This window comes from Streptomyces sp. NEAU-174, assembly GCF_052665095.1.
This window is the reverse complement of the sequence record NZ_JBQTCE010000025.1, coordinates 57,672-115,342: the sequence shown is the minus strand read 5'-3', so window position 1 is coordinate 115,342 and position 57,671 is coordinate 57,672. Positions and strand designations below refer to the sequence as shown.

Here is a 57,671-nt window from a genome sequence, read left to right as displayed (position 1 = left end):
CCTGCCGGGCCGCCAGCTCCGCCAGCTGGGCGTGCAGGTCGGCCCGCAGGGTCAGCGGCACCCAGCCACCGCGGTGACTGGCCACCGCGGGCCGCCGCCGGTCCACCGGAAGCTCCAACTCCTCCGGCGCACCCCGCAGTTCGGCCTTCCAATAGGCCACCTGACCTGCCAGCACACTGTCCGGATCCTCCGGATCGCCGAGCATCCCCCGCTGCCACAGCGCGTAGTCCGCGTACTGCACCGGCAGCGGCTCCCAGCCCGGCGCACGCCCGGCGCGGCGGGCGGTGTAGGCGGCCGACAGGTCCCGCAGCAGCGACCCCATGGACCAGCCGTCGCCCGCGATGTGGTGGACGACCAGCACCAGCACCCAGTCGCCTGGGGCCACCGACCCGGCATCGGGTGCCGGCTGGTCAGTGCCCGAGGTGAAGAGCGTGGCGCGCAGGGGCGGCTCGCCCGCGAGGTCGAAGGCGTGCGCGCAGGCCCGGTCGATCCGCGCTTCCAGTTCATCGGCGGCGACCGGGATCAGAGGCAGCTCCACGCCCGCCTCGGCGACGGAGGCGATCTCCTGGTACGGCTCCCCCTCCAGCTGCGGAAAGCGCGTCCGCAGACTCTCGTGCCGGGCCACCACATCGCCCAGCGCCGCCCGCAGCGCCGAGATGTCCAGCCGTCCCGACAGCCGCAGCACCAGCGGAATGTTGTACAACGCGCTCGCGCCCTCGAGCCGGTCCACGAACCACAACCGCCGCTGGGCGTAGGAGAGCGGCAGCACCCGCGGACGCGGCCCGGCCACCACCGCCGACCGCGCCGGCACACCACCGGCCTGCTCCAGCCGCGCCGCCAGACCGGCCACGGTCGGCGTCTCGAACACCGCCGGGACCGGGACCTCCAGACCCATGACCGCCCGGATCCGGCTGACCAACCGCACGGCCAGCAGCGAATGCCCGCCCAGCGCGAAGAAGTCGTCCTCCACAGTGACCCGGGGCAGGTCGAGTACCTGGGCGAACACCGAGCACAGAATCTCCTCGTACACGGTGGCCGGTCGCCTGCCCGGTCCCGCGCCTGCGCCGGACACGTGGTGCGGCGCGGGCAGCGCGGCACGGTCGACCTTGCCGTTCACCGTCAGCGGCAGCCGCTCCAGCACCACCACCGACGGCACCATGTACTGCGGCAGCCGACTCGCCGTGAAGTCCCGCGCCACCGCGCCGAATTCCGCGTCCGCCGCGCCGTGGGTGAGGACGACATAGGCGGCGAGGTACTTGTCACCGGGGGTGTCCTCGCGGGCGATGACCACCGCCTGGGCCACCTGCTCGTGCTGGGCCAGCACCGCCTCGACCTCACCCGGCTCGACGCGGAAGCCACGGATCTTCACCTGGTCGTCCGCCCGGCTCACGAACTCCAGCTGACCGTCGCGGTTCCAGCGCACCACGTCGCCCGTCCGGTACATGCGCCCACCGCCGCCTTCGAACAGGCAGGCCACGAACCGCTCACCGGTCAGCCCCGGACGGTTCAGATACCCCCGGGCCAGCCCGGCGCCGGCGATGTACAGCTCACCGACCACCCCCGCCGGCACGGGGTTGAGGAATTCGTCGAGCACGTACATCCGCGTGTTGTCCAGCGGATACCCGACCGGCACCACATCCCCGATCGCCTTGGGGTCCTGGATCGGGATCTGGGTACCGATGACGGTCACCTCGGTCGGACCGTAGGTGTTGCGGACCGTGATCGAGGGCACGGCCTCCAGCACCTGCCGCACCGCCGCGGTGGGGACCACGTCCGCGCCGGTGTACACCTCGTGCAGCCCGGCGAAGGCGGTGGGGTCCTCCTCGGCGATCACCCGGAACAGCCCCGCGGTCAGCTGGGCGTGGGTCAGCCCGTGGTCGCCGACCAGCGACCTGAGCAGCGCCGCGTCGATCCGGCCCCGGGGGGCGATGACCACCTGTCCGCCGGTCAGCAGCCGCACCCACAGCTCGAGGGTGGAGCCGTCGAAGGTGTGCGGCGCGGCGAACAGGCCCCGGGCCTGCCCAGGGAAGTGCCAGCAGCGGTCACCGGCGAGTTCCACCACGTCCCGGTGGGTGGTCGCGATGCCCTTGGGCTCACCCGTCGATCCGGAGGTGAACATCACGTACGCCAGCTGGTCGGGCATGACCGGCACCGGTACGGCCGAGTCGGGCGCATCGGCCCACGCGGCCTCCGCCTCGTCCGCGTCGGCCACGACCACCGTGCCGGCGTGCTCCCGTACGGTCGGCGCGTACACCTCGTCGACCAGGCACACCTCCACACCGGCCTGGAGCAGCACCTGTCCGATGCGCTGGGCCGGCTGGCCGGGATCGACGGGCACATACACGCCGCCGGCCTTCACCACCGCCAGCAGAGCGGTCACGAGGTCGATCGACCGGTCCATGACCACCCCGACAAGGGACTCGGGGGCCACCCCACGGTCGATCAGATGCCGGGCGAGACGATTGGACCGGGCCTCCAGTTCGCCGTACGAGACCCGCTCCTCGCCGGACGCCAAGGCGATCGCCTCAGGGGCGCGGGTGGCGTGCGCGGTGAACAACGCCGGCACGGTGTCGGCGGCCGGGCGGCGGTCACCGTTCCATTCCGTCAGCAGTCGCCGCCGCTCGGCGGGGTCCAGCAGGTCCAGGCGGCTGATGGGACGGGCAGGGCCGGCGGCGACGGTCTTCAGGAGCCGGACCAGCCGGGTGACCAGCGTCTCGGCCGTGGCCTGGTCGAACAGGTCGGTGGCGTACGTGAGTCCGCCGAGCAGACCGTCGGGCCGCCCCTGTCCGTCGAACCGCTCGACGACTTGGAAGTCGAGGTCGAGCTTGGCCATGGTGGCATCGCCCGGGTGGACTTCGACGTCCAGGCCCGGCAGGTCGATCGTCGCCTGGGGGACGTTCTGCACCGTCATGGTGACCTGGAACAGCGGGTGCCTGGACAGCGAGCGGGCCGGGGCCAGCTCCTCCACCAGCCGCTCGAACGGCACCTCCTGGTGCTCCAGCGCGCCCAGCGCCCGCTGCCGCACCCGGCCCAGCAGCTCGGCGAAGGTCGGATCGCCGGACAGGTCGGTGCGCACCACCACCATGTTCATGAACAACCCGACCAGGTCCTCCACGGCCTGGTCGGTCCGTCCGGCGATCGCGCTGCCGATCGGGATGTCCTTACCCGCGCCCAGCTTGGACAGCAGCACCGCCAGGGCGGCCTGCCACACCATGAACATCGTCACGCCCTCGGCACGGGCCAGCTCCGCCAGGTCGGCATGGAGTTCCGGCGGAACGTCGATCACCGCCCAGCCGCCCCGGTGACTGGCCACCGTGGGCCGCCGCCGATCCACCGGAAGCTCCAACTCCTCGGGCACGCCTTGCAGTTCGGCCTTCCAAAAGGCCACCTGCCCGGCCAGCACACTGCCCGGATCCTCCGCATCGCCGAGCATCCCCTGCTGCCACAGCGCGTAGTCCGCGTACTGCACCGGCAGCGGCTCCCAGCCCGGCGCACACCCGGCACACCGCGCCGCGTACGCCTCCGACAGATCCCGCCACAGCAGCCCCATCGACCAGCCGTCGCCCGCGATGTGATGCACGACCAGCACCAGCACCCAGTCGCCTGGGGCCACCGACCCGGCATCGGTCGGCGACGGGCCGGTGGCAGAGGTGAACAGCGTGGCGCGCAGGGGCAGCTCGCCCGCGAGGTCGAAGACGTGCGAGCAGGCCCGGTCGATCCGCGCTTCCAGCTCGTCGGCGGCGACCGGGACCACCGGCAGATCCACGCCCGCCTCGGCGACGGACACGATCTCCTGGTACGGCTCCCCCTCCACCTGCGGGAAACGCGTCCGCAGACTCTCGTGCCGCGCCACCACATCACCCAACGCCGCCCGCAGCGCCGAGACGTCCAGCCGTCCCGACAACCGCAGCACCAGCGGAACGTTGTACAACGCGCTCGCACCCTCGAGCCGGTCCACGAACCACAACCGCCGCTGGGCATAGGAAAGCGGAAGCACCCGCGGACGCGGCCCGGCCACCACCGCCGACCGCGCCGGCACACCACCGGCCCGCTCCAGCCGCGCCGCCAGACCGGCCACGGTCGGCGCCTCGAAAAGGGCCCGGACGGGCAGTTCGACCCCCAGCACGGTGCGGATCCGGCTGGCCAGCCGCACCGCCTGGAGCGAGTGTCCGCCCAGTTCGAAGAAGCTGTCGTCGACCCCGACCCGCGGCACGCCCAGCACCTGGGCGAAGACCGCGCGCAGAAGGTCCTCGCGCACCGTGGCCGGTCGCCTTCCCGGCGCCGCGCCGGATCGGGGCTCGGGGGCGGGCAGGGCGGCGGAGGCGGGGTCCGCCTGCTCTTCCGCCCGGCGCACGAGCTCCAGCTGACCGGCGCGGTTCCACCGCACCACGTCCCCGGTGCGGTACATCCGGGCACCGGGTTCCTCGAACGGGCAGGCCACGATCTGCTCGGCGACCGGACCCGGACGGTGCCGTTCCGCACGGGCGAGCCCGGCACCCGCTAGATACAGCTCACCGGCCACCCCCGGCGGCACCGGTTCGAGAAGGGCGTCCAGGACGTAGACACGCGTGTCGGCCGACGCATCCGCGATCGGTACGCGCTCCCCACCGGGTACCGGCGTCGCCGCGTCATTCCACTCCGTCAGGATCCGCTTTCGCTCCGCGGCGTCCAGCAGGTCGATTCCACGGATGGGCCGACGGGGGTCGTCGACCGCCGCCCGCAGGACCCGGATCAGCCGGGTGATGAGCATGTCCACCGTGGCCTGGTCGAACAGATCGGTGGCATACGTGATGCCGCCGTCCAGACCGGCCGGCCGACCCAGCGCGTCGAAACGCTCGATGACCTCGAGGTCCAGGTCGAACTTGGCGCCCTGTGCCCCGGACGGCATGACGCCAACCTCGACCCCGGGCAGGTCGAGCGCCACGTCCGGGACGTTGTGCAGCGTCAGGGCGACCTGGAACAGCGGGTGCCTGGCCATGGAACGGGCCGGGGCCAGCTCCTCCACCAGCCGCTCGAACGGCACCTCCTGGTGCTCCAGCGCGCCCAGCGCAGACCGCCGCACCCGCCCCAGCACCTCGGCGAAGGTCGGGTCACCGGACAGGTCGGTGCGTATCACCAGCGTGTTCACGAAGAACCCGGCCAGATCCTCCAGGGCCTGATCATTGCGCCCGGCCACCGGGCTGCCGATGAGGATGTCCTCCCCCGCGCCCAGCCTGGAGAGCAGCACCGCCACCGCCGCCTGCCACACCATGAACATCGTCACGCCCTCGGCACGGGCCAGCTCCGCCAGCTCCGTATGCAGTTCGGCGGGCATCCGGAAGCCGCACAGCCCGCCCTGGTGGCCGGCCTCCACAGGTCGCGGCCGGTCCACCGGCAAGGTCAGTTCCTCCGGCGCCCCGGCCAGCGCCTTCCGCCAGTACGCCAGCTGGCCGGCCAGCACGCTGTCCGGATCGTCCGCCTCACCCAGCACCTTCCGCTGCCACAGCGTGTAGTCCGCGTACTGCGCCGGCAGCGGCTCCCAGCCCGGCGCGCTCCCCGCACGGCGCGCCGCGTACGCCACCGACAGATCCCGCCACAGCAGCCCCATCGACCACCCGTCGGCCGCGATGTGGTGCACGACCAGCACCAGCACGGACTCACCCGTCACCACCAGGCCGTCCTCCGGCGGCGGCTGGTCCGAGTCGAGCGCGAACAGAGTGGCCCGCACCGGCAGTTCGGCTGCCGCGTCGAAGGCATGGGAGGACGCCCGGTCGATCCACGCCGCCAACTCGTCAGCGGCCACCGGGATCAGCGGCAGGTCGACACTCGCCTCGGCGACAGGCACGATCTCCTGGTACGGCTCCCCTTCCACCTCCGGAAAGCGCGTCCGCAGACTCTCGTGCCGCGCCACCACATCGGCCAGCGCCGCCCGCAGCGCGGAGACGTCCAGCCGTCCCGACAACCGCAACACCAGCGGAACGTTGTACAGCGCGCTCGCGCCTTCGAGACGATCCAGGAACCACAACCGGCGCTGAGCGTACGACAGCGGCAACACCGGCGGACGTGGTCCGGCCACCACCGCGGGCCGCGCCGCATCGCCACCGGCCCGCTCCAGCCGCGCCGCCAGACCGGCCACGGTCGGCGTCTCGAACAGCGCCCGCACCGGCACCTCCGCACCGAAGACCGTGCGGACCCTGCTGACCAGCCGCACCGCGAGCAGTGAATGCCCGCCGAGGGAGAAGAAGTCGTCCTCGGCCCCGACCCGGGACAGGCCCAGCACCTGGGCGAAGAGCGAGCACAGGAGCTCCTCGCGCATGGTGACGGGCCTCCGTCCCGCGTCGGAGGCGTAGTCCGGCACCGGGAGGGCGGCCCGGTCGAGCTTGCCGTTCACCATCAGTGGCAGCCGCTCCAGCACCACGATCGCCGACGGCACCATGTACTCCGGCAGCCTGCCCGCGAGGTACCCGCGCACCGCCGGCTCCAGCCCTTCGCCGACGGCCGTGCCGGGGTCACCCGCGGGGACGACGTAGGCCGTCAGACGCTTGTCACCGGGAGTGTCCTCACGGACGATGACCACGGCCTGCGCCACCCGCTCGTGCCCGGCCAGCACCGCCTCGACCTCACCCGGCTCGATCCGGAAACCGCGGATCTTCACCTGGTCGTCGGCACGGCCGACGTAGAGGAGCTGGCCGTCGGCGGTCCAGCGCACCTTGTCGCCGGTGCGGTACATGCGCCCTGCCTGCCCGCCATCGGGCCGGGAGTGGCTCCCGGCCGCCGGGCCGGAGGAGAGGGGCCCGGCCGCCCCGCGGAACGGATCGGCCACGAACCGCTCGGCGGTGAGCCCTGGGCGGTTCAGATACCCCCGGGCGACACCGGCGCCGGAGACGTAGAGGTCACCGACCACCCCCACCGGCACGGGCGCGAGGTGTTCATCGAGGACATAGACGCTGGTATTGGGCAGCGGCCGGCCGATGCTCGGCAGGTCACCGGGGCGCAGCGGGCCCGCGGCGGCCGCGATCACGGTGATCTCGGTCGGTCCGTACGCGTTGCCGAACCAGCGGTCGGCGCCCCACCGGTCGACGAGTTCGGAGCCCAGAGCCTCGCCCGCGACCAGCAGCGTCCGCACGGAGGCCAGTTCGGCCTCGGTCTCGACCATGCCGAGGACCGTGGGCGGGAGCTGCATATGCGTGACGGCGTGCCGGGCCACCACACCGGCCAGCCCGGCTCCGGGCAGCAGGTGCTCGGCCGGCGCCACCACCAGGCATGCCCCAGCGGAGAACGCCATCATGATCTCCCAGGTCGCGACGTCGAAGCCGATCGACGCGAACTGCAACAGCCGACTGTCGGAGTCCAGGTCCGGCCATCGGTCGGCCATGAGGTTCACGGCGTTCGCGTGCGGTACCACGACACCCTTGGGCGTCCCCGTCGAGCCGGAGGTGTAGATCACATAGGCGGCGTGGTCCGGGCGCAGGGGGGCGATCCGGTCGGCCTGGGAGAGTGCGCGCGCGTCCTGGCCGGCCACCGTCGCCCGGACCACCGGGTCGTCCAGCGTGATCCACTGCGGGCCGGTCTCCGGTCCGTGCCCGTCCGCGTGGGGCTCACGCAGTCGGCCGGCGATCGCCGTGGTGGTGAGCAAGGCGACCGGGGTGGCGTCGGCGCACATGAAGGCGACGCGCTCGGCGGGCTGGCCGGGGTCGATGGGGAGGTAGGCGCCACCGGCCTTCACCACCGCCAGCAGCGCGGTGATCAGGTCGGGCGAGCGCTCCATCACCACCGCGACCAGGGACTCCGGCCCCACTCCGCGCGTGATCAGATACCGGGCGAGGCGGTTGGCACGCGCCTCCAGCTCGGCGTAGGACAGCCGCACGTCTTCGTAGGCCAGAGCGTCGGCGCCGGGGGTGCGGGTGGCCTGGGCGGTGAACATGTCCGCCAGTGTGGTGACGGGCACCGGGCGGGCGGTGTCGTTCCACTCCGTCAGGATCCGCTGCCGCTCGGCCGTGGGGAGGACGTCGATGTGCTCGAGTGGGGTGTCCGGGTGCTGTTCCAGAGCGCTGATCAGGTTTTCGGTGGTGGTATGCAGCAGGCGGGTGATCAGCTCCGGGTCGATCGCCGCGGCCACCTGCACCTCGAAGGCGAAGTCGTAGTCACTGTCGTCCACGGACACGACCAGGGGGTAGTTGGTCCGGTCCCAGGAGCCGAGGACCTCGGTCCCGTGTGGCTTCGGCGCCACCCAGTCGCCGCTGAAGAAGTGCCGGTAGTTCAGCAGGGCGGTGAACAGCGGAGCCGGGGCGCGGACGCCGCTGGCCCGCTGGGCGACGGCCAGTGAGGCGTGTTCGTGCACGATCAGGTCGGCCAGCTGAGTCTGCATCGAGCGCATCGCGTCCCGCACACCGATGCCGCTGCCGGTGCGCGCGCGCACCGGCAGCGTATTGATGAACAGCCCCGGGACACGGTCGGCACCCGCTCCGGCGTTCATCCGTCCGAACAGCACGGTGCCGAACACCACGTCGTCGCGGGCGGACACCGACGCCAGGACGCGGGCCCACACGGTATGGAACACCGTCGCGGGGCTCACCCCCAGCACACTGGCCTGCTGCCGCAACCGCACCGCCAGCCGCCCGTCCACCGGCAGACGGGCCTCCCTGACGGCCGTACCGTCCCCGTGCACGTCCACCAGCCCGAACGGGGCCGTCGGCTCGGCCACGTCTCCCAGCAGCCCCGCGAAGTACCGCTCGTGCTCGGCCGGAGGTATTCCCATCCGTGCCTGCGCCACGAAGGTACGGAACGGCAAGGGCACCGGGAGCTCATCCCCTCGCCCGTCCAGGACCGTCTGCACCTCGTCCAGCACCACATCCAGGGCGGTGTGATCCTGCACGAGATGGTGGAACTGCAACACCCCACGCCAGCGTTCACCGTCCGGTTGGGCCGCGACACACATCCGCAGCAACGGACGCCGGCTGATATCCATCGCCGAACCGCTCGCGGCCAGCAACTCCTGGACCGTGTCAGAGGCTGTGCCCTCCAGGGTGATCTCCTGAACGGGGAGCCGGGCTTCGCGGAGTACCACCTGGACCGGCTCCCGCAGTCCTTCCCACAGGAACACCGTCCGGAATGTGTCATGCCGGTCCACGACCGTCTGGAAAGCGTCCACGTACCGGTCCAGACGGGTCCGGGAATCAAACTCCAACACGATGGACACGACGTATGCGTCGTTGCCGCTGTCCCGCATGAGGTGGTGGAAGAAGATGCCTTCCTGCAACGGCGCCAGCGGATATATGTCCGCCACGTTCGCCGCCCCGCCCGGGACCTGCTCGACGATCCGTGCAATCTCCTCACCGGTCAGCTCGACGAGCGGCAGCATGTCCGGCGTGATCGCCTCCGCCCCCACCGGAATCATGTTCGGCGGGACCGTGATCTCGGACTGACCGGCCACCACGGCCAGACTGGCCACCGTCGGTGCGGTGAACAACGACTGCACGTCAACTGTCAGGGCCCGCTGCCGCAGCCGTTCGACCAACGACACCGCGAGCAGTGAGTGTCCGCCCAGCTCGAAGAAGTTGTCGTCGATGCCCACCTGCGGCAGCCCGAGGACCGTGGCGAACTCCTCGCACAGGATCTCCTCCCGCGGAGTGCGCGGCCCGTGCGCCGACACGGATGTGTCAGGCGCCGGCAGCGCCTTCCGGTCCAGCTTCCCGTTCACCGTCAACGGCAGGCCGTCCAGCACCACCACCGCAGACGGCACCATGTACTCGGGCAGGCGCTCACTCGCGTAGCTGCGCACTTCACCGGCCAGTGCGCTCATGGGCGCGGATTCGCCACTCGCCGGAACCACGTACGCCACCAGACGCTTGTCATCAGGCTGATCCTCACGGACCACCACCGCGGTCTGCCCCACCCGTTCGTGGGCGAGCAGCACGGCTTCCACCTCACCCGGCTCGATCCGGAACCCGCGGATCTTGACCTGGTCATCCGCCCGTCCCACGAACTCCAGCCGCCCACCGCTGGTCCAGCGCACCACGTCCCCGGTCCGGTACATCCGGCCACCAGCACCCTCGAACGGGCAGGCCGCGAACCGCTCGGCGGTCAGGCCCGGACGGTGCAGGTAACCCCGGGCCAGCCCGGCGCCGGCCACGTACAGCTCACCCGCCACGCCCACCGGCACCGGATGGAGGAAGTCGTCGAGGACGTACACCCGAGTGTTGTCCAGCGGGTGGCCGATGAGGCTGCCCGGGTGTTCCTCGTCCGCCATGGCCACGTCGAGCCGGAGGTGGCTGACATGCACGGTGGTCTCGGTGATGCCGTACATGTTCACCAGCGTCGGCGCCTCACCCCGGTGGCGGGCGTACCACTCCCGCAACCGGCGGAGATCGAGCGCCTCACCGCCGAACACCACCAACCGCAGCGCCAGTTCGGCACCCACCTCGGCGTGCCGCCCGTCGGCCCGCACGAGCTGGTAGAACGCCGAAGGAGTCTGGCTGAGCACCGTCACCCGCTCCCGCACCAGCAGGCGCAGGAACTCCCCGGGGGAGCGCGAGATGTCAAACGGAACCACCACCAGGCGCCCGCCGTGCAGCAACGCGCCCCACAGCTCCCACACCGAGAAGTCAAACGCGAAGGAATGGAACCAGGTCCACACGTCCCCGCTGTCGAAGCCGAACCGCTCCCCCGCCCCCTGCAAAAGGGCCGCCACATTCGTATGGGCGACAGAGACACCCTTGGGAGCACCGGTCGATCCAGAGGTGTAGATCACATAGGCCGGGTGTTCGGGCCGGAGTGGGGCGACTCGGTCGCCCTGGGCCAGGGCGTGTGCGTCCTGTCCTGCCACCTCGGCCCGTACCGCCGGATCATCCAGCACGATCCACCGCGGCACGGACGGTCCGGCATGTGGTCCTTCCCGGCCCAGCCGACCGGCGACCGCGGCAGTCGTCAGCAAGGCGACCGGGGCCGCGTCCGCCACCATCGAGGTGATGCGCTCGGCCGGGTATTCCGGGTCGACCGGCAGATACGCACCACCCGCCTTCATCACCGCCAGCAGCGCCGTGACCAGCTCGGGCGAGCGGTCCATCGCCACCGCCACCAGCGACTCCGGACCCACACCCCGCGCGATCAGGTACCGGGCCAACCGGTTCGACTCCGCCTCCAGTTCCGCGTACGAGACCCGTTCCTCGCCCGATACCACCGCCACGGCCTCGGGAGTGCGAGCGGCCTGCGCGCCGAACAGCTCCGGCACCGTCGCAGCCGCCACCGGGCGCGCGGTGTCATTCCACTCGACCAGCGTCCGCCGGCGTTCGTCGGCGTCCATCACCTCGATACGGTCCAGCCCGATGCCGGGATCGGCGGCGACCTCGCACAGGATCCGGACGAGGCGGGTGACGAAGCCTTCGGCCGTGGCCTGGTCGAACAGGGCGGTGGCGTAGCTGAGCACGGCCTCCATACCGGCCGGCCGGCCCTGGCCGTCGAATCGTTCCATCACCTGGAAGTCCAGGTCGAACTTGGCCAGGGGTATCTCGCCGGGGCGGACCTGGACCGTCAGGCCCGGCAGGTCCAGCGTCCCCTCGGGGGTGTTGTGGAGTGTGACGTTGACCTGGAACAGCGGATGCCGGCCGACCGAGCGGGCCGGGGCCAGCTCCTCCACCAGCCGCTCGAACGGCAGATCCTGGTGGTCCAGTGCGCCCAGGGCCGCCTGCCGCACCCGTCCCAGTACCTCGGCGAAGGTCGGGGCACCGGACAGGTCGGTGCGCACCACCAGCGTGTTCACGAAGAACCCGACCAGGTCCTCCAGGTCCTGCTCGGTCCGCCCGGCGACCGGGCTGCCGATCGGGATGTCCTCGCCCGCGCCCAGCTTGGACAGCAGCACCGCCACCGCGGCCTGCCACACCATGAACATCGTCACGTCCTGCCGAGCCGCCAGCTCCGCCAACTCGGCGTGCAGTTCGGCCGGCAGGTCGAGCCGCACCAGTCCGCCGTCGTGATCGGCCGTCGCGGGCCGCGGCCGGTCCACCGGCAGGGCCAGCTCCTCCGGCGCCCCGGCCAGGGCCTGCCGCCAGTACGCGAGCTGCCTGGCCCGCACACTGTCCGGGTCGTGTGCCTCACCCAGCAGCTCCTGCTGCCACAGGCTGTAGTCGGCGTACTGCACCGGCAACGGCTCCCAGCCCGGCTCACGCCCGGCGCACCGCGCCGCATACGCCTCTGAGAGGTCCCGCCACAGCGGGGCCACCGACCACCCGTCGGCCGCGATGTGGTGCACCACCAGCACCAGCACACACTCACCGGTCACCGGCGAGTCGCGGTCCACCGTCGGTTGCCCGGACACCGGCGTGAGCAGTGTGGCCCGCAGGGGGATTTCGGCCGCCAGATCGAACACGTCCAGGGAAGCGCGGGCGATACCGGATTCCAGCTCGTCGGCAGGGGTGGGAACCAGGGTCAGCTCGACGCTTGCCCCGTCCGGGGGAAGGATCTCCTGGTACGGCTCCCCGCCCAGCTGCGGGAATCGCGTGCGCAGACTCTCGTGCCGGGCCAGGACGTCGTCCAGCGCGACCCGGAGCGCCGCGACGTCCAGCCGTCCGGACATCCGCAGCACCAGCGGGATGTTGTAGAGCGCGGTCGGGCCTTCCAGCTGGTCCAGCAACCACATCTGACGCTGCGCATACGACGCGGGGATCACAAGAACTCCTTACGGGCGGGAGCATCCGACGAAGGAAGGAGAACGACTGTGACGGACTTCGGGCAGTCGCGATCCCGACGGCGGTCGGGGATCCAGGCGCCAACCAAACCGTGCATCCACTCCAACGGGGCGATGCTCCAGGGACACGCCTGTTCACGGCATCGGTAGGAGCCACAGTTACGGCTCGCCCCCGCGGTTTCCCCGTCGTTCCGGCAGCCGAGTCCGCCACGGGCGGCGCTTGTGCCGCCCCTCGCGGAGGGCACGCGGAAGAGCTCTCGGCAGGAAACCCGGGCCCGGCGGGGAATGCCTCGACGATGCCCCGCCGGTGTCCGGCCGTGGGGTGGCGCGACCGTAACGGCGGTCGTCACCGATGTCGTTGGCCGCGGGTCACCGAATGATGACACATGGACCCGGCTCGCATGCGCGGGACGCCTTATGACGCCTTACTTCGAGAAGTACCCTCCTCGATTCGGGAGCGACGCATGAACAGGACCGACTCCAGGGAGACCGCCGCCGATCTGGCCGCCGACGCCGCTCTCCTTGAGATCGCCGAGGGCCTCGGCCTTTCCGCCCTCCTGGACCGGGCCGCGCCCTTCACTCTCCACGAGGTGACGGCCGCCGCCGATGTGCCGGAGTCCGGTGCCGCGGCGTTTCTCGACGCACTGCTCTGCGCGGGACTGGTGGAGCGGGGCGAGGACCCGCACCATTTCCTGCCCTGCTCCGACATGGCCGACCGCCGGTACGCGGCCGGCTACCTCTCCTGGGCGCTCAATGCGAACCGCCCGTACATCGACAACGCGACGTCGTTCCTCCGCGAGCCGGCGGCGGCAGGCGCGCGGTACCAGCGGGACGGGCGCCGGGTGGCGGTCTCGTCCCGCTGGATCGGGTCGTACGGCTTCTACCCCGGCGTCATCTCGGAGATCACCAGCCGCAAACCGCGGCGGATCGTGGATCTCGGCGCGGGAGCCGGCGGTCTGCTGATCCACCTGCTGACCGCGCTGCCGGACAGCACCGGACTGGCCCTGGACCTGAGCGCGGCGGCCTGCGAGGAGGCCGAACGGGCCGCCCGGCGGGCGGAGGTGGGCGATCGTCTCGACGTGGTGAACCGTTCGATCGAATCGCTCGTGGACGATCACTCGCCGGTCCGGGACGCGGACGTCGTGCACGCGGGATTCGTGATGCACGACGTGGTGAGCAGGCCCGATGTGCTCGAGGGCGTGCTGCGCGCCTGCCGGGCGTCGATCGCGGACGGGGGGTGTCTCGTGGTGACCGACGCGGTGCCCTACGTCGCCGGTCCGAGGGAGCGGAGCTTCAGCGCGCTCTTCACATACCTGCACTCCAGCTCGATGGACGTCACGCTGCCGCCCGAGGAGGAATGGCACGCCGCGTTCCGTCGGGCCGGGTTCTCCGACGTGACCAGCACACCGCTGCGGATGCCCGGCAGCCGGATGTTCGTGGCCGCCGGATAGGACGGGAGCGCTGTGAGGATGTCGGCCGAAGACACCGTGGCAAGGGCGAGGGCCCTCTACGAGGCGCGCGCGAAGCGGGTACCCATCGCGCCGTTCACCGACGCGGACCCCGCTTTGGGCATGGACGACGGATATGCCGTCCAGCGTGAACTCGTGCGCATGCTGGTCGCGGACGGCGACCGCGTCGTCGGGTACAAGGCGGGCCTCACGTCCGCTGCGATGCAGGAGATGTTCGGCGTCGACACGCCGGACTACGGTCCCGTGCTGGCCTCCACCGTGTACGCCGACGGGGCGACCGTGTCGTGCGACTCGTTCATCGCGCCCAAGGTGGAGGCCGAAATCGTCTTCCGCCTCGGCGCGCCCCTCACGGGTCCCGGCGTCACGCCGGAGCAGGCGCGCGGAGCCGTCGCGGAGGTCATGGCGGGGCTGGAGATCGTCGACTCCCGGATCGAGAAATGGCGCATCGGACTCGCCGACACCATCGCCGATCTCGCGTCGAACGGTGCCGTCGCTCTGGCCCCGCCAGTCGTCTCCGCCGCGGGCCGCGACCCCCGTCTGATCGGCATGGTGTTCTCGCGCAACGGCGAGATCGTGGCCACCGGCGCCGGCGCCGCGGCCCTGGGAGATCCGGTCGCCGTCGTGGCATGGCTGGCGAACGTGCTCGGCGAGCGCGGGGTGTCCCTGGACGCCGGGCAGTTGATCATGACGGGGGCGCTGCACGCCGCGGTCCCGATGAGTCCCGGGGACACGTTCGTCGCCGAGTTCGACCGCTTGGGCTCCATCACTCTGCACGTGGACGGCCCCTAGGCAACCGTCCTTCCGACCGGAACGCCGTACCCGGGCTCGTCAAGGCGGGTCTGCTCACAAGGAAGGGCGGTACAGCCATGAGCAGTACAGCCAGGGAGAGAAGCGGACGACTATCCGCGGCGGTGCTCGGCGCCGGCCTCATCGGAGTCGACCTGGCGGCCAAGATCATGCGTTCGCGTTCCCTCGACTGCCGGCTGGTCGTGGCACGTCACGACGACACACCGGGTCTGCGGCACGCGGCCGGACTCGGGCTGCCGACCGCGACGGGCGGCGTCCAGTCCCTGGTCGACGCTCCGGACCCGTTCGACGTGGTCTTCGACGCCACCAACGCCGTGTCGCACGCCGAGCACGCGGAGCGGTTGAGGCCCCTCGGGGCGATGCTCGTCGATCTGACGCCGAGCAAGGTGGGGCGGATGGTGGTCCCGACCGTGAACGGGGCGGACGTCCTGGACCACGGCGACATCAACATGATCAGTTGTGGCGGTCAGGCGTCGATACCGATCCTGCACGCGATCGCGCGGCAGCATCGGGTCGACTACGTCGAGGTGGTGACCACCGCGGCCAGTCTGAGCGTGGGCCGGTCCACCCGGCTGAATCTCGACGAGTACATCGAGACCACCCAGGACGCGGTCCGTGACTTCACCGGGGTCAAGGACGTCAAGGCGATCCTCAACGTGAGCCCCGCCAGGCCGCCGGCGACCTTCCGGGTCGCCATGTCCGTGCTGGGGGAAGAGCTGACCGCGGAATCGGTGCGCGCTGCCGTGGCGACCGCGACGGAGCAGGTCCGGGCGTTCGCCGGTGGCTTCGAGGTCGCGGCGTGCGTCGTGGACGACGGGAAGGCCCTGATCGCCATCGAGGTCACCTCGTCCGGCGACCGCATCCCGCGGTACGCGGGCAACCTCGACATCATCAACTCCGCCGCGCTGCACATCGCCGAACTGTACGCGGCGTCCCACCTCCCGACTGCCGGCGCGGTGATGTCGTGATCCGGACGGCAGACAGCAAGAGCGGCGGGCGGAAGCCGGTTCTCGTCCATGATCCGACCCTGCGCGACGGACATCACGCGGTCCGCCACAACCTCGGACCCGACCAACTGCGCGGGTACGCGGCCGCCGCGGACGCCGCGGGTGTTCCGGTGGTCGAAGTGGGGCACGGCAACGGCCTGGGCGCGTCCTCCCTCCAGGCCGGCCAGGCTCGGCTCGGCGACGACGAGATGCTGTCCGTCGTGCGGGAGGCCCTGCCGAACAGCAGGATGGGCGTCTTCATGATCCCCGGATGGGGCACCGTCCAGGACCTCAAGAAGGCCATCGCCCACGACGTCGACGTGGTGCGGATCGGCACGCACTGCACCGAGGGGGACCTCGCCGAGCGGCATCTGGGGTTCCTCCGCGACGCCGGTGTCGAAGCGCACGGCGTCCTCCTGATGAGCCACATGGCCAGCCCCCGGCAACTGGCGGAGGAGTGCGCCCGGCTCGTGGAGTACGGGGCGAGCGGGGTGGGGATTCTCGACTCCTCCGGTCATTTCCTCCCGGCAGACGTGGCGGAGCGCATCGGCGCCATCCGCCACGCCGTCGACGTACCGGTGATGTTCCACGGTCACAACAACCTCGGCATGGCCGTGGCCAACTCGGTCGCCGCGGTCGAGGCGGGGGCGAGCATCGTGGACGCCTGCGCCCGGGGCTTCGGGGCGGGGGCCGGCAACACCCAGCTCGAGGTCCTGGTACCCGTGCTGGAGCGGATGGGATTCGCCACGGGCATCGATCTGTACGGTCTCCTGGACGCGGCGGACATCGCCGGACGCGAGCTGATGCCCGCCCCGCCGACCATCGACTCCGTCGGTGTCGTCAGCGGCCTGTCCGGAGTGTTCTCCGGATTCAAGAACCGGGTCCTCGACATCTCCCGGCGCGAGGGGGTCGACCCGCGCGACGTCTTCTTCGAACTGGGCGAGCGCCAAGCGGTGGCCGGCCAGGAAGACCTCATCGTGGACGTCGCACTCGCCTTGCGGGAGGGAGCCCACAGCGGCCGGCCCGCCGGGGAGTCGCGGGCTTCCGGTCAGGTGTGACAGCGAAAGAGGAACAAGCCATGTACGAGGTACTCAAAGGCATCCTGGTGGGCGACCTCCAGATGAGGGAGGAAGCGGTCGTGCCGACGGCCGGCCGCGAGGAGGTGGGTCTCGACTCCCTCACGGCGGTGGAACTTGCGGCGCTGCTGCGCGGCCGGCTCGGCGTCGAGATCCACGACTACGAGCTGATGGACGCCGCCACGGTCGCGGACGTCGCACGTCTGCTGGAGGAGCGGCTGCCGCACGCCGGAGCCGAGGCCGCCGAGGGGCGCCCCTGAGTCCGTCCCGCGACCGCCGGATCACCTGCCGGATACCGCCGGATTACCTGCCAGATCACGACGCACTGGCCTCGCGTGCTGACGCACTGGCCTCGCGTGCTTGGGAGCCCCCTTGTCCTTGCCTCGACTCCGCACGGTCCTCGGCCGTCTCACCGCGTACCAGCCGACCGAAGGGGTGCATGCGGCGGCGGCGCGCACGCGCCCGCTGTCGGCGAACGAATCTCCCCACGGCCCGCTGCCGGGCATCGTGGAAGCGATCGCGGCGGCGGCTTCGACGGTGAACCGCTACCCCGACCCGGGGTGCGGCGAGCTGACGCGTGCGATCGCGCGAACGCACGGGATCGCGGAGGACAGGGTCGTGGTGGGCGCGGGGTCGGTCGCGCTCCTCCAGACACTGCTGCAATCCGTCGGCGACCCCGGCACCGAGGTCGTCTACGCCTGGCGGTCGTTCGAGCTCTACCCCATTCTCGCCGACCTCGCCGGCCTGCGCTCCGTGCGGGTGCCCCTGGTCGAGGACGCGCACGACCTCTCGGCCATGGCCGACCGGATCACCGACGCCACCCGACTGGTCCTCATCTGCAATCCCAACAATCCGACGGGCACGGTGGTCGCCAGGGAGGAGCTGCGGAAGTTCCTGGCGCGCACCCCGCCGACCTGCCTGGTCGCCCTCGACGAGGCGTACTACGAGTACGCGCGCGAGCCGGCCGCCTCAAGTGGCCTGGACCTCGGCGAGGCGCACCCGAATCTCGTGGTGCTGCGCACGTTCTCGAAGGCGTATGGACTCGCCGGCCTCCGGGTCGGCTACCTCGTGGGTGATCCCCGCGTGGTCGAGCAGCTGCGCAAAGCCTGCCTCGTCTATGCGGTGAACGGGATCGCGCAGCGAGCGGCCGTGGCGGCCCTCGGGCTCGAGGACCAGTTGTTGCGCCGCGTCGACGCCACGGTCGCGGAACGCGGCCGAGTCCGGGACGCCCTGGTGGCCCATGGCCGGGACGTTCCGGCCAGCCAGGCCAACTTCCTCTGGCTCCGGCTGGGCGATGCCTCGGCCGAGTTCGGCAGGTGGTGCACGGGCAGGGGCATCGCCGTGCGGACGTTTCCGGGCGAGGGCGTGCGCGTGTCGATCGGCCGCGCCGAGGACAACGACGCCTTCCTCGCCGCATCGGCCGAATGGCTCAGGCACCCCTGGTGAGCCAACCCCGCGACATGGCTCACTCAGCCCGATCAGAAAGGCAGGGAACGGTGCATCGGAGCACTACGACACGGCCCGACCGGGAGGTGGACGACAGTTCGCTGTCCCGCCACGTGGTCGTCGCCCCGGGCATGTGCAGTGGCGGATCACTCGTCTTCGGTCAGATCGGGGACTGGACCTGGGAGGCGGTGGCTGCCGCCTGCCGCACCAATGTGCACGCGGCCCGCACCTCCGAGGGGCAGCCCGCCTATCTGTCCTTCTACTACTTCCACGTACGCGGCGGGGACGTCGTCCATCCGCACGGCCTCAGCTTCGGCGACGAACTCCAGGTGACCTCCCGGGTGTTCCAGTTCGGCAGCCAGTCGGTGATCACGCTCCACCGGCTCGCACCGGCGGGGCTGGGCCTGGCCGACACACCGCTGGATCCCGCGGAGCTGTACGAGCGCCCCCATCCGGACTGTCTCTACGCCGAGAACTTCAACCGCTGGATCGCCCGTAGCCGCCCGAGCAGCAACCGGCGGTTGTCCCAGGTCGCGCCGCCGGACTTCGCCTACGGCGACCTCCCCCGGCTGCCCAACTCCTACTCGCCGCGCACCCTCGTCGGACGCGCCCGCGAGGCGGGCAGCTTCTACTCGGCGGCGCCGCCCGGCCTCGTCGCGGCCGGGCCGGCCCACACGTCCGAGTACACGCTGGACGTCGTGCGCGACCTCAACGGTGCCGGGCTGGTGTACTTCGCCTCGTACTTCTCGATCTTCGACACGGCGCTGCTGCGCGTGTGGCGGTCGCTAGGCCGCGGCGACGAGCAGTTCCTGCGGCGCAAGGTGGTCGACCAGAAGGTCGGGTACTTCGGCAACGCCGACCCGGGCGCGGTGTTCACCATCACGGTGCACAGGTGGCGCAGCACGGCGCGGCCGCGGATCGAGATCGCCGACATGACCATGTGTGACTCCGGCACGGGTCGTCTGCTCGCCGTCGCCGGTATCGAGATCGACCTCGATGCGTCCTCCGCGGACGCGTCGCCGTGACATCCGCGGACGCGTCGCCGTGATACTCGCCCTCCGGGCCGGTATCAGCACCGCGCTCGGCCGCTACCCGGCGACGTACCCGCGGAAGCCTTGCCGCTCGTACTCGAACTCTCCGAGCTGTCGCGCGTCCCCACCGGCGCGCCGCTCCAGGACGCGCAGCATCGGCCCGGTCATGGCGGTGGTCACCAGAGCCATGAGAATCATCAGGGAGTAGAAAGAAGCGTCGATCACGCCCAGTTCGAGACCCGCGGTCAACAGCACGATCTCGGTGAGACCGCGGGTGTTCATCAACGCGGCCAGGGCGGTCGCCTGGAGCATGGGAATCCCGCTCAGCCGCGCACCCGCGAAGGCACCGAGGAACTTTCCGGCGAGTGCGACGAGCAGGATGAGGACGAGTTCCCCGAGTCCGGCGAAGCCGATCCCGGAGAGGTCCACCCGCAGTCCCGACAGGACGAAGTACACGGGCAGCAGAAGAACACCGCTGATCGACTCGATGTGTCCGGTGAGCTCGGACTTGGCATCCGCCCGCTCAGTGCGGGGTGTCACCGTACCGAAGAGGAAGGCCCCGAAGATGAAGTGGATCCCCACCCACTCGGCGGCCCAGCAGGAGAGCATCAGCCCAGCCATGACGCCCACCAGTGGGCCGCCCGTGCCCCCGCTCCCCTCCACCGCGGTGAACGCCCGGCGCAGCAGCGGGCGTACCAACGTCACCATAACGATCAGGCCGAGGGGCACCAGCAGCAACCGCGCCTGACCGGTGCCCCCGTTGACGGTCACGACGAGGCCGAGAAGCAGCCAGGCCAGAACGTCGCCGATCCCGGCGCCGGCCAGGGCGATGCCACCGAGACGGGTCCGGTCCAGTCCGTAGTCGGTCAAGATCCTGGCCAGCACCGGGAACGCCGTGACCGACATCGCCGGGCCCAGGAAGAGCACGAAACCGGTCTGGCTGTGTACGTGGTGATCGCGGACCAGGTACAGCGCGAGCAGCACACCGAGGACGAAGGGCACCGCCACGGAACAGAGCGAGATCCGAAGGGCGACCCGCGCCTTGTCACGCAATTCGTCGAAGGGCAGCTCATAACCGATGACGAACATGAACAGGGCGAGGCCGACGTTGGCAAACGCCGCCAACAGCGGGCGCGTGTCCGCGGGGAACAGGAAATCCGCGAGGGCACCCCCGAACAGCGATGGCCCGATGAGGATTCCGGCCAGGATCTCCCCGACCACCGCAGGCTGTCGCAGGAGACGGGCCCCGGCGCCGAACAGCGTGCCGAGCACGAGGACGGCGACGAGGCCGAGGAACAGCCACTGAACCTGGTGAGTGGTCAGCACATGGGTCCCTCAGGAAGCGGGCTGTTCGGGGCGAGCCCAGTGCATGCCGTCGGGTGACTCGACCAGACCGCCCTCGTACAGGGGAGCGTCCCCCAGGCTCTCCCCGAAGAGCGCCTGGACCTGAACCCGGGATCCCTGCCAGTGGATCTTCCGCGACCGCTCCAGCAGATCCGCCCTGCGCTCCTGGCTGAAGGAGGGCGCGGTACCGATCAGTGCCTCCTCATTGGACGCGCCGCCGCCCACCAGTTCCGCGAAGGACTCCGCCGCCGGGGCAGAACTCCCGATGACGCTCTTCGCCTTGCGGAAGTACGCGTGTTCATCATTCTGTAGGTCGTAGAAGGCGACCAGGAAGTCGTGGAATACGTCGTACTCCCTGCGGTAACGGGTTTCGTACTCGCGGAAGCAATGAGCCTCGTCGATGGCGCCGCGCAGTGTGGTGTTGATCGATCGGGCCGCCAACAGGGCACTGTAGGTGGACAGATGAACGCCGGAGGAGAAGAGCGGGTCGATGAAGCAGGCGGCGTCGCCGACCAGCACCATGCCGGGCCGCCAGAAATTCTCCTGAATGTAGGAGTAATCCTTGCGGACGCGGACCTGCCCGTACGGCCCCTCCGTGACGCGCTCCGCCTCCGACAGGTAGTCGGCGATGAGCGGGCACTCGTCGATCAGGGACTCCAGCACCTTGTCCCGGGGCCCGTCCTGGAGGCGTGCCAGCGCCTCACGCCTCAGCACCGCACCGACACTGGTGAGCTCATCGGAGAGGGGGATGTACCAGAACCAGCCGAGATCGAAGGACGCGCAGGTGATGTTGCCCGTCCAAGGGGCGGGCGCTCGCCTTCCGCCTGTGTAATAACCGAAGAGGGCGATGTTCTGGAAGACGTCCGAGTACGTGCGCGCACCGCCGATCCGCTTGTGGATGCGGCTCTTGTTTCCCGAGGCATCCGCCACGAACCTGGCGCGGACCTCCCGCCGGACGCCTTCGGCGTCGTCGTACCGCACACCGCGGATCCGGCCCTCCTCCTCGAGCACGTCCACGACCTCGCTGCGCTCACGGACGTCCACACCCTTGCTGCGGGCATTGTCGAGGAGGATCTTGTCGAACTTCATGCGCTCGACCTGGTAGGCGTAGGAGGTCGGGCCCGAGAACTTTTCGGAGACGGAGAAATCAAAGGTCCAGGGCTCGGCGTTGAGCCCCCAGCGGAAGGTGCCTCCGTGCTTCTTCATGAAGCCGGAATTCGCCAGCTCATCCGTGACTCCGAGGAGGCGGCAGATTCCGTGCACAGTGGAGGGGAGCAGCGACTCGCCGATCTGGTGCCGCGGGAACTCCTCCTTTTCCAGGAGCAACACCCGATGGCCCTGGAGGGCCACCAGTGTCGACAGCGTGGATCCACCAGGACCGCCCCCGACGACCACTACGTCATAATCTGACTGAACAGCAGAATTCACGCCTTTCGCTGCCTCTCATATCGTTCGCCGGTGGGTCATGTCGTTCGCCGGTGGGCAAGGGTTCTCCACATCTCTGCCATCATCACCGCGCGGCAGTGAGCCCGGCATCGGCGAGAGCCACCGTTACACGACGTGCCTCAGCCCGCGTCGGTCGCGACCGACGCCGTCATGCCCGGTCTCGTGGCCGCAGCCGGGGCCTCGGTCGCTCGGGGGGAGCCGCGTACGTGGCGAGCAGGTGGCCGGCCAGAGCGGTCGGCGTGGCGTGGGCGAACACCGTCGCGGCGGTGAGCTGGATGCCCGTGGCCGCGCCGAGCCGGTTGCGCAGGCGCATGGCGGTCAGGGAGTCGAATCCCACCTCGGTGAAGCGGCGGCCGGGGGCGATCGCGTCCACGCCGGTGTGCCCCAGCACGGCGGCGGCATGGGCGCGCACGAGTTCCAGCAGCTCCCGGCTCCGTTCGGTCTCGGGCAGGGATTGGAGGCGCCTGGCGAGCGCGGCCGGATCCTCGGCCCGCGCCACGTCGGTGTCGTCGGCCGCGTCAGTCATGAGCTGCCGCACTTCCGGGATGCCGCTGAGCAACCGTTCCAGCGGGCGGGCCTCGAACGCACCGATGAAGCGAGGCCAGTCGGCGTCGACGACGACGGAGGTCTCGCCCTCCGCCAGTGACCGCTCCAGCGCCCTGAGGGCCGACCGCGGATCCATCGGGGCCAGACCACCGCGCCGGACGTCGTGGCCGGCCTCGCCGCCGCCGACGGCCATGTCGTCGTCGGCCCATGGCCCCCACGCCACCGAGGTGGCCGTCAGCCCCTCGGCCCGCCGCCGCTCGGCCAGCGCGTCCACAAGTGCGTCCGCCACCGCGTGGTTCGCCTGCCCGGCAGCACCCACGACGCCCGCCAACGAGGAGAACAGCACGAACGCGGAGAGCCCCAAGTCCCGGGTGGCCTCGTGCAGATGCCACGCCGCGGCGCTCCTCGACCGCAGGACCTCCTCGAACCGCTCCACGGTCAGCGCTTCCAGCGCACCGTCGTCCAGGACCCCGGCCGTGTGCACGACTCCTGTCAGCGGCGCCCGCGCTGTCACGTCCGCCACCAACTCGGCGACGGCCGTCCGGTCACCCACATCGCAGGCCACCAACTCCACCCGCGTGCCCAGCCCCTCCAGTTCCTTGCGCAAATCGTCCGCCCCGTCGGCACCGGGGCCGCGGCGGGACACGAGCACCAAGCGCTCGGCGCCGGCGCGCGCCAGCCACCGCGCCACATGCCGACCCAACGCTCCCGTACCGCCGGTGACCAGCACGGTCCCCGAGGGCCGCCACCCCGCACCGCGGTGTCCGCCCGCGGCGGCCCGCACCACACGGCGGCAGAACACACCCGCGCCCCGGACCGCCACCTCGCTCTCGCCCGAGCCGCCGCCGAGCACCCACGCCAGACGATCCGTGACCCACCCGTCCAGCACGTCCGGCAGGTCCACCACCCCGCCCGAACGCTCCGGCGCCTCCAGGCCGACCACACGTCCCAGACTCCACACCCCGGCCTGCTCCGTGCTCCGCACCCGTTCCGCGCCGTTCACCGACATGGCCCCGCGCGTGACGCACCACACCGGGGCCCGCACCCCCACCTCGCCCGCCGCCTGCACCATGGCCAGCGTCAACGCCACGCCCAGTGACACCGACCCATGCACCGCGTGCCGTCCCTCCGCGAGCGCCAGCAGCGACAGCACGCCGACGATCCCCGCGTCGCCGGCCCGTGCCAGCGCCGCGCGCAACGGTCCGGCCACCGCGTCGCCGTCCGTGGCGCCCGACGCGAGCTCCACGACCACCGGGGACGCCCCGCGCTCCGCCATCGACTTCACCACGTGCGACACCCACGCGTCCCCGGTGTGCCCCTGGGGGACGACCACCAGCCACGCCCCCGTCAGCGTGCCCGTCCCACCGGCCACCGGCGACCACGCCACCCGGTAGCGCCAGGCGTCCACCGACTCCAGCTCCCGCCGACGCCGCCGCCACGCCGACAGCACCGGGAGCACCGCCGCCAGCGACTCACCGGCGCCGTCCCCGTCCTCGACCGACAGCTCGCTCGCGAGCGCGCTCGCGTCACCACGCTCCACCGCCTCCCAGAAACCGGCGTCCGCCAGGCCCCCGGGCAGCGCGTCACCGGCCGTCGTCGCAGCGGTCCCGGCGGTCGAGCGCAGCCAGAAGTGCTCCCGTTGGAAGGCGTACGTGGGCAGGTCCACGCGCCGCGGCGACGAGCCGCCGGCAGCGATGACGGCTGCCCAGTCCACTGCCATGCCCCGCACATACGCCTGGGCGAGCCCGTCGACGACCGAGCTGGTCTCGTCCACGTCCCTCCGCAGGACCGGCGCGAACACCGCGTCGGGCAGGCACTCCTGCCCCATTCCGGAAAGCACACCGTCGGGACCGAGTTCGACGAACGTCGTCACTCCCCGCCCGGCCAGGGCCGCCACCCCATCGGCGAAGCGCACCGTCTCCCGCACATGCCGCACCCAGTAGTCAGGCGCGCACAACTCCTCGGCCGAGGCCACCGCGCCCGTCACGTTCGACACCACCGGAACGCGCGGCGCGCGGAAGGAGAGCCCGTCCACCACCTCGCGGAACGGGGCGAGCATCGGCTCCGTCAACGGCGAGTGGAAGGCATGCGACACCCGCAGCCGCTTCGCCTCCACGCCCCGTTCCGCCAACACCCCCACCACCTCGGCCACCGCCGCTTCCCGTCCCGAGAGCACGACGGACCCGGGGCTGTTGACCGCCGCGACGCTCACCTCGTCCGCATGCGCCGCCAGCAGCGGCGACACCTCCGCCTCCGCCGCCCGCACCGACACCATCACCCCGCCCCCAGGCAACTCCCCCATCAACCGGCCCCGAGCCGCCACCAACGCACAGGCGTCCGCCAACGACAACACCCCCGCCACATGTGCTGCCACCACCTCCCCCAGCGAATGACCACCCACGAAATCCGGCCGCACACCCCACGACTCCACCAGCCGGAACAGAGCCACCTCGACCGCGAACAATCCACACTGCGTGAACTCCGTCCGGGCCAACGCGTCCTCGTCCCCGAACACCACCTCCCGCAACGACCGGTCCAGCAGGGCGTCGAACCGGGCGCACGCCGCGTCGAACGCCTCCGCGAACGCGGGGAAGCGCTCGTACAGCTCCCGCCCCATGCCGACGCGCTGGCTGCCCTGCCCCGAGAACAGCACCGCCGACTTCCCGGGAAGAACGGCGCCGCGCACCACACCGGCCGCCGGCTTCCCCGACGACAGAGCCGCCAGGCCCGCCAGCAGCCCGTCACGCCCCGCGGCCAGCACCACACCGCGGTGCTCGAACACCGACCGGGACGTCACGAGTGACGACGCCACCGCCGCGGGCGACAGGCCGTCATCAGCCCGCACGAACTCCGCCAAGCGCTCCGCCTGGGCGCGCAGCGCCACCTCCGACCGCGCGGAAACCACACACGCCACCACACCCGCGTCATCCGCTGACGCCTCCACACGCTCCTCCTCGTGCGGAGCCTGCTCCACGATCACGTGTGCGTTCGTCCCGCTGATCCCGAACGACGACACACCCGCACGCCTCGGCGCTCCCTCCGCAGGCCACGCCACCGCGTCCCGCAGCAGCTCCACCCCGCCGGCCGGCCAATCCACGTGCGGCGTCGGCTCGTCGATGTGCAGCGAGGGCGGCAGCACACCGTGCCGCAGCGCGAGCACCATCTTGATCACACCGGCCACACCAGCGGCCGCCTGGGTGTGCCCGATGTTCGACTTCAACGACCCCAGCCACAACGGCCGGCCTCCGCCCGCCCGTTCGCGCCCATACGTCGCCAGCAGCGCCTGCGCCTCAATCGGATCCCCCAGCCTCGTCCCCGTACCATGCGCCTCCACCGCGTCGACTTCCGCCGCCGACACCCCCGCGTCCGCCAGCGCCGCCCGAATCACCCGCTGCTGCGACGGACCATTCGGCGCCGTCAGCCCGTTCGACGCGCCGTCCTGATTCACCGCACTGCCACGCACCACCGCCAGCACCCGATGCCCCCGCCGCCGGGCATCGGACAACCGCTCCACCACCAGCACCCCCGCCCCCTCGGCGAGCGATGTCCCGTCCGCGCCCGACGCGAACGCCTTGCACCGCCCGTCGAGTGCCAGACCGCGCTGCCTGCTGAAACCCATGAGCGGGCCGGGATTCGGCATGACGGCGACACCGCCGGCCAGCGCCATGTCGCACTCGCCCTGACGCAGCGACCGCACCGCCAGATGCAAGGCCACCAGCGATGATGAACACGCCGTGTCCACCGTCACCGCGGGCCCTTCGAAGCCGAAGGCGTACGCCACGCGCCCGGACAGGACGCTGGCCGCGCTCCCCGTCATCAGGTGGCCTTCGGAACCCTCCACCGCCTCGTGCAGCCGCGGGCCGTACTCCTGGTAGTGGGAGCCGACGAAGACACCTGTCCTGCTGCCGCGCAGCGACGACGCGACCAGCCCGGCACGTTCGAGCGCCTCCCACGAGGTCTCCAGCACCAGACGCTGCTGCGGGTCCATCGCCTCGGCCTCACGTGGTGAGATCCCGAAGAACTCCGCGTCGAACTCGCCCGCGGCGTAGAGGAACCCGCCCTCACGCGCATACGTCTTGCCGGGCGCGTCGGGGTCCGGGTCGTAGATGCCGTCGAGATCCCATCCACGGTTGGTGGGCAGTCCGCCGATCGCGTCCCCACCGGAGACGACGAGCTGCCACAAATCCTCCGGGGACATCACGCCGCCCGGGTAGCGGCAGCTCATCCCGACGATCGCGATGAGGTCGTCGTCGGACGTGCCATCGCCTCCGCCGGCCGGGGAGGGCGTCGCCGCCGCGCCGTCGGCGTCGGCCCGCCCCGCCAGTTCGGCCAGGATGTATGCGCTCAGTGCCCTGCTGTTCGGGTAGTCGAAGGCCAGCGTGGCGGGCAGCCGCAGCCCGGTCGTCGCGCTCAGCAGATTGCGCAGCTCGACGGCGGTCAGGGAGTCGAGACCGAGATCCTTGAACGCCCGGTCGGGCTCGACCGCGTCCGGCGTGGCATGCCCCAACACGGCCATCATCTGCGTGTGGATGAGCTCCAGCACGGTGTGGCCGCGGTCGGCGGGACTCATGCCGAGCAACCGCTGCCGCCATTCGGTGGCCTGGTCGACCGTGCGGAGCGCCTCGGCGTGGTTGAGGGTGCGTCGTGCGGGGACCGACCGCCGTATGAGCCCCTTGAGCATGGCGGGTACCGCGGCGCCGGAGGCGGCCGGGGCACCGGTGTCCAGCCGGGCGGGTACCACCAGGCTCTCCGCCAGGGCGTGCGCCGCGTCGAAGAGCCGCAACCCCTCGTCGGACGAGAACGGCACCACACCGACCCGCGCCATCCGCGACAGATCCGCCTCGCCGAGGTGCTCCGTCATACCGGAACGCTCGGCCCACATGCCCCACGCCAGCGACACGCCGGCCAAACCCAGAGCACGGCGATGCGCGGCGAGCCCATCCAGAAACGTATTCGCCGCCGCGTAATTCGCCTGCCCCGCCGAGCCCAATACACCGGCGGCCGACGAGAACAACGCGAACACCGCGACATCGTGGCGCCGCGTCAACTCATGCAGATTCCATGCCCCGGCCACCTTCGCCCGCAGCACCGCGTCAACCCGCTCCGGCGTCAGCGACGCCACGGTCGCGTCGTCCAACACGCCCGCGGCATGCACCACGCCCGTCACACCACGTCCGCCGGGCATCCGCGCCAGCACCTCCGCCAGGGCGTCGCGATCCGCCACATCGCATGCGGCGACGGTCACCGACGCACCCATGCCCGTCAGCTCCGCCTCGAGCTCCGGCATGCCCTCGGCCGTCGGGCCACGTCGGCTGACCAGCAGCAAGTGACGCACTCCACGCTCGGCCACCAGATGCCGGGCCACCAAACCACCCAACACGCCGCCCGCCCCCGTCACCAGCACAACCCCCTCCGGATCCAAGGCGGCCGGAACGCTCAACACCAACTTCCCCACATGCCGCGCCTCGCGCATAAACCGATACGCCTCACCCGCCCGGCGCACATCCCACACCCGCGTCGGCAATCGCGTGAGCGCACCCTGCTCGAAAAGGCCGACGATCTCGGTGAGCATCTCCCCGATGCGCTCCGGCCCCGCCTCCATCAGGTCGAACGCCCGGTATGTCACACCGGGGTGCGCCGCCGCCACCTCGTCGGCGGACCGCACGTCCGCCTTCCCCATCTCGATGAAGCGCCCGCCCTCGCCGAGCAGCCGCAGCGAGGCGTCGACGTACTCACCCGCCAGGGAGTCCAGCACGACATCAACACCGCGACCACCCGACACCGAGCGGATCCGCTCCTCGAACTCCAGCGACCGCGACGACGCCAGATGCGCGTCGTCAACTCCCAGACCGCGCAGTACGTCCCACTTACCAGGGCCGGCGGTGGCGAAGACCCGGAGGCCGAACACCCGCGCCAGCTGCACCGCAGCCATCCCCACTCCACCGGCCGCCGAGTGCACCAGCAGCGACTCACCGGGCCGCACACCCGCCAGCTCGCGCAACGCGTACAACGCCGTGACGAACACCACCGGAACGGACGCGGCTTCGGCGAATGACCAGCCGTCCGGGATCCGGGTCAGGGTGCGGTGATCCGCCACCGCCAGCGGCCCGAAACCGCCGGTCCACAGACCCATCACGCGATCGCCGACGGCGCAGGACTCGACCCCCGGGCCGGTGGCCACCACGACACCGGCTCCCTCACTTCCCATCAGCGCCCGGTGGTCCGGATACATGCCCAGCGAGATGAGCACATCGCGGAAGTTCAGCCCCGCCGCGCGTACGGCGACGCGCACCTCGAACTCACCCAGTTCACGAGCCACGTCCCCAGCCGCCGCCAGGGTCAGCCCCTCCAGCGTCCGCTCCTTCGAAGGCTCCAGCCGCCATGGCCGCCCCTCCGCCACGGGCACCAACACTCCACTCGCCGGGCCTTGGGTCAGGCGCGGCACCAGTACCTCACCCCCGCGCACGGCCACCTGGGGTTCCCCGGTCAGCACCGCCTCGCGCAGAGCGTCCAGCGAAGCGCCGGCGTCGTCCACGTCCAGCAGGACCAACCGCTCCGGGTGCTCGGCCTGCGCCGAGCGCACCAGTCCCCACACCGGGGCCGCGGCCAGATCACGCACATCCTCACCGGCCTCGACCGCCACCGCGCCCCGCGTGACCACGACCAACCGGGACCCGGCGAACCGCTCCTCCGCCAGCCACCCCTGTACCAGGCGCAGAACCCGGTCAACCGCCGCGCTCACCCCGGACACGACGCTCCGATCACCAACAGAACACGCGCATACCACCACAACATCGGGCACGCGCTCGCCCAGCTCATCGAAGTCCGCGAACCCCTCCGCCCCCCACACCTCGGTCAGCCCGACATCATCCTCCCCGACCACCGCACACTCCTGTGCTCCAACCTCCGGCCCCGCGGCCGGCGGCGCGGGCACCCACTCGACGCGATACAACGACTCCGCCACGCCGGCAGCGGCCGCGAACTCCCCCTCCCCCACCGGACGTGTCACCAAGGCATCCGCCGACGCCACCGGCACCCCCGCACCGTCGGCCACCACTACCGACACCGCGCCATCGCCGGCCGGCGCCAGCCGCACCCGCACCGCCGAAGCCCCGACCGCGTACAACGAGACACCACTCCACGCGAACGGCAACCGGACTCCCCCGGTTTTCGTATCGGTTTCCCTATCGGCTTCCGTATCGTGGTGGACCAACCAGACGTGAAGCGCCGCGTCCAGCAACGCGGGATGTACCCCGAACCGGCTCGCCTCGGTTCGTACGTCCTCCGGCAGCGCCACTTCGGCGAAGAGCTCATCACCCCGGCGCCAGGCGGCCCGCAGACCACGAAACGCCGGGCCGTACGCGAGCCCAGTGGCCGCCAGCCGCTCGTAGAGCCCCGCGGTCTCGACCGCCTGAGCGCCGGTCGGCGGCCAGACGCTCAGATCCGCGGAGGGCGCTGCCGGGCTCAGCGCGGTCAGTGTGCCTCGCGCGTAACGCGTCCATGACTCGCTCGGCGCGTCGTCGCGGCGCGCGTATACGCCGAATTCGCGGAGTCCCGTCTCCTGCGGCCCGCTCACGACCAGGTGCACCTGGAGCGCGCCCTCTTCGGGCAGCACCAGCGGCGTCTCGAGCGTGAGCTCTTCCAGCCGATCGCATCCGGCGGCGTCTCCCGCTCGCAACGCCAATTCGACGAACGCCGTGCCGGGCAGGACGGCACGGCCCAGCACCGCATGGTCGGCGAGCCAGGCATGGGTACGGAGCGACAGGCGGCCCGTCAACAGCAGACCATCGGAGTCGGGCAATTGAACCACGGCTCCCAGCAGGGGGTGCCCGGCCGAGGCCAGCCCCGCCGACGACACGTCATCGGCCTCCGTGGTCTCGGACTCCAGCCAGTAGCGGCGACGCTGGAAGGCGTACGTGGGCAGGTCCACGCGGCGCGCGCCGGTACCGGCGAACACCTCCCGCCAGTCGACGTCGGCGCCACCCACGTATGCCTCGGCGACAGACTTCAAGAACCGCGCCGGCCCACCCTCGTCACGACGCAGTGACCCGACCACCGTGGCCCGCGTTCCGTGGTCATCGGCTGTCTGCTCGATCCCCATGGTCAGTACCGGATGGGCACTGACCTCCACAAACACCTGGATACCCTCGCCCAGCACAACCCGTACCGTCTCATCGAAGCGGACGGTCCGCCGCAGGTTCCGATACCAGTAGGCGGCATCCAACTCCGCCGTATCCAGCACCCCGCCGGTCACCGTCGAATAGAACGGCACCGCCGACGACCGTGGAGCGATCCCCGCGAGGTCGCGAAGCAACTCGTCCTCGATCGCCTCCACATGTGCGGAGTGCGAGGCGTAATCCACCGGAACCCGGCGTGCCCGTACTCCGTCACGTTCGCACCGCACCAGCAGTTCCTCGAGCGCGTCGGTGTCACCCGACACCACCACGGCCGAGGACCCGTTCACCGCCGCCACCGACAGCCGTTCGCCCCACGCGGACAGCCGCTCCCGCACCTCGGCGACGGGAAGGCCGATGGACACCATGCCGCCCCGGCCCGACAGCGCCCGCAACGCCCGACTGCGCAGCGCGACCACGCGTGCCGCGTCCTCCAACGACAGCCCGCCCGCGACACACGCGGCCGCGATCTCCCCCTGGGAGTGACCGATCACCGCCGCCGGCACCACGCCGTACGAACGCCACAGCTCGGCCAAGGACACCATCACCGCCCACAGCACCGGCTGCACCACGTCCACCCGGCCCAACCAGCCGTCCCCGCCGGTGCTCCGCAGGACGTCCAGCGGCGACCAGTCCACATACGGCGCCAACGCGACGGCGCACTCGTCCATCCGCTCCGCGAACACCGGCGAGGAATCCAACAGCTCCGCCGCCATCCCGGCCCACTGCGATCCCTGTCCCGGAAAGACGAGCGCCACCGCGGTGCCGTGTCGTGCAACGCCCGTGACGAGCCCCGGAGTGTCGTGGTCCGCGACGTACTTCTCCAGCTCGCGTACGGCGCCCGCGTGGTCCGGCGCGAGGACCACCGCGCGGTGGTCGAAGACGGTCCGGGTGGTCCCGAGGGCCAGGCCGGTGTGGACCGCGGCGACCTCCGGATGCCTGCGCGCATGGTCCAGCAGCCGGGCGGCCTGGCCGCGCAGAGCCGCCGCGGACCTGGCCGAGAACGCCCACGGGACGAGTGGGAGCGATGCCGAGGCCACCGCGGGCGGTACGGCGCCGTCATCCGACGCGCCGTCCGCCTCGCCCTCCAGCGGGTGGGGCGCCTGCTCGATGATGGCGTGCGCGTTGGTGCCGCTGATGCCGAACGAAGAGACACCTGCCCGGCGCGGTAGCTCACCCTGCTGCCAGGGGGTGGCCTCGGCGAGGAGCCGGACGTGGCCGGCCGACCAGTCGACGTGCGGCGACGGCTCCTCGATGTGCAGGGTGGGCGGCAGCACGCCGTGCCGCATGGCCAGCACCGTCTTGATGACACCGGCCACGCCCGCGGCGGCCTGGGTGTGCCCGATGTTGGACTTCACCGAGCCCAGCCACAACGGCCGGTCCCCGTCCCGCTCCTGCCCGTACGTGGCCAGCAGCGCCTGCGCCTCGATCGGATCGCCCAGCGTCGTACCCGTACCGTGCGCCTCCACGACGTCGACCTCGGCCGCGGTCAGCCCCGCGTCCGCCAGCGCCGCCCGGATCATCCGCTGCTGCGACGGGCCGTTCGGCGCGGACAGCGCGCTGCTGGCCCCATCCTGGTTGACCGCCGTGCCGCGTACGACGGCCAGCACCGGATGGCCGTCGCGGTGCGCGTCGGACAGCCGCTCCAGGAACAGCATGCCGGCGCCTTCGGCGAGCCCGAAGCCATCCGCGGCGGCCGAGAAGGGTTTGCACCGGCCGTCCGGGGCGAGCCCGCGCTGCCGGCTGAAGCCGATGAAGGTGCCGGGCGTGGACATGACCGTGACACCGCCGACCAGCGCGCCGGAGCACTCTCCTTGGCGCAGGGACCGTACGGCCAGGTGCAGGGCCACCAGCGAGGACGAGCACGCCGTGTCCACGGTCACCGCGGGGCCCTCCAGCCCGAGGGTGTAGGCGAGGCGTCCGGACACGACGCTGAGGGCAGTGCCGGTCATCAGGTGGCCCTCGACACCATCGGTCGCCCTGTGCAGGCGCGGGCCGTAGTGCGGGGTGACGGTTCCGACGAAGACGCCGGCCCGACTTCCCTTGAGCGACGCGGGATCGATGCCCGACCGTTCGATGGCTTCCCACGACGTCTCCAGCAGCAGCCGCTGCTGCGGGTCCATCGCCAGCGCCTCACGCGGCGAAATCCCGAAGAAGTCGGCGTCGAAGTCCCCCGCGTCGCTGAGGAAGCCGCCTTCGCGGGTGTAGGAGGTACCCGGCCGGTCCGGATCCGGGTCGTACACGGCGTCGACGTCCCAGCCACGGTCCTCGGGAAAGGCCGTGATCGCGTCCTGCGCACCGGCCAGCAGCTCCCAGAACTCCTCGGGAGTCCGCACACCCCCGGGGTAGCGGCAGCTCATCCCGACGATCGCGATCGGCTCGCGCGCCGCCGCCTCCACTTCCTGAAGGCGCTGTCGGGTCTCATGTAGATCGGCGGTCACCCGTCGGAGGTAGCCGAGGAGCTTTTCGTGGTCCGACATCAATACCTCACGGGATTGAGCTTGGGAAGCTTGGGTGTACGGCGTGCGGTTGGTGTACGGCGTGCGAGAGCGTGCGCTCAGGACGGTCCGAATTCCTGGTCGATGAAGCTGAAGAGGTCTTCGGCCGCCGCGGACTCCAAACGATCAGCGATGGTGACCGGGTCCTTCTGCGCCGAGCCGGCCTGTGTCGGGCCGTCCGATGCCGGGGCGTCGGGAGGTGCCAGTTCCTTTCCGAGGTGTTCGGCGAGCGCGGCCGGGCTCGGGTAGTCGAAGATCAGGGTGGTGGGCAGTCGCAACCCGGTGGCCGAGTTCAGCCGGTTACGCAAGTCCACCGCGGTGTGCGAGACGAAGCCGAGGTCGAGGAAGCCGCGCTCAGGCGCCACGGCTCCCGCTTCCCCGAGGCCGAGGATGGCCGCGGCGTGTTCCCGGACCGTCCGGAGCAGTACCCGCTGTCGCTCCCCGTGGCCGAGGCCCGACAGACGCCGTACCAGCGGCGCTTCTTCCGAACGGGAGGCTTCGGCGTGGGCGGGGGCGGGGGCGCGTCGTGCGGGGACCGGCCGACGGACGCGTCCCTTCGGCCGGGCCGGGCGCGGCGTGAACACCTCGCCGCTCCGTACGGCCACCTGTCCCGCTCCCGCCAGGACGGCCTGCCGCAGGACATCGAGCGACGCCGCCGAATCGTCCACGTCCAGCAACACGAGCCGCCCCGGATTCTCGGGCTGCGCGGACCGCAGCAACCCCCACACCGGGGCCGCCGCCAGATCGCGGACGTCCTCACCCGCCTCGACGGCCACCGCACCCCGCGTCACCACCACCAACCGCGACCGAGCGAACCTCTCCTCCGCCAACCACTCCCGCACCACACCCAAGATCCCGCCCTCGGCACCACTCACGGCCGACGCCACCTCGCCGACGGCGGAATCAACGCACACCACCGCCACATCCGGCACCGCGTGCTCGCTCAGCGCGGCGAGATCCTTGAAGAACTCCGCCCCCAACGTCTCGGCCAACCCGAAGACGTCCTCGCCCACCACGGCGCACGATCCGCCCCCCGAAGCCGCAGGCAACGCGGCCGGCACCCACTCCACTCGGTACCGGCCCTCCCCCGCCCCCGCCGGGACCGCGAACTCCGCCTCCCGCACCGGTCGCATGACCAGCGCATCCACCGACACCACCGGCATCCCCGCCGCGTCGGCCACCGCCATCGACAGCCCGCCATCGCCATCCGGCGCCAGCCGCACCCGCACCACCGAAGCCGCGGCCGCATGCACGGACACACCACTCCACGCGAACGGCAGCCGCACCCCGTCCCCGGCGCCGTCCACGCATGCCAACCACGCGTACAACGCCGCGTCCAGCAGCACAGGATGCATCCCCAGGCGATCCGTACTCGTCCCCTCCGGCAACTCCGCCTCGGCGAAGACCTCCTCCCCCCGGCGCCACACCGACCGCAGCCCGCGAAACGCCGGCTCATATGCGAGCCCCACATCCGCCAACCGCTCATACGCCCCGGCGAAGTCGACCGTTTCCGCTCCCACCGGCGGCCATGCGCTCGCATCCCCCGAGCCGCTCCCATCCCCCGAGCCGCTCGCCTCACCACCAACGCTCAGCAGACCTCGCGCATGGCGCGTCCACGAATCGCTGCCGCCATCACGGGCGTACACACTCAATTCACGCCGGTCTTCCTCCCGCGGCCCGCCGACGACGAGCTGGACCTGGACCGCGCCCTCGTCGGCCAGCACCAGCGGCGCCTCCAGCGTCAGCTCCTCCAGCCGGCGACACCCCACCTCCTCCCCCGCCCGCAAGGCCATCTCCACCAAGGCCGACCCCGGCACGACCACCCGCCCCAGCATCATGTGATCGGCAAGCCAGGGCTGGGCGCGCAGCGACAAGCGCCCCGTCAGCAAGAACCCGCCCGACTCGGGCAGCGGCACCGCCGCCCCCAGCAACGGGTGCTCCGTCGGCTCCAACCCCACCGAGGCCGCAGCACCGGATTCCGCAGCAGCGCGTGAGTCGAGCCAGTACCGCCGACGCTGGAACGCGTACGTCGGCAAGTCCACGCGCCGCGCTCCCGATCCCGCGAACACCGCCGGCCAATCCACCCCGGCACCACCCACGAACGCCTCGGCCACGGACGCCAACAGCCGCTCCGGACCGCCCTCGCCACGGCGCAACGTCCCCACCGCCGCGATGCCGACCCCACAGTCGTCGGCCGTCCCCTCAACGCCCATCACCAGCGCCGGATGCCCACTGGCCTCCACGAACACCCGGAAGCCCTCGCCCAGCAACACCCGCACCGTCTCGTCGAACCGCACCCTTCCGCGCAGGTTCCGGTACCAGTACCGCGCGTCCAATTCCACCGTGTCCAGCACACCGCCCGTCACCGTCGAATAGAACGGGACCGACGACGGCCGAGGAGCGATCCCGGCAAGACTCCGCTCGAGCTCGGCCTCGATCGCCTCGACATGCGCACAGTGCGAGGCGTAGTCCACCGACACCCGACGCGCTCGCACCCCCTCCGCCTCACACACCGCCAGCCACTCCTCAACCGCTTCCACATCACCCGACACCACCACCGACGCCGGCGCGTTCACCGCCGCCACCGACAACCGCTCACCCCACGCCGCCAGCCACTCCTCCACCGCTGCCGCCGGCAGACTCACCGACGCCATCGCCCCACGGCCCGACAGCGCCCGCAACGCGCGACTGCGCACCGCCACCACCCGCGCGCCGTCCTCCAAGGACAAGCCGCCCGCCACCACCGCGGCCGCGATCTCCCCCTGCGAATGCCCCACCACAGCCGACGGCACCACACCCAGCGAACGCCACGTCCCCGCCAGCGACACCATCACCGCCCACATCACCGGCTGCACCACGTCGACCCGGTCAAGCCACTCCGGCCCCTCGGCACCTCGCACCACGTCCAGCAACGACCAGTCGACCGACGGCGCCAGCGCCGCCGCGCATGTCCTCATCCACTCCGCGAACACCGGCGACGAATCCAGCAGCTCGACCGCCATCCCCGCCCACTGCCAGCCCTGGCCGGGGAAGACGAAGACCGCTCTGTGGTCGGAGCCGATGACGGCACCGTGCGCCACGCCCGGGGCCTCCCGTCCCTCCGCCAGGGCGGCCAGGCCGCGCGCCATATCGGCGCGATCCGCGCCCAGGACCACCGCGCGGTGGTCGAACACCGCACGGGTGGTGGCCAGCGAGAATCCGACATCGTTCGTTGCCACCGCGTCCGGGCCGGCGCCCTCGTCGACAAGCGACAGCAACCGCGCGGCCTGGTCCCGGACCGCCGCCTCGGACTTCGCCGACAGCACCCAGGGGGTGATATCACCGGCAGCGACCGCCAGGGGGCTCGGCACGGGCTCGTCGTCCGCCTCGGCCTCCGCAGCCGCCTGTTCCGGTGAATGTTCCAGTGCCGGTGCCGGTGTCTGTTCCAGGATGATGTGGGCGTTCGTTCCGCTCACGCCGAAGGAGGACACACCCGCCCGACGCGGTCGTCCGGTCTCGGGCCACTCGACGGGGTCGGCCAGCAGCCTCACCGCGCCCGCGGACCAGTCCACATGCGGCGACGGCTCATCGACGTGCAGGGTCCGGGGCATCAGCCCGTGCCGCATGGCCAGCACCGTCTTGATGACACCGGCCACGCCCGCGGCGGCCTGGGTGTGCCCGATGTTGGACTTCACCGAGCCCAGCCACAACGGCCGGTCCCCGTCCCGGTCGCGACCGTACGTCGCCAGCAGCGCCCGCGCCTCGATCGGATCGCCCAGCGTCGTACCCGTACCGTGCGCCTCCACCACATCGACCTCGGCCGCGGTCAGCCCCGCGTCCGCCAACGCCGCCCGGATCACCCGCTGCTGCGACGGGCCGCTCGGCGCAGTCAGCCCGTTGGTGGCGCCGTCCTGGTTCACGGCCGAACCCCGTACCACCGCCAGCACCTGGTGCCCCTGGCGCCGGGCCTCCGACAGCCGCTCCACCACCAGGACGCCCACGCCCTCGGAGAAGCCGGCACCGTCGGCCGTCGCCGCGAACGCCTTGCAGCGCCCGTCGGGAGCGAGCCCGCCCTGGCGGGTGAACTCGGTGAACAGGCCGGGCGTGGCCATGACGGTCACCCCGCTGACGAGGGCGAGCGTGCACTCGCCGGTGCGCAGCGACTGTACGGCCAGGTGCAGGGCCACCAGCGAGGACGAACATGCCGTGTCCACCGTCATCGCGGGACCCTCGAGGCCCAGGGCGTAGGACACCCGGCCGGAGAGCACACTGGCCGTGTTGCCGGTGATGACGTATCCCGCCGCCTCCTCGGGCACCTCGGGGCTCATGGCGAGGTAGTCCTGGCCGTTCGTCCCGGCGAAGACGGCGGTGCCGGTGCCCCTGAGCGCCAAGGGGTCGATGCCCGCCCGCTCCAGCGCCTCCCAGGACGTCTCCAGCAGCAGCCGCTGCTGCGGGTCCGTCGCCAGCGCCTCACGCGGCGAGATCCCGAAGAAGTCGGCGTCGAAGTCGCCCGCGTCGTGGAGGAAACCGCCCTCGTCGGTACAGGACGTCCCGGCGCGGTCGTTGCCGGAGTCCGGGTCGTACAGGGCCGCCAAGTCCCAGCCGCGGTCGGCGGGGAACGGGGTGATTCCCTCCGCACCCGTGTCGAGCATCCGCCACAGGTCCTCGGGGGACCGGACGTCACCGGGGAATCGGCAGCTCATCCCGACGATGACCACGGGGTCCTGGTCGGTCGCCGGTTCTGCGGCCACGGGCGAGGCAGCCGCCGCCTCCGGTTCGGGGAGCAGTTCCGCGCGCAGGTGGGCCGCGAGCGCGCGGGCGTTCGGGAAGTCGAAGGCCGAGGTGGGCGACAGGCGCAGGCCGGTCGCCGCGTTCAGGTGGTTGCACAGCTCGATGGCGGTCACCGAGTCGAGGCCGAGGTCTTTGAACGCGCGGGACGGATCAACCGCGTCGGCTCCCACGTGGCCCAGGACCGACGCCACGTGGTCACGTACCACGGCGAGCGTCGCCGTCTCCTGTTCGGCCCGGGTCGCCAGGCCGGCGAGCCTGCCGGCCAGGCTGTCGGGCGCGGCCGCCGCGTGTGTGCCGGGACCGGCCACGTGGGCGAGCCTGCGTACGTCGGGCAGGTCGGCCAGGAAGGGGCTGGGGCGGGTGGCGGTGTAGGCCACATGGAACCTGTCCCATTCGACGTCCGCGATCACGACGTTGGGCTCGCCTCCGGCCACCGCGCCCGCCAGTGCCGACACCGCCAGTTCGGGGTCCATCTCCGGCAGGCCGTGCCGACGCGCCACCGTGCCGATGCCGCCCTCGGCCATGCCTTCCTCGGCCCAGGCGCTCCAGGCCACCGAGGAGGCGGGAAGGCCGAGGCCGTGCCGGTGCTCGGCGAGGGCGTCGAGGTAGGCGTTGCCGGGCGCGTAGTTGCCCTGTCCTGAGGCGCCCAGGGTGCCCGCCACAGAGGAGAACAGCACGAACGCGTCCAGGTCCATGCCGAGGGTCAGCTCATGCAGGTACCAGGCACCGTCGGCCTTCACCCGCAGCACGCGGTCGATCTGCCCGGGGGTCAGCCGCTCCACGACCGCGTCGTCCAGGACCGCCGCGGTGTGGACCACCGCCGACAGCGGGCAGCCGTCGTCGGATACGTCGTCGAGGAGCCGGGCGAGTGCCGTGCGGTCGCCCACGTCGCAGGCGGTGACGGTCACCCGCGCGCCGGTGGCCTCCAGTTCCTCGCGCAGCGCGGAGGCGCCGGGCGCGTCCGGTCCACGGCGGCCGGCCAGCACCACGTGCTCGGCGCCCGACCTGGCCAGCCAGCGGGCCACCCGCGCGCCCAGACCACCGGTACCACCCGTCACCAGCACGGTGCCGCGCGGGCGCCACACCGCCCCCGGGCCGGGACGCGTGGCGCGGGCGAGGCGGCGGGCGAACATTCCGGAGGGACGGAGCGCGACCTGGTCCTCGCCCTCGGCACCGGCCAGTACCGCCGCCAGCAGGCGGCCCGCGCGCGCGTCCCACCGCTCCGGCAGGTCCACCAGGCCGCCGAACCGCTCCGGGTGCTCCAGGGCCGCGATCCGGCCCAGGCCCCACACCATCCGCTGGGCGGGAACGCCGACCTGATCCCCGTCCGCGACGGCCACCGCACCGCGGGTCAGGCACCACAGGGGTGCGTCCACCCCTGCGTCGCCCAGCGCCTGGAACAGGGCGAGCGTCCCGGTCAGGCCCGCCCGGGAGACACCGGCTCCGGTGGGTGGCCCGTCGGCCAGGGACAGCAGCGACAACACACCGCGGTACTCGCCGCCCTCCGCCCGAACACCTCGCAGCGTGTCGGCGATCCGGTCGCGGACGGCCCCGGCGGGCAGCTCGACCGTGACCGCGTCGCCTCCGTGGTCCCGCACCGCGGCCGCGACCGGCCCCACGGCCTCCCCGGCGCGGCCCTCCGGGACGACCAGCAGCCAGGTGCCGGACAGCGTCGGCCGACGTGCCGTGCCCATGGGCACCCACCTGGTGCGGTAACGCCAGCCGTCCACCGTCGAGGTCACGAGCTGCCGCTGCCGCCAGGACTTCAACGCGGGCAGCACCTGCGCGACCGACTCGGCGTCGACCTCCAGTGCGCCGGCCAGCGACTCCGCGTCGCCGCCCTCCACGGCCTGCCAGAACGCCGCGTCGGCCGCGCTGCCCTCCGGTGCCGGCTCGGCGTCCGGCTCCCACCAGAACCTCTCGTGCTGGAACGCGTACGTGGGCAGGTCCACGCGCCGCGCCCCCGACCCGGTGTACGCCCGCGTCCAGTCCACCGGCACACCGTGGACGAACGCCTCGCCCAGCGACGTGAGCATGCGTCGCGCACCGCCGTCGTCGCGCCGCAGCGAACCGACCACCACGGCGTCGCTTCCCGCGGTCGCCAGCGTCTCCCGCAGGCTCACGGTCAGCACCGGGTGCGCGCTGCACTCCACGAACGCCCCGAAACCCTCACCGGCCAGCGCCCGGATCGCCTCTTCGAAACGCACCGTCTGCCGCAGGTTGCGGACCCAGTACTCGGCGTCCGGGCCGCGCTCGCCGCCCAGCCACTCCCCGGTGACCGTGGAGAAGAAGGGCACCGCGAACGTCTGAGGCTCCATCGGCGCCAGATCGGCGAGGATCTGTTCGCGGACCTCATCGACCTGCGAGGAGTGCGAGGCATAGTTCACCGCGACACGCCTGGCCCTTGTTCCGTCGCGTGCACACCGCGCCAGCAGTACGTCCAGCGCCTCCGGCGTGCCCGACACCACCGTGGACGACGGCCCGTTGACCGCCGCCACCGCCACCGCCCCGCCCAACGCCTCGATGCGCCGCCGCACTTCGTCGACCGGTGCCGCCACCGACACCATCCCGCCGCGCCCGGCCAGCCCGGTGCCGATCGCGCGGCTGCGCAACGCCGCCACCCGGGCACCGTCCCGCAGCGACAGGCCGCCCCCCACCACCGCGGCCGCGATCTCCCCCTGTGAGTGGCCCACCACGGCCGCCGGTTCGACACCGTACGAGCGCCACACCTCGGCCAGCGACACCATGACCGCCCACAGCGTGGGCTGGACCACCTCCACGCGCTCCAACGCATCGGCGTCGTCGAGCACATCCAGCAGCGACCACTCCACGAACGAGGACAGCGCCACCGCGCACTCGCTCATCCGTGCGGCGAAGGCCGTCGAGGACGTCAGCAGCTCCCGAGCCATTCCCACCCACTGCGACCCCTGCCCCGGGAACACGAACACGGGGCGAGGCGTGATTCCGCCGTCTCGCGCCACACCGCTCGTCGCGGTGGACTCGGCCACCGCCCTCACCGCTTTGAGGAGTTCCTCCCGCGAGCCGCCCGTCACGACCGCGCGCCGCTCGTGCAGCGACCGTGAGGTGACCAGTGACATCCCGACGTCAACGGGCGACACCTCGGGGCGCGCCTCCAGGAAGGACGCGAGCCGTCGCGCCTGCCCGCGCAGCGCCGCCTCGCTCTTCCCCGACAGGACCCAGGGCATGACAGCGGGGGCGACGTCCGGTTCTTCCGCCGGCGCTTCCGGCTTGTCCGGGGCCTCTTCGGCCTCTTCGGCCTCTTCGGCCTCTTCCAGGATGACGTGTGCGTTGGTGCCGCTGATCCCGAACGAGGACACACCCGCCCGCCGCGGACGGCCACCCCCGGCCCACGGACGCGCCTCGGTCAGCAGCTCCACCCCACCCGCCGACCAGTCCACCTGCGGGGTCGGCTCCTCCACGTGCAACGTCTTCGGCAACACCCCGTGCCGCATCGCCAACACCATCTTGATCACACCGGCCACACCCGCGGCCGCCTGCGTATGACCGATATTCGACTTCAACGACCCCAGCCACAACGGCCGATGCCCGTCCCGGTCCCGCCCATACGTGGCCAGCAGCGCCTGCGCCTCGATCGGGTCCCCCAACCTCGTCCCCGTACCATGCGCCTCGACGGCGTCGACCTCATCCGCGCCGAGCCCCGCACTCGCCAGCGCCGACCGGATCACCCGCTGCTGCGACGGACCGTTCGGCGCCGTCAACCCATTCGACCCACCATCCTGGTTCACCGCGGAACCACGCACCACGGCAAGGACCCGGTGCCCGTTCCGCCTGGCGTCCGACAGCCGCTCCACCACCAGCACCCCCACACCCTCACCCCACCCCGTACCATCCGCACCCGCCGAAAACGCCTTGCACCGGCCATCCGCCGACAACCCGCGCTGCCGGCTGAATTCAATGAACATGTCCGGGGAGGCCATGACCGTGACACCGCCGGCGAGGGCCAGGTCGCACTCGCCGGAACGCAGCGCCTGACCGGCCAGATGCAGCGCCACCAGCGACGACGAACACGCCGTGTCCACCGTCACCGCCGGGCCTTCCAGCCCGAGCGCGTAGGCGATGCGGCCGGACATCACGCTCGGCGTGTTACCGGTGAGCAGGTAACCGGCGAAGCCGTCAGCTGCCTGGTGGGCACGTGGACCGTAGTAATGGGTGGTGGCGCCTATGTAGGTGCCGGTCGCCGACTCGCGGCGCGATCGCGGATCGATTCCGGCTCGCTCCAGTGCCTCCCAGGACGTCTCCAGCAGCAGCCGCTGCTGCGGGTCCATCGCCAGCGCCTCACGCGGCGAAATCCCGAAGAACTCCGCGTCGAAGTCACCGGCTCCGGTGAGGAAGCCGCCCATCCGTGTGTAGCTGGTGCCCCAGTGCCCGGGGTCCGGGTCGTAGAGGGCGTCCAGGTCCCAGCCCCGGTCGGTGGGGTACCCGGAGATGGCGTCCTCGCCGGTGACGACCAGCTCCCACAGCTGTTCGGGCGTGCTCACGCCGCCGGGGTAGCGGCACGCCATGCCCACGATGGCCAACGGCTCCGCCGTCGCCTTCGCGACGCGGGTGTCAGTCGCCCGTCGCTTTCCGGTGATCTCTTCGTAGAGGTGGTCGGCGAGACCGCGCGGGGTCGGGTAGTCGAAGACCAGCCGGCCGGCGAGGGGCAGACCGGTGCGTGCGGCGAGACCGTCGGCCAGCTCCTGCGCCATCAGGGAGTCGAAGCCGAGGTCTTTGAAGGTCAGCGTGGCGTCGACCCGGCCGGTGTACTCCATGACCGACGCCGCCTGGTCGCACACCGTGTCGAGGACGGCGTCACGTTGTTCGGGCTCGGACAGCCCGGCCAGAACGGCGGCGAGGCGTCCGTCGGCCCGCCCCGCGTCCAATGCCGCTGCCACCCCGGCCCCGTCGGTCTCCGGGACCTCACGAGTGGGTTCGGCGGCCGTCCGTTCCGGTGACGGCCGGCTCTCGATCCAGTACCGCTCGCGCTGGAACGCGTAGGTGGGCAGGTCGACTTGTCGCGCCCCCACGAAGAACGGTTCCCAGCCGACCACCTCACCGCGCACCCATAGGTGAGCCATCGCAGTGGCCGCGGTATGCGTCTCGTCCCGATCCCTGCGGCAGAACGGGACCGCGGCGACGTCGGGATGCGTCCGCTCGTCCTCGGCCCAGGCCCGGACCGACTCCTTGATCATGGGGGTGAGAACGGCGTCGGGGCCGATCTCCAGAAAGGTCGCCACCCCGTGGTCACGCATGGTGGCAACCGCATCGGCGAACAACACCGTCCTGCGCACCTGGCGCACCCAGTACGCCGGATCCTGCAACACCCCCGGAGCAGCCATCCGTCCCGTGACGCTCGACACCACCGGCACGTGCTGATCCCGGTACCCCACCGACCCCACAACCCGCCCGAACGCCTCGAACATCGGCTCCATCAACGCCGAATGCGTCGCATGCGACACCGTCAGACGCCGCGTCCTCACCCCCAACCCCGCCAAGCGCCCCGCCTCGGCCAACACCGGCGCCACCGTCCCCGAAAGCACCACCGACTCGGGACCGTTCACCGCCGCGACCTCCACACCGTCGCCCGAACGCACCGCGTCCACCCCAGCTCCCACCGCCACCATCACGCCCTCGCCGGTCGGCAGCCCATGCATCAGCCACCCACGCGCCAGCACCACCCGAGCCGCGTCCCGCAACGACCACACACCCGCCACATGAGCCGCCACCAACTCGCCCAGAGAATGCCCCGCCACCACCGAGGGACGCACATCCCACGAACCCAGCAAACGCCACGAAGCCACCTCGAACGCGAACAACGCCGGCTGCGCCCACCCCGTCCCGGTCAGCCCGTCAATACCTCCGGACATCACCTCCCGCAGTCGAGCCGAGAAATCCCCTCCGACCCCGAAGACCTCCTGAAGCTCCTCCGAGAGCCCTATGTCAGCGGCCACACCACCAGCGACCTCGTCAAAGACGCCCAACACCTCATCCAGCGCCACAGTGAACGCACCGAACCCCGACAAGCCCTCACCCATGCCGACGCGCTGCGCGCCCTGTCCCGAAAACACCACCCCCACATCACCGTCCACCACCGAACCCGAGACCACGCCCGAGCCACCGCCCCGTTCAGCCAGCCCCGACAACCCCTCGGCGAGCTGACCCCGACCCGCGCCCATCACCACCGCGCGATGTCCGAAACGCGACCGCGACGACACCAGCGACCAGCCCACGTCGACCGCGTCCATGTCGCCGGCGCCCTCGACGAACCGGGCCAGGCGGCGCGCCTGTCCGCGCAGCGCCTGCTCGGAGCGGCCGGAGACGATCCAGGGCACGATGGGCGGATCCGTTCGGGTGCGCCCGCCGGTGTGCCCGTCCGCCGGTTCCGGCCGCCAGTCCGACAGCACGACATGGCAGTTGCTGCCGCCCATCCCGAAGGAGCTCACCCCCGCGACGAGTGGCTCGTCCGGCGCCGGGTCCCCGGGCCACGGACCGAGTTTCCGCTGCACCTGGAGGTTGAGTTCGTCCAGGGGAATCCGGGGGTTCGGTGTCTCGAAGTTCAAGCTGGCGGGCAGCAGCCGGTGCTTGAGGGCCAGGACGGTCTTGATGAACCCGGCGATACCGCCCGCGCCGCTCAGGTGGCCGATGTTGGTTTTGATCGACCCGACGGCGAGCGGCCGGCCGACCGGACGCCGACTGCCGATGGCCTCTCCCAGTGCGGCGGCCTCGACCGGGTCGCCCACCGGGGTTCCGGTTCCGTGCAGCTCGACGTAGCGCACGGCGGCCGGGGACAGGCCGGCGTGCTCGTAGGCCCGGGTGAGGACGTCGGCCTGGGCGCCCACCGTCGGAGAGGTGAGCGTCTCACCCCTGCCGTCGTTGTTGGTCGCGCTGCCACGCACCAGGCACAGGACGCGGTCTCCGTCCTCGAGCGCGGCGCTCAGACGCTTGAGCACGACGGCGCCTCCGCCCTCGCCCGGCACATATCCGTTGGCCTTGGCGTCGAACGTGTGGCAGCGGCCGTCCGGCGAGAGACCGCCCCAGCTCGCGGCGAGCAGCACGCTTTCCGGCATCAGGTGCAGATTGACGCCGCACGCGATGGCCAGTTCCGACTCCCCGGACCGCAGGCTCTCGCAGGCCAGGTGCAGGGCCACCAAGGAGGAGGACTGTGCGGAGTCAATCGTGAGGCTCGGGCCACTGGCGCCGAGGAAAGCGGAGAGCCGGTTGGCGATAATGCCGCGCTGAATGCCCGGCAAGGTGTGGTGGGCGCCGAGTGCTTCGGCGTGACGCGTCAGCAGCTTCGCGTAGTCGTCCGCGTTCACGCCGACGAATGTGCCCAGTCGGCTGCCGCTGACCTCACTGGGGACCACGCGGGCGTCCTCAAGGGCTTCCCAGCCCAGTTCCAATACGAGTCGCTGTTGCGGGTCGACGAAAGGCGCCTCGCGGGGGGAAAGGCCGAAGAAGCCCGCGTCGAAGTCCGCCGGCCGGTCGAGAAAGGCGCCCCACCGAGGTGCTCCGTCGGAGGCCTGACCTGTCCAGCGGTCCGGCGGGACCTCCGTGACGGCGCTTTCGCCCGACGCCAACAGCTCCCACAGCCGCCGCGGGCTTTCCGCCCGCGGGAACCGGCAGGAGACGCCGATCACGGCTATCGCCGTGTCCGGGTCGACAGCGTCTCCGGCGCGGACCTCTCCAGACAGGCCGACAGTGGTCATCGAGAGAAACCTCCAGCACCGGGCGTGCGGCCGAACGGAAACGAATTCAGAAGAAGCCCGGCGTGGAGTTCATGCTCTCGATATACCCGGCATCAACTGCCTTATAAGTGTCCGCCGCCGCACCCGTCAGTGACATCGGCGATCACCGCCGTTACGGCACTGTCCTCTGCGCATCAGCATTCGCAGCCCATTGCCCACCGGGCCGTCGGATGGTAAGTGTGACGGCAGCGCATGCCGAGTCTTCTGGTACCGGCTCGCCGATCCCGTCATCCGGCCAATGAATCCGCCGTATCATCATGGAGGGCACAAAGGGTATGCCGAACTATGACGCCGTGGTTTCCGAGATTACGGAGATACGCTCGACCTATATCCGCGATCGTTTCGCTTTCGTCCCCGGCGCTCAGCTCACCAGGATCGTCAAGGGATTGGGCGCCACAGACGACGACCTCAAGAGCCTCACCACCGTCAGCGACGGGCTGAAGAGCGACCCGACCCTCCCGTTCCGAAAGACCAGGACCGGCCGCTTCGGTTTCGACCCGTCTGCCATGCGGGTGCGGCGGCTCGAATTCCAGCCGTTCATGCTGTCCATGGAGGACGACTTCGTACGGCACGATTCCGGCCAGGTGCGCAACTTCGACGAGATTCAGAACGACCTACAGCTCAACACCGCCCTGCAAGCGCTTCTCGTCTTCAAGTTCATGGTCTTCGAAGGCGTGACGGTCACCCATCGGCCGAAACTCGACTACGACAGCGACCAGTGGATCTGCACCCTGCTCAACGTGAGGACCACCACCGACGGTGACATGATCGGCGAGCCGGCGCTCGAAGGGGTGCACAGCGACGGCGTCGACCACACCATGACGACCTACCTGGGCAGCGAGAACATGACGGACGACAGCGCCGTCACGTTCCTGCACGACATGCGCGAGGTGAACGGCACCCGATGGCACGACACGGACGCCGACCTGATTCGCGCCAAGGCGCAGCACCGTGACTTCCTCGACACATGCCTGATCGTCGACCACGAGAGCAAGCACAGCGTCTCGACCCTGTACGCCGCCGACACGTCGAAGCCCGCCACGCGGGACCTGCTGGCCTTCCTGACCCGCAAGCCGGTGGCCGAAGGGCACCACTCGCACGCCTTCGATTCGCTCGAGCCGCACCGGGAGCTTCCCATGACGGTCGGCCTGCGCCTCCTCGACAGCACACCATCCAGGTAGCGGCCGTGCCGCGTCAGACCGGAAAGGTCACGAGGCGGCCCACAAGTCGCGGAGGGATCGCTCCAGCGGCACCCGCGGGGACCAGCCCAGCCGCCCGCGCGCCAGCCGGATGTCGGCCTGGGTCCACGCGCCGCCCTTGCTGTGTACCGGGGCCTGCCCCTTCCGCACCAGGTGCGGGGGCACCCCCGACACGGAGACGAGAATTCCGGCGAGTTCCCGCATGCTGGTGGCGGTCCCCGACCCGATGTTGATCAGGCGCCCGGTCGCCCGTGTGCCCGCCGCCAGCACCACGGCCTCGGCGATGTCACGTACGTCGACGAAGTCGCGCTGGTCGTCGACGACGGTCAGGGTGAGCGGAGCGTCCTCGCTGGTGGTGCGCAGTTGGGCGGCGAGCCGGCCGAGGAAGCCGTGCAGCGGGGCGCCGGGTCCGCAGCCATTGGTGAGGCGGAGCACACAGCCGTCCACGCGCCCCGCCTCCGTGGCGTCCAGGACGATTCGGCTGCCGGCCAGCTTGGTGCGCGCGTAGAGGCTGCCAGGGGCGGTCGGGTGATCCTCCGCGATGGCCGTGCCCTCCGGGACGGGGCCGTACTCGTGCACGGTGCCGAGCTGTAGCAGCCTCGGCCGTCGGCGGAGCGTCGAGACGGCGCGCACCAGCCGGTCGACGAGCAGGACATGCCCGGCCGTCATCCGTTCCTCGTCGTCCGCCCCGAGGTCGCCCGCCGCGTTGACGACGAGATCGGCGGAGCCCACGGCCTCGGCGATGTCCCCGACCGTCGCGGCTGCCACGTCGAGCGGCAGGAAGCGGGCCCCGGGAGTCGGTTGGGCGGGTTTTCTCGCCACGGCCAGGACGTCATATCCATGTGCGGTCAGCGCTGCGCAGATGTGCCGTCCCAGGAATCCGGTGCCGCCGATGACGACGGCGGAGCCCGCGTGCGCGTCGATCGCGTGGTTCACCGTGCCCCGTCACCCCTGTCCACGTGCAGCGCCCGGCACACCTCGTACGACGGCAGCACGCCGGCGCGGCGGGCCTCGGCCAGCGTCGGCGCGTCCCGGTCACGTGGGGAGACCAGGTACTCCATGCCGTCGGGCCAGGGCAGCCCGAGCGCCGGGTCGAAGGCGTCGACCTCGTGCTCGGCCGCCGGGTCGTACTCCACCGACGTCACATAGGCGGCCACCGTGTCGTCCCGCAGGGCGATGAACGCGTGCCCGAGTCCCTCCGCCAGGTACACCGCACGGCAGGAGTCGGGGTTCAGCCGGGTGCTGTCCCAGCGGCCGAACGTGGGGGAACCGACCCGCAGATCGACCACCACATCGAGCAGCTCCCCGGCGGGGCAGGTCACCACTTTGGCCTGGCCGGGCGGCACATCCTCGTAGTGCACACCCCGGACGACCCCGCGCCGGGAGAAGCTGTGGTGCACCTGACCCAGGCGCAGCGGATACCCCACGGCTTCCGAGAAGGCGGTTTCGGTGTAGTGGGCGACGAACGCGCCGCGCCGGTCGCGGTGAACGTCGGGTACGAACTCGTAGGCGCCGGACACCGCCAGCTCTCGTACCTTCATCGGCGACGCTCCGCGGTGAGGTTTTCCAGTACGGGTACCAGATCGTGTGGGGTGGGCGCGCTCAGGTTCTCCTGGCGCAGGCGCTCGGCTCCGCTCCGGAAGGAGGGGTCCTTGACCAGCCGTTGCACGCTGTCGCGCAGGACGTCGGCCGTCAGCTCGGAGGCGTGAACGGCGAGTCCCGCACCGGCCTCGGACAGGCTTGTCGCTCTGTTCCACCAGTCGCCGTAGCGGATGGTGGGGATGAACTGGGGTACGGCGTTGGCGAGTGCGGTGCTCCAGGAGCCGAAGCCGCCGTAGTGGACGACGGCCGAGGCAGTGGGAAGCAGGGCGTGCAGGGGGACGAAGTCGACGATACGGGTGTTGCCGGGGACCTTGACGAGCTTCTCGGCCTCGTCGGGCGGCAGCGTGGCCACCACGTCGACGTCCATGTCGCCCAGCGTGTCGATCATGTCGGGGATCGGGAGGAGGGTGCCGCCGACCACGGCATGCGCGGAGATGCCGGGCGTCAGGACGACGCGCGGGCGCTCGGGTGGCTCGTGCACCCAGTCCGGGATCTCACAGGGTCCGTTGTAGGGGAGGTAGCGGACCGGTATCCGCTCCACCGTCAGCGGAAACTGGAGGCTGGTGGGTACCTGGTCGATGGTCCACTGGCCGACCACGACCTCTTCGTCGAACGAGCTGCCGTAGCGGCTGAGGTGCTTGCCGAGCCAGTCGGCCATCGGGTCTTCACGGCGCTCCCGCGGGCGTTCCGCCTGGCGCTGGAGGAAGACGTCGCGCATCGCGGAGTGGTTGTCGAAGCACCACAGCAGCCGGGCGTGGGCGGCGCCGACGACGCGCGCCGCCACCGGCCCCGCGTAGCTGAGGGGTTCCCAGATGACCAGGTCGGGTCGCCAGCGGCGGGCATACGCGACCAGGTCGGGGATCATGGGGTCGTTGTAGACCTGGTGCGAGAACATGACGCTGACTCTGAGCTTCGCCAGCGCCTGCTCCCACGAGTGCGCCTCGAGGGTCGGGTTGGACCAGTCGGAAAGCGGGTTCTCCAGCGAGCCGCGGTTCCGCGCCAGCATGTCGTGGAAGTTGTGGTCCTCGCCGACGGAGACCGCGGTCAGGCCCATGCTCTTGATGGCGTCCACCAGCGCGGGGCTGCTGGCGACTTGGACGTCGTGGCCCGCGACGGCCAGGGACCACGCGAGCGGCACCATGGACAGCAGATGTGACCTGTCGGAGAGCGTCACGAAAAGTACACGCATCGTCGGGTTCTCCCTCAGCCGATGGTCTGTCCGCCGCGGGTCCGCGCCGCACTCAGGGTGTCCGTGATCGCCGCGGCCACCGCTGTCCCGTGCTCGGCGACATAGAAGTGGCCGCCGGGGAACACCCGCAGGTCGAAGCCGCCCGCGGTGTGCTCCCGCCAGCCCGCCGCCTCCTCGACCGAGACGTGGTCGTCGGCTTCGCCGGTGAGTGCGACGATGTCGCACCGCAGCGCCGTGCCGGGCTCCGTCTGGTAGGTCTCGGACGCCTTGTAGTCGCTGCGGATCGACGGCAGGGCCAGTTGCAGCAGTTCGCGTTCGTCGAGGATCTGCGCGTCGGTGCCACTGAGCCGTCGCAGCTCGGCGACGAGCCCGGCGTCGTCGAGACGGTGGATGTCCCGGCCGCGCTGGAGCGAAGGCGCGGGCCTGGCGGAGGCGAAGAGCGCCAGGGGTGTGGTCCCCAGCTCTCGTTCGAGCAGCATGGCCAGTTCGAATCCGACGGCGGCGCCCATGCTGTGGCCGAACAGCGCGACGGGACGCTCGGCGGCGAGCGGCTTCAGCACGTCGAAGACGGCCCGCGCCATCTCGGGGACGCTCTCGACGCACGGCTCGCTCAGCCGGTCCTGTCGCCCCGGGTACTGGACGGCCAGGGCCTCCACGGTCGAAGGCAGCAGCTCGGAGAGCGGGAAGTAGAAACTCGCGGTTCCCCCGGCGTGCGGCAGACACACCAGGCTGATATCGGCCTCCGAGTTCGGATGGAACCTGCGGAACCACCGGCTCTCACCGGTAGCGGGCAACGCCATGGCTCTTGTCATTCCCTTCTCTGGTGTTTCTGTCCGCTCGTGGACGAGAGGTTCCCTCAGCTTCGAGAGTTTCCTTCCGCGCGCCCACCCACTATCCGCTCACCTTCAGTGGCTCCCACCAATCGCGTCGCCCCGCATACCATTTCACGGTGTCCGCCAGGCCCTCCTCGAGGGACACGGCGGGCTGGTAGCCGAGTTCGCCGGAAATCTTGGTGATGTCCAGCGAATAGCGACGGTCATGCCCCTTTCTGTCCGGCACCTTCCGCACCATCGACCAGTCGGCACCGAGCAATTCGAGTATTCTCTCCGTGAGCTCCCGGTTGGCCAGTTCCGTACCGCCGCCGATGTTGTACACCTCCCCCGCCAGTCCCCTTTCCGCGACCAGGGCGACGCCCCGGCAGTGGTCTTCGACGTGCAACCAGTCCCGCACGTTCGCGCCGTCGCCGTACAGCGGCACCGGCTCACCATCCATGAGGTTGGTGATGAACCGCGGGATGGCCTTCTCCGGATGCTGGTAAGGACCGTAATTGTTTGCGCACCGGGTCACGCACACGGGAAGCCCGTGGGTGCGGTAAAAGGCCCGTGCCAGGAGATCGGACGATGCCTTGGACGCGGAATAGGGAGAGTTGGGATCGAGTGGTTCGTGCTCGGTCCAGGAACCCCGGTCGATAGAGCCGTACACCTCGTCCGTGGAGACATGGACGAATTTCGCCACCTCGGCTTCGGCCGCCGCCTCGAGGAGCGTGTGGGTGCCCAGTACATTGGTCCTGACGAACTCCTCGGCGCCCGCTATGGAACGGTCGACGTGCGATTCGGCGGCGAAGTGGACCACCTGGTCGGCCCCGCGCAACAGGTCGTTGACGAGCGCCGCGTCGCAGATGTCACCCCGCACGAAGCGCAGCCGGGGACTGGCGGCAACCTCCGCCAGGTTGGCCTCGTTGCCGGCGTAGGTGAGCTTGTCGACCACCACCACCTCCGCGTCCACCAGGGCCTCGTACGCCCCCGTCAGTGCCTGGCGGACGAAGTGCGAGCCGATGAAACCCGCACCGCCAGTCACGACTATGCGCATGAGTTCTTCCCCTCAGCGGTTTTCGGCCGTGATGTCCATAAGGTACTTTCCGTAGTCCGTATGCCGCAGTTGTTCGCCGAGCCCGTAACAGGCCGCGGCGTCGATGTACCCCATGCGGAAGGCGATCTCTTCGAGACAGGCGATCCGCACTCCTTGGCGCTGTTCGAGGAGCTGGACGTACTGTCCGGCCTGGAGCAGCGAATCGTGCGTTCCGGTGTCGAGCCAGGCGAAGCCGCGGCCGAGGCTGATCAGCCTGGCCTTCCCGCGCTCCAGATAGACCCGGTTGACGTCGGTGATCTCCAGTTCGCCGCGCTCGGACGGCCGGATGTTCTTGGCGATGTCCACGACGTCGTTGTCATAGAGATAGAGTCCGGTGATCGCCAGATTTGACGTGGGCTCCGCCGGCTTCTCCTCCAGGTGGATCAGCCGGCCCCGCTCGTCCATGGTGCCAACGCCATAGCGCTCCGGGTCCTTGACCGGATAGCCGAAGAGCACGCAGCCGTCGATGCTGCCTGCCTCCCGGTGCAGCATCCTCGAAAAACCGGGACCGTGGAAGATGTTGTCCCCGAGCACGAGTGCCACGGGATCGTCCCCGATGAATTCCGCACCGATGACGAAGGCTTCGGCGATGCCGTTCGCCGCACGCTGCTCGGCGTACTCGATCGACATCCCCAGTTGGCTGCCGTCGCCCAGGAGCACACGGAACAGGTCCAGATGGCGCGGAGTCGATATGACGAGGATTTCCCTGATCCCGCCGAGCATGAGCACCGACAGCGGGTAGTAGACCATCGGCTTGTTGTAGACGGGCAGGATCTGCTTCGACACCGCATGCGTCAAAGGATGCAGCCGGGTACCGCTCCCGCCCGCGAGGACTATCCCCTTCATGCCGTAACACGCGCCGAGGGCGGCTCAGCCGCCCATCGCCTCGATCAGGCTCTTGGGTCGCATATCCGTCCAGTTCTCCTCGATGTACGCCAGGCACGCTGCACGAGTGTCCTTGCCGTGGGCGATATGCCAGCCGTCGGGCACGTCCGCGAAGGCGGGCCACAGCGAATGCTGCCCCTCGTCGTTGACCAGCACCAAGAACTCGGCGTCGGGGTCGTCGAAAGGATTCACGCCAGTCTCTGCCTCTCATGCCGTCCTGCGGTGGACAGGCCACCTGAATGCCACCATCCTCACGTGCCCCGGCGGGAGGGGCGTCCGCGAGAGCCACAGTTACAGGTCCCAGCACACCCTGAACCGGTGCCAGGCAAACCCTCCTATGGCACTCTTGCTGCGCAACAGCCGCCGCAAGATCCGCCCTTCGTACCCACAGTTGGGTGGCGGCGCGGTGCCGATGTCGCGCACCACGCCGCCCGCGGATCGCCGAGCGCTCGGCGGCCGTGTTTCCCGGAACGAGTAGAGGCGGAGTCGATGACCGCGACAGGTCTGATGTTGCCGTCCCGCACCGCGGAACCCCGTAGCGTGTCGAGGCTTGCCGCCTCCGCCGCCGCGGTCGACGGCGGGGTGATGAGCAACCCGGAGGTACTGGCGTGGCTCGACAGACGTCGTCGCGAGCACGCGCAGCGAGTGGAGCGGGTGCCGTTCGCCGCCTTGCGCGGCTGGGGCTTCGACGAACGGACGGGCGATCTGCGGCACGCGAGCGGACGGTTCTTCTCGGTGCACGGGCTGCGGGTGCGATCGGACTTCGGTCCGGTGTCCGCATGGTCGCAGCCGATCATCCGACAGCCGGAGATCGGCCTTCTCGGCATCGCGCTGCGCGACTTCGACGGTGTGCCGCATCTGCTGATGCAGGCGAAACCCGAGCCGGGGAACGTCAACGGCGTACAGCTGTCGCCGACCGTGCAGGCGACCAAGAGCAACTACTCCCGGGTGCACGGTGGTTCCGCCGTCCCCTATCTGAGGCTCTTCCGCCGCGCGGCGCCCGAATCCGTCGTCGCGGACGTTCTCCAGTCGGAACAGGGCTCGTGGTTCCTGCGCAAGCGCAACCGCAACATGATCGTGGAGGTCGGCCCCGAGGCCGAGGCGGATGAGGACTTCGCCTGGCTGACGCTGGGACAAGTCCACGCGCTGCTGCGGCAGGACAACCTGATCAACATGGACGCGCGGACCGTCCTGTCCTGCCTTCCGGACTGGCGGCAGGAGGACACCCGGCGGGCGCTCCACGCGGACCGGGAGATCCGTAGCTGGATCACGCGGCGGCGGGCCGAGCACGAGGTCGAGGTGGTGCCGATCGGCCTCGCGGAGACCGCGGGCTGGCACCTTACCGCGGACGAGGTGGCCCATGAGCGGGCGCTGTACTTCAAGGTGGTGGCGGTCGACGTCTCCTCGCGCCGGCGTGAGGTGCCCTCCTGGTCCCAGCCGCTGCTCGAACCGCACGGCACCGGAGTCGTGGCCCTGTTCGTCCGCCGGGTCGACGGTGTACCGCACGCGCTGCTGCGGGCGCGGGCGGAGCCGGGATTCCTCGATGTGGTCGAGCTCGGCCCCACGGTGCAGTGCGTGCCGGAGAACTACGCCCATCTGCCCGCGGCCGACCAGCCGCCCTATCTCGCCGAGGCACTGGCCCGCGCCGATGGCGCCGCCTACGACGTGGTCCTGTCGGAGGAAGGCGGCCGGTTCCGGAACGCCCAGAGCCGTTACCTGATCATCGAGGCGGAGAGCGACCTCCCCACCGTATCGGACGATTTCCGTTGGGTGACACCATGTCAGTTGGACGAACTGCTCCACTACAGTCATCACGTGAACGTGCAGGCCAGGACCCTGGTGGCGGCGCTGCGGGCGTTGTGAGCCCGGCCGGGGTCCGGCCGTTGCGGCTGGGGGCGCTCGCCACGTCGTCGATCGCCCGCAGGCGCGTGCTGCCCACCGCGGTGAACATGCCGGAGGTCGATCTCATCGCGGTCGCCGGCCGGTCCGTGGAGAAGGCGGGCCGTTTCGCCGAGCAATTCGGCTGTGCGGCGGAGACGGACTACGCCGCGCTGCTGAACCGCCCGGACGTGGAGGCGGTGTACATCTCGACACCCACGGCGCTGCACCGCGCATGGGCAGACCGCGCGCTGCGCGCCGGCAAGCATGTGCTGATCGAGAAGCCGATCGGGGTGAACGCCGACGAGGCACGCCAGTTGTACTCCCTCGCGCGGGAGCGCGGTCTGGTGCTGCGGGAGAACTTCATGTTCCCGCACCATCCGCAGCACGCGTTCGCCGCGGACCTGGTGCGACGCGGACGGATCGGCACGCCGAGCACGTTCCAGGCGTCCTTCTGCATTCCGCCGCTCCCCGCTGACGACATCCGGTACGCACCCGGCCTCGGCGGCGGGGCGCTGCTCGACGTGGGCGTCTATCCGTTGCGCGCCGCGGCGCTGCTGCTGGGGCCCGGGCCGCGGGTGGCGGGCGCGACGCTGCGCACGCGCGCCTCGGACGGGCTCGACCTGTCGGGGCAGGCCTTGCTGATCTCGCCTTCCGGGGTACTGGCCCACGTGACGTTCGGCTTCGAGCACGTGTACGCGTCGTCGTACACGCTGTGGGGAGACCGGGGCCGACTGTCGGTGACGCGCGCGTTCACTCCGCCCGCGGCTCATCAGCCGGTGCTGGTGCTGGAGGAGCAGGACCACGAGGAGCGGTTCACGCTGCCGGCGTCGGACCAACTGCGCGTCTGTCTCCAGGACTTCGTGGCCGCGGTGCGCGGGGGCGATGTGGGCGAGGGGAGCGCGGAGGCCGACAAGCGAAGAGACGCGGTCGCCGTGTTGGAGTGCGTGGATGAAGTGCGCAGACAGGCCGTGCGCGTCATGACCGATGACCGTCCGTAGGGGCTGGCCGCGGCGAGCGGCGAGGAGCGGAGGGAGTCGGACATCTGGCGGCGCGGTGCTACGGCTCGATGTGGTGTCAGACTCCGCCCACTCTCCCTCGGCGCGCCGCGCCACGGTGGCCGCGGACCCGCCGCGCTTACTTGCCGCGCCCGGTGACGAAGTCGCGGGCTCGGTCCACCAGCCCCGCTCCGGGGGCGAGCAGCTTGTTACCCGGCGGGGTGTCCGGAGCGCTGGGATGCGGCCGGGTGGGGGCGGTCTTCTTCGCGCGACGGACCTTCTCCCCCCGACGCGGGAATGGTCGGCGATCTCCTTGTCGGCGACCGCGTCTCCTCCGGCCAGGTGACGGCGGACGGCGGGATAGAGATGCTCTTCCTCAGCGACTGAATGTCGCACCAATTCGCGTCACGGCCGGGTTCCCTCCGATTCCCATCCGCTAACAAGCCTGCCGCCAGGGTTTCGGACGTCCGATGGTTTGCATGTGTTGCCGAGGGGAACTCAGGGCACCCGATCTTCTGGTTTCGGAGGCCATCACATGAGCGGACAGGACCAGCGTCATCCAGGGAAGCGCTACCCTCAGCCCGAATTTCCGCAGCAGGACCAATCCCATCCCGGCGCCACGGACCACATGGAGCCGCGGCCCGACCACGGAGAAGGCAGCTACCAGGGCCATGGCCTGTTGGACAACCGACATTCTCTGATCACCGGCGGCGACTCCGGGATCGGGCGGGCCGTAGCCCTCGCATTCGCCCGTGAGGGCGCCGACGTCGTTTTCAGCTATCTGCCCGAGGAAGAGAAAGACGCCCAGGAGACGGCACGTCTGATCAAAGAGGCCGGGCGCCGCGCCGTTCCGGTGCCCTGCGACATCCGCGACGAATCCGAGTGCGGGAAATTGGTGGCGCAAGCGGTCGACGCCTTCGGCTCGATCGACATCCTCGTCAACAATGCCGCCTTCCAAATGGCACAGTCGGGAGGGCTCGAAGACATCACCACCGAGCAATTCGACCGCGTGATGCGCACGAATCTGTACGGGATGTTCTGGCTCTGCAAGATGTCCCTGCCGCATATCCCGGAAGGCGGCAGCATCATCAATACCACCTCGGTGCAGGCGTACAAGCCCAGCCCTCATCTGCTCGACTACGCCACGACCAAGGGCGCCATCGTGACCTTCACGCAGGGCCTGGCCGGCAACCTGGCGGAACGCGGCATCCGGGTGAACGCCGTGGCCCCCGGCCCGGTGTGGACGCCGCTGATCCCCGCCACCTTGCCCGACACCTCGCAATTCGGCGAGCAAAGCCCCCTGGGGCGTCCGGGCCAGCCGGCCGAGATGGCCCCCGCGTACGTTTTCCTGGCCTCACAGCAGGCCAGCTACATCACCGCCGAAATCCTCAACGCCACCGGCGGCACGCCCCTGCCCTAGCTGCCTACTTCATGTCTCGACGCCCAGATCGCAGGGCGACCATTTGGCCACTCACCTTCGGCCGCCCGCTGGAACTGCTCGGACTGCCCTGACCTGCAACGCGACCTGATCAAACGGTGGGCCCGGCCGGTGCCGGGCCCACAGGGCGTTTCTCAGGTGTCGGGGATGAGGAGGGAGTCGTCTTCGGTGCGGGCGCCGGGGAGTTGGTGGCGGGCGGCGATCACGCTGCGCTGCTCGGCGCCCGGCGCCCGGTGCCGGGCGCCGGGCATCAGGCGGCGGCCGGGATCGGCTGGGGCCGCGGCTCGGTCTCGACCTGTTCGCGGATGTCGTGGCAGCTGCGGGAGATGAGACGCGAGACATGCATCTGGGAGATGCCCAGCTCATCGGCGATGCGCGCTTGGGTCATATCGCGGAAGAACCGCAGGTACAGGATGTGCTGCTCCCGCTCCGGAAGCCGGTGCAGGCAGGGCTTGACCGCTTCGCGGTCGAGGACCGTCTCGTAGCGGGCCTCGGGCCGGCCGAGGGTGTCGGCCAGGGAGTAGCCGTCATCCGCACCCGTCAGCTCGGCGTCC

General features: G+C 70.9%; 24 protein-coding genes and 1 pseudogene (2 of these 25 cut by a window edge). 11 read left to right on the top strand and 14 right to left on the bottom strand.

All coding sequences use genetic code 11. The features are described 5' to 3' along the window. Window positions 1-12,643 carry part of the coding region annotated (locus ACT2CW_RS45175) for an amino acid adenylation domain-containing protein (RefSeq protein ID WP_445520758.1) on the bottom strand (this coding region is incomplete at its 3' end). 1,870 nt of the annotated region lie to the left of the window's left edge, so 12,643 of the 14,513 annotated nt are shown. A 482-nt stretch (window positions 12,644-13,125) separates the two neighbouring features. Between ACT2CW_RS45175 and ACT2CW_RS45170 the strand changes: the two genes are divergently transcribed. The 7 genes from ACT2CW_RS45170 to ACT2CW_RS45140 all read left to right on the top strand — a co-directional run bounded on the left by ACT2CW_RS45170 (window position 13,126) and on the right by ACT2CW_RS45140 (window position 19,470). Beyond that, window positions 13,126-14,112 carry a class I SAM-dependent methyltransferase gene (locus tag ACT2CW_RS45170; protein ID WP_445519653.1) on the top strand — a complete coding sequence of 329 codons (987 nt, stop codon included), beginning with the start codon at window positions 13,126-13,128 and terminating at the stop codon, window positions 14,110-14,112. A gap of 18 nt (window positions 14,113-14,130) precedes the next feature. Next, window positions 14,131-14,919 carry a 2-keto-4-pentenoate hydratase gene (locus tag ACT2CW_RS45165; protein WP_445519654.1) on the top strand — a complete coding sequence of 263 codons (789 nt, stop codon included), beginning with the start codon at window positions 14,131-14,133 and terminating at the stop codon, window positions 14,917-14,919. 77 nt (window positions 14,920-14,996) lie between these two features. Then, on the top strand, window positions 14,997-15,905 hold the full coding sequence (locus ACT2CW_RS45160; RefSeq protein ID WP_445519655.1) for an acetaldehyde dehydrogenase (acetylating): 909 nt from the start codon (window positions 14,997-14,999) through the stop codon (window positions 15,903-15,905). Next, a complete protein-coding gene (dmpG, locus tag ACT2CW_RS45155; RefSeq protein ID WP_445519701.1) occupies window positions 15,905-16,981 on the top strand; it encodes a 4-hydroxy-2-oxovalerate aldolase in 1,077 nt (358 codons plus the stop codon). Before ACT2CW_RS45160 ends, dmpG begins: the two co-directional genes overlap by 1 nt. A 20-nt stretch (window positions 16,982-17,001) precedes the next feature. After that, window positions 17,002-17,259: an acyl carrier protein gene (locus tag ACT2CW_RS45150; RefSeq protein ID WP_445519656.1), complete on the top strand. Its 258-nt coding sequence runs from the start codon at window positions 17,002-17,004 to the stop codon at window positions 17,257-17,259. Between the two features lie 112 nt (window positions 17,260-17,371). Next, window positions 17,372-18,445, top strand: coding sequence for a histidinol-phosphate transaminase (gene hisC, locus ACT2CW_RS45145; RefSeq protein WP_445519657.1), 1,074 nt, complete (start codon window positions 17,372-17,374; stop codon window positions 18,443-18,445). Between the two features lie 50 nt (window positions 18,446-18,495). Further along, window positions 18,496-19,470: an LnmK family bifunctional acyltransferase/decarboxylase gene (locus ACT2CW_RS45140; RefSeq protein WP_445519658.1), complete on the top strand. Its 975-nt coding sequence runs from the start codon at window positions 18,496-18,498 to the stop codon at window positions 19,468-19,470. 63 nt (window positions 19,471-19,533) lie between these two features. On the opposite strand, the gene ACT2CW_RS45135 is transcribed toward ACT2CW_RS45140, so the two are convergent. The 4 genes from ACT2CW_RS45135 to ACT2CW_RS45120 form a co-directional block, all read right to left on the bottom strand. Beyond that, window positions 19,534-20,802, bottom strand: coding sequence for a cation:proton antiporter (locus ACT2CW_RS45135; RefSeq protein WP_445519659.1), 1,269 nt, complete (start codon window positions 20,800-20,802; stop codon window positions 19,534-19,536). 9 nt (window positions 20,803-20,811) lie between these two features. After that, window positions 20,812-22,215, bottom strand: a complete 1,404-nt coding sequence (locus ACT2CW_RS45130; protein ID WP_445520757.1) for a tryptophan 7-halogenase — start codon at window positions 22,213-22,215, stop codon at window positions 20,812-20,814. Window positions 22,216-22,414: 199 nt separating this feature from the next. Continuing rightward, a complete protein-coding gene (locus tag ACT2CW_RS45125) occupies window positions 22,415-33,469 on the bottom strand; it encodes a type I polyketide synthase (RefSeq protein WP_445520756.1) in 11,055 nt (3,684 codons plus the stop codon). Between the two features lie 74 nt (window positions 33,470-33,543). Then, on the bottom strand, window positions 33,544-45,981 hold the full coding sequence (locus ACT2CW_RS45120; protein ID WP_445519662.1) for a type I polyketide synthase: 12,438 nt from the start codon (window positions 45,979-45,981) through the stop codon (window positions 33,544-33,546). Window positions 45,982-46,313: 332 nt separating this feature from the next. Between ACT2CW_RS45120 and ACT2CW_RS45115 the strand changes: the two genes are divergently transcribed. Next, window positions 46,314-47,201, top strand: a complete 888-nt coding sequence (locus ACT2CW_RS45115) for a 2OG-Fe dioxygenase family protein (protein WP_445519663.1) — start codon at window positions 46,314-46,316, stop codon at window positions 47,199-47,201. Between the two features lie 27 nt (window positions 47,202-47,228). Here the strand turns inward: ACT2CW_RS45115 and ACT2CW_RS45110 are convergent, their stop codons facing one another. The 7 genes from ACT2CW_RS45110 to ACT2CW_RS45080 all read right to left on the bottom strand — a co-directional run bounded on the left by ACT2CW_RS45110 (window position 47,229) and on the right by ACT2CW_RS45080 (window position 52,995). Then, window positions 47,229-48,155, bottom strand: coding sequence for an NAD-dependent epimerase/dehydratase family protein (locus ACT2CW_RS45110; protein WP_445519664.1), 927 nt, complete (start codon window positions 48,153-48,155; stop codon window positions 47,229-47,231). Further along, a complete protein-coding gene (locus ACT2CW_RS45105; RefSeq protein ID WP_445519665.1) occupies window positions 48,152-48,760 on the bottom strand; it encodes a dTDP-4-dehydrorhamnose 3,5-epimerase family protein in 609 nt (202 codons plus the stop codon). Before ACT2CW_RS45105 ends, ACT2CW_RS45110 begins: the two co-directional genes overlap by 4 nt. Further along, the gene (locus ACT2CW_RS45100; RefSeq protein ID WP_445519666.1) at window positions 48,757-50,010 is read right to left on the bottom strand and encodes an activator-dependent family glycosyltransferase; all 1,254 of its coding nucleotides are present in this window, start codon (window positions 50,008-50,010) and stop codon (window positions 48,757-48,759) included. The genes ACT2CW_RS45105 and ACT2CW_RS45100 overlap by 4 nt, the downstream gene beginning before the upstream one ends. A 14-nt stretch (window positions 50,011-50,024) precedes the next feature. Further along, complete coding sequence (locus ACT2CW_RS45095) at window positions 50,025-50,810, bottom strand: thioesterase II family protein (RefSeq protein ID WP_445519667.1); 786 nt, start codon at window positions 50,808-50,810, stop codon at window positions 50,025-50,027. Window positions 50,811-50,901: 91 nt separating this feature from the next. Next, window positions 50,902-51,879 carry a dTDP-glucose 4,6-dehydratase gene (gene rfbB / locus ACT2CW_RS45090; RefSeq protein WP_445519668.1) on the bottom strand — a complete coding sequence of 326 codons (978 nt, stop codon included), beginning with the start codon at window positions 51,877-51,879 and terminating at the stop codon, window positions 50,902-50,904. A 12-nt stretch (window positions 51,880-51,891) separates the two neighbouring features. Beyond that, window positions 51,892-52,764, bottom strand: a complete 873-nt coding sequence (gene rfbA, locus ACT2CW_RS45085) for a glucose-1-phosphate thymidylyltransferase RfbA (RefSeq protein ID WP_445519669.1) — start codon at window positions 52,762-52,764, stop codon at window positions 51,892-51,894. Between the two features lie 24 nt (window positions 52,765-52,788). Next, window positions 52,789-52,995, bottom strand: a complete 207-nt coding sequence (locus tag ACT2CW_RS45080) for an MbtH family protein (protein WP_445519670.1) — start codon at window positions 52,993-52,995, stop codon at window positions 52,789-52,791. Between the two features lie 297 nt (window positions 52,996-53,292). On the opposite strand from ACT2CW_RS45080, the gene ACT2CW_RS45075 reads away from it, so the two are divergent. Beyond that, a complete protein-coding gene (locus ACT2CW_RS45075) occupies window positions 53,293-54,666 on the top strand; it encodes an NDP-hexose 2,3-dehydratase family protein (protein WP_445519671.1) in 1,374 nt (457 codons plus the stop codon). Beyond that, on the top strand, window positions 54,663-55,682 hold the full coding sequence (locus tag ACT2CW_RS45070) for a Gfo/Idh/MocA family protein (protein ID WP_445519672.1): 1,020 nt from the start codon (window positions 54,663-54,665) through the stop codon (window positions 55,680-55,682). Before ACT2CW_RS45075 ends, ACT2CW_RS45070 begins: the two co-directional genes overlap by 4 nt. A gap of 136 nt (window positions 55,683-55,818) precedes the next feature. Here ACT2CW_RS45070 and ACT2CW_RS45065 read toward each other — a convergent pair. Then, window positions 55,819-56,081 (bottom strand): annotated as a pseudogene (locus ACT2CW_RS45065) (hemerythrin domain-containing protein); the annotation flags it as partial. A 133-nt stretch (window positions 56,082-56,214) separates the two neighbouring features. Here ACT2CW_RS45065 and ACT2CW_RS45060 point away from each other — a divergent pair. After that, window positions 56,215-57,099, top strand: a complete 885-nt coding sequence (locus tag ACT2CW_RS45060) for an SDR family oxidoreductase (RefSeq protein ID WP_445519673.1) — start codon at window positions 56,215-56,217, stop codon at window positions 57,097-57,099. 268 nt (window positions 57,100-57,367) lie between these two features. Here ACT2CW_RS45060 and ACT2CW_RS45055 read toward each other — a convergent pair whose 3' ends face one another. Next, window positions 57,368-57,671, bottom strand: partial view of a SigB/SigF/SigG family RNA polymerase sigma factor gene (locus tag ACT2CW_RS45055; RefSeq protein ID WP_445519674.1) — the end only. The gene runs 533 nt beyond the window's last position; the window shows 304 of its 837 coding nt (coding positions 534-837); its start codon lies beyond the right edge, outside the window; it ends in the stop codon at window positions 57,368-57,370.

What these genes read in the sequence shown, in the direction of transcription:
- ACT2CW_RS45165 (WP_445519654.1), top strand. Translation starts at nt 14,131, where the DNA reads ATGTCGGCCGAAGACACCGTGGCAAGGGCGAGGGCCCTCTACGAGGCG.
- ACT2CW_RS45105 (WP_445519665.1), bottom strand. Translation starts at nt 48,760, where the DNA reads ATGAAGGTACGAGAGCTGGCGGTGTCCGGCGCCTACGAGTTCGTACCC.
- ACT2CW_RS45075 (WP_445519671.1), top strand. Translation starts at nt 53,293, where the DNA reads ATGACCGCGACAGGTCTGATGTTGCCGTCCCGCACCGCGGAACCCCGT.
- ACT2CW_RS45095 (WP_445519667.1), bottom strand. Translation starts at nt 50,810, where the DNA reads ATGGCGTTGCCCGCTACCGGTGAGAGCCGGTGGTTCCGCAGGTTCCAT.
- rfbB (WP_445519668.1), bottom strand. Translation starts at nt 51,879, where the DNA reads ATGCGCATAGTCGTGACTGGCGGTGCGGGTTTCATCGGCTCGCACTTC.
- ACT2CW_RS45150 (WP_445519656.1), top strand. Translation starts at nt 17,002, where the DNA reads ATGTACGAGGTACTCAAAGGCATCCTGGTGGGCGACCTCCAGATGAGG.
- ACT2CW_RS45100 (WP_445519666.1), bottom strand. Translation starts at nt 50,010, where the DNA reads ATGCGTGTACTTTTCGTGACGCTCTCCGACAGGTCACATCTGCTGTCC.
- ACT2CW_RS45120 (WP_445519662.1), bottom strand. Translation starts at nt 45,981, where the DNA reads ATGACCACTGTCGGCCTGTCTGGAGAGGTCCGCGCCGGAGACGCTGTC.
- ACT2CW_RS45060 (WP_445519673.1), top strand. Translation starts at nt 56,215, where the DNA reads ATGAGCGGACAGGACCAGCGTCATCCAGGGAAGCGCTACCCTCAGCCC.
- ACT2CW_RS45160 (WP_445519655.1), top strand. Translation starts at nt 14,997, where the DNA reads ATGAGCAGTACAGCCAGGGAGAGAAGCGGACGACTATCCGCGGCGGTG.
- rfbA (WP_445519669.1), bottom strand. Translation starts at nt 52,764, where the DNA reads ATGAAGGGGATAGTCCTCGCGGGCGGGAGCGGTACCCGGCTGCATCCT.
- ACT2CW_RS45170 (WP_445519653.1), top strand. Translation starts at nt 13,126, where the DNA reads ATGAACAGGACCGACTCCAGGGAGACCGCCGCCGATCTGGCCGCCGAC.